Annotated in this window: 50 protein-coding genes, 2 tRNA genes and 1 riboswitch (1 of these 53 running past the window's edge); of the genes, 25 read left to right on the top strand and 27 right to left on the bottom strand. The window is 62.5% G+C overall.

Annotation, left to right across the window (positions count from 1 at the left end; translation table 11 throughout):
* Positions 1-118 precede the first annotated feature (118 nt).
* The 8 genes from AB5Y47_RS15320 to moaA all read right to left on the bottom strand — a co-directional run bounded on the left by AB5Y47_RS15320 (position 119) and on the right by moaA (position 7,533).
* Positions 119-709: a cytochrome c3 family protein gene (locus AB5Y47_RS15320; protein ID WP_010674159.1), complete on the bottom strand. Its 591-nt coding sequence runs from the start codon at positions 707-709 to the stop codon at positions 119-121.
* Between the two features lie 11 nt (positions 710-720).
* Positions 721-1,176, bottom strand: coding sequence for a nitrate reductase cytochrome c-type subunit (locus AB5Y47_RS15325; RefSeq protein ID WP_041212738.1), 456 nt, complete (start codon positions 1,174-1,176; stop codon positions 721-723).
* Positions 1,176-2,051 (bottom strand): quinol dehydrogenase ferredoxin subunit NapH, encoded by an 876-nt coding sequence (gene napH / locus AB5Y47_RS15330; protein WP_216987563.1) that lies wholly within the window; start codon positions 2,049-2,051, stop codon positions 1,176-1,178. Before napH ends, AB5Y47_RS15325 begins: the two co-directional genes overlap by 1 nt.
* On the bottom strand, positions 2,048-2,782 hold the full coding sequence (gene napG / locus AB5Y47_RS15335; protein WP_368220367.1) for a ferredoxin-type protein NapG: 735 nt from the start codon (positions 2,780-2,782) through the stop codon (positions 2,048-2,050). The genes napH and napG overlap by 4 nt, the downstream gene beginning before the upstream one ends.
* Before the next feature lie 16 nt (positions 2,783-2,798).
* Positions 2,799-5,288, bottom strand: a complete 2,490-nt coding sequence (gene napA / locus AB5Y47_RS15340) for a nitrate reductase catalytic subunit NapA (RefSeq protein ID WP_139737247.1) — start codon at positions 5,286-5,288, stop codon at positions 2,799-2,801.
* 189 nt (positions 5,289-5,477) lie between these two features.
* The gene (locus tag AB5Y47_RS15345) at positions 5,478-5,780 is read right to left on the bottom strand and encodes a chaperone NapD (protein WP_010674154.1); all 303 of its coding nucleotides are present in this window, start codon (positions 5,778-5,780) and stop codon (positions 5,478-5,480) included.
* Positions 5,777-6,286, bottom strand: a complete 510-nt coding sequence (gene napF / locus AB5Y47_RS15350; RefSeq protein WP_010674153.1) for a ferredoxin-type protein NapF — start codon at positions 6,284-6,286, stop codon at positions 5,777-5,779. Before napF ends, AB5Y47_RS15345 begins: the two co-directional genes overlap by 4 nt.
* A gap of 251 nt (positions 6,287-6,537) precedes the next feature.
* Entirely contained in the window at positions 6,538-7,533 is a 996-nt protein-coding gene (gene moaA, locus AB5Y47_RS15355; protein WP_221366355.1) for a GTP 3',8-cyclase MoaA, read from the bottom strand.
* A riboswitch (molybdenum cofactor riboswitch) is annotated at positions 7,521-7,660 on the bottom strand. Its footprint overlaps the gene before it by 13 nt.
* A gap of 78 nt (positions 7,661-7,738) precedes the next feature.
* Here moaA and narQ point away from each other — a divergent pair.
* The 4 genes from narQ (at position 7,739) to AB5Y47_RS15375 (ending at position 11,539) form a co-directional block, all read left to right on the top strand.
* Positions 7,739-9,451 carry a nitrate/nitrite two-component system sensor histidine kinase NarQ gene (gene narQ / locus AB5Y47_RS15360; protein ID WP_010674151.1) on the top strand — a complete coding sequence of 571 codons (1,713 nt, stop codon included), beginning with the start codon at positions 7,739-7,741 and terminating at the stop codon, positions 9,449-9,451.
* Positions 9,451-10,089 (top strand): two-component system response regulator NarL, encoded by a 639-nt coding sequence (gene narL, locus AB5Y47_RS15365; protein ID WP_039038841.1) that lies wholly within the window; start codon positions 9,451-9,453, stop codon positions 10,087-10,089. Before narQ ends, narL begins: the two co-directional genes overlap by 1 nt.
* 146 nt (positions 10,090-10,235) lie before the next feature.
* Positions 10,236-10,661: a globin domain-containing protein gene (locus AB5Y47_RS15370; protein ID WP_041215516.1), complete on the top strand. Its 426-nt coding sequence runs from the start codon at positions 10,236-10,238 to the stop codon at positions 10,659-10,661.
* A gap of 302 nt (positions 10,662-10,963) precedes the next feature.
* The gene (locus AB5Y47_RS15375; protein WP_103259830.1) at positions 10,964-11,539 is read left to right on the top strand and encodes an LON peptidase substrate-binding domain-containing protein; all 576 of its coding nucleotides are present in this window, start codon (positions 10,964-10,966) and stop codon (positions 11,537-11,539) included.
* Between the two features lie 272 nt (positions 11,540-11,811).
* Here AB5Y47_RS15375 and AB5Y47_RS15380 read toward each other — a convergent pair whose 3' ends face one another.
* Positions 11,812-13,887, bottom strand: a complete 2,076-nt coding sequence (locus AB5Y47_RS15380; RefSeq protein WP_049636343.1) for an ATP-binding protein — start codon at positions 13,885-13,887, stop codon at positions 11,812-11,814.
* 18 nt (positions 13,888-13,905) lie between these two features.
* The gene (locus tag AB5Y47_RS15385; RefSeq protein WP_049636344.1) at positions 13,906-15,087 is read right to left on the bottom strand and encodes an FIST signal transduction protein; all 1,182 of its coding nucleotides are present in this window, start codon (positions 15,085-15,087) and stop codon (positions 13,906-13,908) included.
* A 113-nt stretch (positions 15,088-15,200) separates the two neighbouring features.
* On the opposite strand from AB5Y47_RS15385, the gene yvcK reads away from it, so the two are divergent.
* Positions 15,201-16,124: a uridine diphosphate-N-acetylglucosamine-binding protein YvcK gene (gene yvcK, locus AB5Y47_RS15390; protein ID WP_029314269.1), complete on the top strand. Its 924-nt coding sequence runs from the start codon at positions 15,201-15,203 to the stop codon at positions 16,122-16,124.
* A gap of 12 nt (positions 16,125-16,136) precedes the next feature.
* Here the strand turns inward: yvcK and AB5Y47_RS15395 are convergent, their stop codons facing one another.
* From AB5Y47_RS15395 to lpcA, 3 genes are all read right to left on the bottom strand, one after another.
* Positions 16,137-16,472, bottom strand: a complete 336-nt coding sequence (locus tag AB5Y47_RS15395) for an Hpt domain-containing protein (RefSeq protein WP_010674144.1) — start codon at positions 16,470-16,472, stop codon at positions 16,137-16,139.
* Between the two features lie 300 nt (positions 16,473-16,772).
* A complete protein-coding gene (locus AB5Y47_RS15400) occupies positions 16,773-17,570 on the bottom strand; it encodes a class II glutamine amidotransferase (RefSeq protein WP_043154215.1) in 798 nt (265 codons plus the stop codon).
* A gap of 112 nt (positions 17,571-17,682) precedes the next feature.
* Positions 17,683-18,261 carry a D-sedoheptulose 7-phosphate isomerase gene (gene lpcA / locus AB5Y47_RS15405; protein WP_049636345.1) on the bottom strand — a complete coding sequence of 193 codons (579 nt, stop codon included), beginning with the start codon at positions 18,259-18,261 and terminating at the stop codon, positions 17,683-17,685.
* 252 nt (positions 18,262-18,513) lie between these two features.
* Here lpcA and fadE point away from each other — a divergent pair, with 252 nt between their 5' ends.
* Together fadE and AB5Y47_RS15415 are read left to right on the top strand one after the other, a co-directional pair.
* Entirely contained in the window at positions 18,514-20,970 is a 2,457-nt protein-coding gene (gene fadE, locus AB5Y47_RS15410; RefSeq protein WP_049636346.1) for an acyl-CoA dehydrogenase FadE, read from the top strand.
* 174 nt (positions 20,971-21,144) lie between these two features.
* Positions 21,145-22,662 carry an HD domain-containing phosphohydrolase gene (locus AB5Y47_RS15415; protein WP_039038835.1) on the top strand — a complete coding sequence of 506 codons (1,518 nt, stop codon included), beginning with the start codon at positions 21,145-21,147 and terminating at the stop codon, positions 22,660-22,662.
* 75 nt (positions 22,663-22,737) lie between these two features.
* On the opposite strand, the gene AB5Y47_RS15420 is transcribed toward AB5Y47_RS15415, so the two are convergent.
* Positions 22,738-23,988: a TIGR03503 family protein gene (locus AB5Y47_RS15420; RefSeq protein ID WP_323899734.1), complete on the bottom strand. Its 1,251-nt coding sequence runs from the start codon at positions 23,986-23,988 to the stop codon at positions 22,738-22,740.
* Positions 23,985-24,719 carry a DNA polymerase III subunit epsilon gene (gene dnaQ / locus AB5Y47_RS15425; RefSeq protein ID WP_041212726.1) on the bottom strand — a complete coding sequence of 245 codons (735 nt, stop codon included), beginning with the start codon at positions 24,717-24,719 and terminating at the stop codon, positions 23,985-23,987. The genes AB5Y47_RS15420 and dnaQ overlap by 4 nt, the downstream gene beginning before the upstream one ends.
* 75 nt (positions 24,720-24,794) lie before the next feature.
* Between dnaQ and rnhA the strand changes: the two genes are divergently transcribed.
* On the top strand, positions 24,795-25,259 hold the full coding sequence (gene rnhA / locus AB5Y47_RS15430) for a ribonuclease HI (protein WP_010674138.1): 465 nt from the start codon (positions 24,795-24,797) through the stop codon (positions 25,257-25,259).
* Positions 25,260-25,265: 6 nt separating this feature from the next.
* Here rnhA and AB5Y47_RS15435 read toward each other — a convergent pair whose 3' ends face one another.
* Entirely contained in the window at positions 25,266-25,988 is a 723-nt protein-coding gene (locus AB5Y47_RS15435) for a methyltransferase domain-containing protein (RefSeq protein ID WP_368220368.1), read from the bottom strand.
* Between the two features lie 79 nt (positions 25,989-26,067).
* Between AB5Y47_RS15435 and gloB the strand changes: the two genes are divergently transcribed.
* Entirely contained in the window at positions 26,068-26,832 is a 765-nt protein-coding gene (gene gloB, locus AB5Y47_RS15440; protein WP_319896798.1) for a hydroxyacylglutathione hydrolase, read from the top strand.
* Between the two features lie 87 nt (positions 26,833-26,919).
* On the opposite strand, the gene AB5Y47_RS15445 is transcribed toward gloB, so the two are convergent.
* Positions 26,920-27,192: a hypothetical protein gene (locus tag AB5Y47_RS15445; RefSeq protein WP_010674135.1), complete on the bottom strand. Its 273-nt coding sequence runs from the start codon at positions 27,190-27,192 to the stop codon at positions 26,920-26,922.
* Here AB5Y47_RS15445 and AB5Y47_RS15450 point away from each other — a divergent pair.
* Positions 27,121-28,443 carry a LysM peptidoglycan-binding domain-containing protein gene (locus tag AB5Y47_RS15450; RefSeq protein ID WP_223302529.1) on the top strand — a complete coding sequence of 441 codons (1,323 nt, stop codon included), beginning with the start codon at positions 27,121-27,123 and terminating at the stop codon, positions 28,441-28,443. The genes AB5Y47_RS15445 and AB5Y47_RS15450 overlap by 72 nt on opposite strands.
* 95 nt (positions 28,444-28,538) lie before the next feature.
* Here the strand turns inward: AB5Y47_RS15450 and AB5Y47_RS15455 are convergent, their stop codons facing one another.
* Positions 28,539-29,384, bottom strand: coding sequence for an endonuclease/exonuclease/phosphatase family protein (locus AB5Y47_RS15455; RefSeq protein WP_029314263.1), 846 nt, complete (start codon positions 29,382-29,384; stop codon positions 28,539-28,541).
* 111 nt (positions 29,385-29,495) lie between these two features.
* Here AB5Y47_RS15455 and AB5Y47_RS15460 point away from each other — a divergent pair, with 111 nt between their 5' ends.
* Positions 29,496-29,720 (top strand): hypothetical protein, encoded by a 225-nt coding sequence (locus AB5Y47_RS15460; protein WP_010674132.1) that lies wholly within the window; start codon positions 29,496-29,498, stop codon positions 29,718-29,720.
* Positions 29,721-29,726: 6 nt separating this feature from the next.
* On the opposite strand, the gene yciA is transcribed toward AB5Y47_RS15460, so the two are convergent.
* The 5 genes from yciA to AB5Y47_RS15485 form a co-directional block, all read right to left on the bottom strand.
* Positions 29,727-30,125, bottom strand: coding sequence for an acyl-CoA thioester hydrolase YciA (gene yciA, locus AB5Y47_RS15465; RefSeq protein WP_029314261.1), 399 nt, complete (start codon positions 30,123-30,125; stop codon positions 29,727-29,729).
* Positions 30,126-30,264: 139 nt separating this feature from the next.
* On the bottom strand, positions 30,265-31,077 hold the full coding sequence (locus AB5Y47_RS15470) for an NAD-dependent epimerase/dehydratase family protein (protein WP_368220369.1): 813 nt from the start codon (positions 31,075-31,077) through the stop codon (positions 30,265-30,267).
* Between the two features lie 246 nt (positions 31,078-31,323).
* Entirely contained in the window at positions 31,324-32,322 is a 999-nt protein-coding gene (locus AB5Y47_RS15475; protein ID WP_039038828.1) for a LacI family DNA-binding transcriptional regulator, read from the bottom strand.
* Between the two features lie 177 nt (positions 32,323-32,499).
* Positions 32,500-34,416, bottom strand: coding sequence for a transglycosylase SLT domain-containing protein (locus AB5Y47_RS15480; protein ID WP_331403653.1), 1,917 nt, complete (start codon positions 34,414-34,416; stop codon positions 32,500-32,502).
* 83 nt (positions 34,417-34,499) lie between these two features.
* Positions 34,500-37,019: an EAL domain-containing protein gene (locus AB5Y47_RS15485; RefSeq protein WP_043154202.1), complete on the bottom strand. Its 2,520-nt coding sequence runs from the start codon at positions 37,017-37,019 to the stop codon at positions 34,500-34,502.
* A gap of 392 nt (positions 37,020-37,411) precedes the next feature.
* Between AB5Y47_RS15485 and raiA the strand changes: the two genes are divergently transcribed.
* Positions 37,412-37,744, top strand: a complete 333-nt coding sequence (gene raiA / locus AB5Y47_RS15490) for a ribosome-associated translation inhibitor RaiA (RefSeq protein WP_010674126.1) — start codon at positions 37,412-37,414, stop codon at positions 37,742-37,744.
* Between the two features lie 63 nt (positions 37,745-37,807).
* Here the strand turns inward: raiA and AB5Y47_RS15495 are convergent, their stop codons facing one another.
* Positions 37,808-38,320 carry a VC2046/SO_2500 family protein gene (locus AB5Y47_RS15495; protein WP_043154199.1) on the bottom strand — a complete coding sequence of 171 codons (513 nt, stop codon included), beginning with the start codon at positions 38,318-38,320 and terminating at the stop codon, positions 37,808-37,810.
* A 126-nt stretch (positions 38,321-38,446) separates the two neighbouring features.
* Between AB5Y47_RS15495 and AB5Y47_RS15500 the strand changes: the two genes are divergently transcribed.
* Both AB5Y47_RS15500 and AB5Y47_RS15505 read left to right on the top strand, forming a co-directional pair.
* A tRNA-Tyr gene (locus AB5Y47_RS15500) sits at positions 38,447-38,531 on the top strand.
* Between the two features lie 31 nt (positions 38,532-38,562).
* Positions 38,563-38,647: transfer RNA gene (locus AB5Y47_RS15505), tRNA-Tyr, on the top strand.
* A gap of 204 nt (positions 38,648-38,851) precedes the next feature.
* On the opposite strand, the gene AB5Y47_RS15510 is transcribed toward AB5Y47_RS15505, so the two are convergent.
* Both AB5Y47_RS15510 and AB5Y47_RS15515 read right to left on the bottom strand, forming a co-directional pair.
* Complete coding sequence (locus tag AB5Y47_RS15510; RefSeq protein WP_043154197.1) at positions 38,852-42,625, bottom strand: translocation/assembly module TamB domain-containing protein; 3,774 nt, start codon at positions 42,623-42,625, stop codon at positions 38,852-38,854.
* 76 nt (positions 42,626-42,701) lie between these two features.
* Positions 42,702-44,477: an autotransporter assembly complex family protein gene (locus tag AB5Y47_RS15515; protein ID WP_042017328.1), complete on the bottom strand. Its 1,776-nt coding sequence runs from the start codon at positions 44,475-44,477 to the stop codon at positions 42,702-42,704.
* 536 nt (positions 44,478-45,013) lie between these two features.
* On the opposite strand from AB5Y47_RS15515, the gene AB5Y47_RS15520 reads away from it, so the two are divergent.
* From AB5Y47_RS15520 to mltB, 10 genes are all read left to right on the top strand, one after another.
* The gene (locus AB5Y47_RS15520) at positions 45,014-45,409 is read left to right on the top strand and encodes a hypothetical protein (protein WP_048207312.1); all 396 of its coding nucleotides are present in this window, start codon (positions 45,014-45,016) and stop codon (positions 45,407-45,409) included.
* A gap of 59 nt (positions 45,410-45,468) precedes the next feature.
* A complete protein-coding gene (locus AB5Y47_RS15525) occupies positions 45,469-45,747 on the top strand; it encodes a peptidylprolyl isomerase (RefSeq protein WP_010674120.1) in 279 nt (92 codons plus the stop codon).
* 127 nt (positions 45,748-45,874) lie between these two features.
* Positions 45,875-46,585 carry a DUF1499 domain-containing protein gene (locus AB5Y47_RS15530; RefSeq protein WP_043154191.1) on the top strand — a complete coding sequence of 237 codons (711 nt, stop codon included), beginning with the start codon at positions 45,875-45,877 and terminating at the stop codon, positions 46,583-46,585.
* Positions 46,575-47,150 carry a carboxymuconolactone decarboxylase family protein gene (locus AB5Y47_RS15535; protein ID WP_039039829.1) on the top strand — a complete coding sequence of 192 codons (576 nt, stop codon included), beginning with the start codon at positions 46,575-46,577 and terminating at the stop codon, positions 47,148-47,150. Before AB5Y47_RS15530 ends, AB5Y47_RS15535 begins: the two co-directional genes overlap by 11 nt.
* On the top strand, positions 47,147-49,303 hold the full coding sequence (locus AB5Y47_RS15540; RefSeq protein ID WP_368220371.1) for an FAD-dependent oxidoreductase: 2,157 nt from the start codon (positions 47,147-47,149) through the stop codon (positions 49,301-49,303). Before AB5Y47_RS15535 ends, AB5Y47_RS15540 begins: the two co-directional genes overlap by 4 nt.
* Before the next feature lie 19 nt (positions 49,304-49,322).
* Positions 49,323-50,492, top strand: coding sequence for an ABC transporter substrate-binding protein (locus AB5Y47_RS15545; RefSeq protein ID WP_368220372.1), 1,170 nt, complete (start codon positions 49,323-49,325; stop codon positions 50,490-50,492).
* Between the two features lie 48 nt (positions 50,493-50,540).
* Positions 50,541-52,151, top strand: coding sequence for an ABC transporter permease (locus AB5Y47_RS15550; protein WP_368220373.1), 1,611 nt, complete (start codon positions 50,541-50,543; stop codon positions 52,149-52,151).
* Between the two features lie 4 nt (positions 52,152-52,155).
* Positions 52,156-52,818 carry an ATP-binding cassette domain-containing protein gene (locus AB5Y47_RS15555; RefSeq protein WP_043154184.1) on the top strand — a complete coding sequence of 221 codons (663 nt, stop codon included), beginning with the start codon at positions 52,156-52,158 and terminating at the stop codon, positions 52,816-52,818.
* A complete protein-coding gene (locus AB5Y47_RS15560) occupies positions 52,811-53,413 on the top strand; it encodes a CDP-alcohol phosphatidyltransferase family protein (RefSeq protein WP_043154183.1) in 603 nt (200 codons plus the stop codon). The genes AB5Y47_RS15555 and AB5Y47_RS15560 overlap by 8 nt, the downstream gene beginning before the upstream one ends.
* Before the next feature lie 94 nt (positions 53,414-53,507).
* On the top strand, positions 53,508-54,605 hold the full coding sequence (gene mltB / locus AB5Y47_RS15565; protein ID WP_043154181.1) for a lytic murein transglycosylase B: 1,098 nt from the start codon (positions 53,508-53,510) through the stop codon (positions 54,603-54,605).
* 45 nt (positions 54,606-54,650) lie between these two features.
* On the opposite strand, the gene AB5Y47_RS15570 is transcribed toward mltB, so the two are convergent.
* Positions 54,651-55,133, bottom strand: coding sequence for a MarR family winged helix-turn-helix transcriptional regulator (locus tag AB5Y47_RS15570; protein WP_042017340.1), 483 nt, complete (start codon positions 55,131-55,133; stop codon positions 54,651-54,653).
* A 94-nt stretch (positions 55,134-55,227) separates the two neighbouring features.
* Between AB5Y47_RS15570 and AB5Y47_RS15575 the strand changes: the two genes are divergently transcribed.
* Positions 55,228-55,832, top strand: the 5' portion of a protein-coding gene (locus AB5Y47_RS15575; RefSeq protein ID WP_043154179.1) for a DMT family transporter. It continues 277 nt past the right edge of the window; 605 of the gene's 882 nt are visible here — the first part of the coding sequence; the start codon lies at positions 55,228-55,230; the stop codon falls past the right edge of the window.

Raw genomic sequence — 55,832 nt, forward strand, 5'->3', positions numbered from 1 at the left:
GGCTGGGTCAGCAGACGGCCCTGCTCGCTCAGGGTCACGCAGAAGCCACCACTGGTTACCAAGGTGGCCTCGAGTTCGGCCTTTGGCTTGGGGGCCCGAGGATCCGGCGGCCTTCCCATCAGAAGCCTGGCACCCCTTTCATGTCAGGCAGTTGGTGCGCAATCCCCTTGTGGCAGTCGATGCAGGTGTTGGCCCCGCTTGCCAGGTTGGTGGAGTGCATCTGGGCGGCCCGACGCCCTTGCAGGGAGAAGTCCATGTACTCGAAGTTGTGGCAGTTGCGGCACTCGCGCGAATCCGTCTCCTTCATCCGCTGCCACTCCCGCTCGGCCATCTCCCGCCGGTGGGATTCAAACTTCTCGCGGGTATCCACCTTGCCGGTGATCATGCCCCACAGCTCCTTGGAGGCCTGCACCTTGCGGATGATCTTGTAGGTCCACTCGTGGGGTACGTGGCAATCCGGGCAGCTGGCCCGCACGCCGGAGCGGTTGGCGTAGTGGATGGTGTCGCGGTACTCCACGAACACGTTGTCCTTCATCTCGTGGCAACCGGTGCAGAAGGCCTCGGTGTTGGACGCTTCCATGGCGGTGTTGAACCCGCCCCAGAAGATGACGCCACCGAAGAAGCCCATCAGCAGGATGACCCAGAGGGCCGCCTTCGACGGTGACTTGAAGGTGGTCCACAGACGCTTCACAAAGCCGGGTAATTTCATCTATGGGCTCCTCAGTTCAGCGCTTCAACCGGTTTGAAGGTATTGTTCACCAGCGGCTTGGCGTCCGCTTGCGGCACGTGGCACTGCAGACAGAAGTAGCGGCGTGGAGAGACTTCGCCCAGGGTCATGCCGTCGCGGGTCTCGAAGTGGGTGGGGCTGATCTTGGGGGCCTTCATGGCGCTGGCGTTCTTGAAGCTGTGACAGGCCAGGCACTTGTTGACCTTGTTGTCCACTTCATAGTTGCGGGTGTCGTGGGGGATCAGCGGGGGCTGGTGCATGTACTGGCGATCGTAGAGGTCGCCATCCTTGCGAAAGTTCTTCAGAGGGGCCGCGTCGGCATCCGTTACCAGATCCGTGCTTCCCCGCTCCGACTTGATGCCCCCCGTGCTGTTGGTGATCTCGGGGACGGCCGCCATCAAGGAACCTGCCATCAGACAGGCCAGCATTGCTCCAATCAGCTTCTTCATTATGTGTTCTCCGACGTTTTCTCTGCCTTGACGGCAAAACCTACAGTGATTTCAAAAACTTGCTCCGCGCAGACATCGATGCAACGGCCGCAGTTGGTACACTCCTGAGCCGCAATCAAGGGCCCGTGACCACGCCTGGCACCGTGAACGGGGCCGCGCAGGATGGGACGCTCCGGGCAGACCGCATAACAATCCATGCAGTTGCTGCACCGCTCGCGCCCCGAGGCTGCAATCTTGATGAACCCGACCCGGTTGACCAGGGCATAGAAGGCCCCCACCGGACAGAGGTGGCCGCACCAGCCCCGCTCCACCACAAAAAGGTCGAACAGGAACAGCACCGCCAGCAGGCCCCAGCCCGCCCCCATGCCAAACAGCAGGCCCCGCAGGGTGAGCGACACCGGATTGACCAGCTCCCACACCAGCACGCCGGCGATGGCCGGCGCCACCAGCACCATGGCCAGCAGCCAGTAGCGGGTAGCGCGGTTGAACTGACCATTGCCCTTGAGCCCGAGCCGCCCCCTGAGCCAGGCGGCGGCATCGGTGACCAGGTTGACCGGACAGACCCAGGAGCAGAACACCCGCCCCCCGACCAGCCAGTAACCCGCGAGCACCAGCCCGGCCCCGAGCCACAGGGTGGGGATGGGCCACTGGCCCGCCGCCACCGACTGCAACAGGGTCAGGGGATCCGTGAGGGGCACCGTCTCCAGCAGCAGGGAGCTGGAGAGGTTGCCCTTGAGGATCCAGATGCCCGCGAGCGGCCCCAGCAGGAACAGCCCCAGCACCCCGAACTGGCAAAGCCGGCGCAGCAGCAGGAAGCGGTGGGCACGCCACCACCCCAGCCTGGCCGTGGCCTCGGCCCCTGGATACCGACTCATAGACCCTCCGGTTTGCGGGTCGGCAGGGTGAGCCTGTCGCCGATGAGCGATTTGCCCGCCTTCGCCTTCTCTTCCCAGCCGAGCCGGTAGTGGTGGCCAATCTCTCCCTTGGCGAGCTGGCGAGGCACCACCTTGATGGCCGCCTCCTCCAGCACGCAGGCGTGCTCGCACTTGCCGCAGCCGGTGCAGACATCGCTGTGCACCGTGGGCAGGAACATGGCGTGCTTGCCGGTGCGCGGGTTATGTTGCAGCTCCAGGGTAATGGCCTTGTCGATGAGCGGGCAGACCCGGTAGCAGACGTCGCAGCGCAGCCCCAGGTAGTTGAGGCAGGTCTCGTGATCGATGAGCACCGCCACTCCCATCCGCGCCTGATCGATGTCGGTCATGGCCCTATCCAGCGCCCCGCTCGGGCAGGCCACCACGCAGGGGATGTCGTCACACATCTCGCACGGGACGGCGCGCGCCTTGAAGTAGGGGGTGCCGGTGGTCACGGGTTCAAACAGCCGGGCGAGCTTGAGGGTGTCGTAGGGGCATGCCTCGACGCAGAGCCCGCAGCGCACGCAGGCGCCGAGGAACTCGGCCTCGTCGAGGGCGGCCGGCGGGCGCAGCGCCTGGGCAGGCACGGCCTGCACCTGCTGGCGCGCCATGCCGCCGAGCCCCACACCAAGCAGGCCCACACCGCAGGCCCCCTTGGCCATGTCGGCCAGAAACTGGCGCCGACTACGACTCATCTCGCGCTCCCCCGCCTCAGGCCTTCATGACCTTGACGGCGCACTTCTTGTAATCCGTCTCCTTGGAGAGCGGATCCGTGGCGTCCAGGGTCAGCTTGTTGACCAGCTGGCTTGCATCGAAGAAGGGCATGAACACCAGTCCTTTGGGCGGGCGGTTGCGACCGCGGGTCTCGACCCGGGTCTTCACCTCGCCCCGGCGGGAGGAGACGATCACCTCTTCACCACGGCGCACGCCACGGGCCTTGGCATCTTCCGGGTGCATGAAGAGCACCGCATCCGGGAAGGCGCGATAGAGCTCGGGCACGCGACGGGTCATGGTGCCGGTGTGCCAGTGCTCCAGCACGCGACCGGTGGAGAGCCAGAGATCGAATTCCTTGTCCGGCGACTCTGCGGCGGGCTCATAGGGCAACGCGAAGATCACCGCCTTGCCGTCGGGCTTGCCGTAGAAACGCACCCCCTCCCCCGCTTTCACATAAGGGTCAAACCCTTCGCGGTAGCGCCACAGGGTCTCCTTGCCGTCCACCACAGGCCAGCGCAGGCCGCGGGCTTCGTGATACTGATCGAACGGCGCCAGATCGTGGCCATGGCCGCGACCGAAGGAGGCGTACTCCTCGAACAGCCCCTTCTGGACGTAGAAACCAAAGTGCTCGGCCTCGTCGTTCAGGGCCCCCTTGCTCTGCTCTTTCGGGAACTGGTTCACCTGGCCGTTGGCATAGAGCACGTCGAACAGGGTCTTGCCCTTCACTTCCGGCATCTTGGCAATCAACTCAGCCGGCCACACCTCTTCCACAGTGAAGCGCTTGGAGAATTCCATCAGCTGCCACAGGTCGGACTTGGCCCCTTCCGGTGCCTTCACCTGCTGGTGCCAGAACTGGGTGCGACGTTCGGCGTTGCCATAGGCCCCCTCTTTCTCCACCCACATGGCGGTGGGCAGGATGAGGTCTGCCGCCTGGGCGGTCACGGTCGGATAAGGGTCGGAGACCACGATGAAGTTGGCCGGGTTGCGATAACCGGGCAGCGCCTCTTCGTTCATGTTCGGGCCGGCCTGCATGTTGTTGTTGCACATCACCCAGTAGGCGTTGAGCTTGCCGTCTTTCAGCATGCGGTTTTGCAGCACGGCGTGGTAGCCCACCTGCTCCGGGATGGTGCCTTCCGGCAGCTTCCAGATCTTCTCGGCGATGGCGCGGTGTTTGGGATCCGTGACCACCATGTCCGCCGGCAGACGGTGGGCGAAGGTACCCACTTCACGGGCGGTACCACAGGCGGAGGGCTGGCCGGTCAGGGAGAAGGGGCCGGAGCCCGGCTGGGAGATCTTGCCGGTCAGCAGGTGGATGTTGTAGCAGAGGTTGTTGGCCCAGACACCGCGGGTGTGCTGGTTGAACCCCATGGTCCAGTAGGAGACCACCTTCTTGTCCGGATCCGCATAGATCTGGGCCAGCTTCTCGAGCTTGTCCTTGGGCACGCCGGAGAGCTTGGAGACGGACTCCAGATCGTAATCCGCCACGAACTTGGCGAAGTCCTCGAAGCTCATGGGGGTGGAGTCGCCACTGTCCGGGTTCTTGGCCTTTTGCTGCAGCGGGTTGGTGGGACGCAGGCCGTAGCCGATGTCGGTCACTCCTTTGCGGAACTGGGTGTGCTTGTTGACGAACTCCCAGTTCACCTTGTCGTTCTGGATGATGTAGTTGGCGATGTAGTTGAGGATCGCCAGATCGGTCTGGGGGGTGAACACCAGTCCGTTGTCCGCCAGCTCGAAGCTGCGGTGCTCGAAGGTGGAGAGCACGTGCACCTGCACATCCTGGTGGGACAGACGGCGATCGGAGATGCGCGACCAGAGGATGGGGTGCATCTCGGCCATGTTGGAGCCCCACAGCACGAAGGCGTCGGCCTGCTCGATGTCGTCGTAGCAGCCCATGGGTTCATCCATGCCGAAGGTACGCATGAAGCCCACTACCGCGGAGGCCATGCAGTGACGGGCATTGGGATCCAGGTTGTTGGAGCGCAGGCCTGCCTTCATCAGCTTGGCGGCGGCATAGCCTTCCCAGACGGTCCACTGGCCGGAGCCGAACATGCCGACGGCGGTCGGGCCCTTCTCTTTCAGGGTCGCCTTGAACTTCTCAGCCATGATGTCGAAGGCCTGATCCCAGCTGATGGGGGCGAAGTTGCCGTTCTTGTCGAACTTGCCGTTCGTCATGCGCAGCATGGGCTGGGTCAGGCGATCCTCCCCGTACATGATCTTGGAGAGGAAGTAGCCCTTGATGCAGTTCAGGCCACGGTTGACCGGTGCATCGGGATCCCCCTGGGTCGCCACGACGCGGCCAGCCTGGGAGCCCACCAGCACGGAGCAGCCGGTCCCGCAGAAGCGGCACGGCGCCTTGTCCCAGGTGATGGCGGTCTTGTCGGTACTGGTGATCAGGTTCGCCGCCAGAGTGGGGGCACTGACACCGGCCACGGCAGCGGCTGCCGCCACCGCATTGGCCTTCATAAAGTCGCGTCGACTCAGCTTCATGACATATCCTCGCATTGCTTAATCACATCAATGACAGCCATTGTGACGAGCCGCGCTGGCTCAGCTCCATGGCGCTTTATTCCTTTGCTCTGGGCTTTTCGTTCATCGAACGCAGACAACAGACCCGGCATCCCGTGTATTACCCGTGGCGGTCAGCGAACGACTCTTGCGCTTCTGCCACATGACGCCTTATTCCCCATCTTCGGCGTCCATTTCATCGAACTGGTGGTAGATCAAGGCCGCAGAGAGCACCCCGGGCAACCCCTGAATGGTGTCGATGGCCGCCATGATGGGGCGCTGGCTCGGCCCCTCCAGGGTCACCACCAGCTTGCCCTCCTCGCTGACGGCGTGGATCTCGGCCCCGTCCAGGGTCGCAATCCGCTCTGCCAGGGCGTGGCGCAGATCGGGCTGGGTCAGCACCACCAGGCTGGATACATGGAACTCTTCTCGCGTCATATCACCGTTTTCCAACTTGTTCGTCTCTTGGGTCATCGCGAAGCCTCGCCACGAGACAGACCGATGCTGATGCTGCCCACAGGGCAATCCGCCACGCAGGCCCCGCAGCCATTGCACGACTCGGCATGGATGCTGGGGGTGGGTACGCGCCCCAGCCGGGGGGAAAAGCGGATGGCCTGCTGCTCGCAGCTGTCCTGACAGCGCTGGCAGAACACCTGGGCAGTGGCCAGACAGCCCGCCTCGATATGGGCCACATACTCCCAGGGTGTCTGGGTTGTCGGCCTGAACACCGGCGCCTGGCAGGCGCTGACGCACTCGGTGCAGAAGGTGCACTCGCCGCGGTGAAAATCCACCGTGGGGAAGCCTCCGTCCCCCTTGATCAGGATCTGCTCCGGACAGGCCGCCAGACAGTCGCCGCAGCGGGTGCAGCCGGCCACGAACTCGTCCCAGGAGACGGACCAGGGCAACTGGATCCCGGCCTTGGGGGCGCTCAGGCGTCCCCGAAACAGGCCTCTGCGTGACAAGTTGACCCCGTCGGTCATATCGACTCCTCTTTTCGGGGACGGATGCCCCCGCGCGGATCCCGTGACTGGCATTTTCAATACCAATTATAAGCGTGGGTGTATATTGCGGCCCTGACAAGTCAGGGGATATACCACCAGGGAGATAAACAGGGGGGATTCTTGCGCTGGATCAAACCCTTGGCGCAATTAGACACAGCAGGGGCAAGGTAAATTACCCCTATGTGAGGATTGATAATTAATCGAAGGTTATTTGAAGTGCACGGCGGCTGTCAGCCGCCGATGGAGGCCAGGTGTGGGGTCATGCCTGCATTGCCTTCATGGAGGCGATGGGTGGCGGCCTTGCCGGTCAGCGCCTGGCGAATACGCCATTGCAGCGCCTCCTGCTGGCTGTCATCGGTGAGCAGATCCCGCAGTTCCACCCCGTTGTCGCCAAAGAGACACAGGTGCAGCTTGCCCTTGGAGGAGACCCGCAGCCGGTTGCAACCGACGCAAAAATCCTTGCTGTAGGGCATGATGAGCCCCACCCCGCCCCTCGAGTCCGGGTGCGTGAACACCTGGGCAGGGCCATCATCGAGGCCGCGCAGCTGCTGCACCCAGCCGCTCTCTTGCAGACGCTGCTTGATGAGTTCACCGCTGGTATGGTGATCGCGAAACAGGGCGTCCATCTCGCCGGTCTGCATCAGTTCGATGAAACGAAGCTCGATGGGTTTGTCCCGGATCCAGGCGAGGAATGTCTCGAGCTGATGATCATTGAGCCCCTTGAGCAGCACGGCGTTGATCTTGACCGACCGGAAACCGGCACTCAGGGCGGCGTCTATCCCCGCCATCACCTCCGCCAGCTTGTTCTCGCCGGTGATCTGGTGGAACTGACGGGGATCCAGGCTGTCGACGCTGACGTTCAGGGCCGTCAGCCCCGCATCGAACCACTCGCGGGCACGCTCCTTGAGGCGATACCCGTTGGTGGTCATGGCCACCTTCTCGATGCCGGGGGTATTGGCCACGGTCTCGATGATGGCCGTGAAGTCGCGGCGCAGGGAGGGCTCGCCTCCGGTCAGACGCACCTTGCGCGTCCCCATGGCCGCAAACCCGGAGACGACGCGACGGATCTCCTCCAGGGAGAGGAAGGACTGGCGCCCCTCACCATCTCCTTTCGGCGGCTGATAGCCGTCCGGCAGACAGTAGGTACAGCGGAAATTGCAGACGTCGGTGACCGACAGACGCAAATAGTAAAAGCGACGGGAAAAACCATCTTCAAGTGGCAACATAAACACCTTTCCAAATACGGGAGGCCAGGGCATTTCTTTCCTGACCCTTTCAGCTCGAACATCGGCTGACGGCGATCTCCCCCTATCTCAATGACTTAGGCAAAATCGCTCGGAGTTCATCTAGTTTTTCGATGCTAGCACAACTTGGAGTACACTCCCATGCTACTTTGTGGGGTCTTTGTGGGTGAAAAGGGAGCCGGTCGGCATGGGAAAATGGTTCAGAGTGCAGTCGGTCAGCAGCGCCATCGGTCGCTCCATGGTGCTGATCCTGTTCATGGCCAGCCTGATCGCCGTGGTGGCCATGGTCACCCTCTTCTATTCGGTTCCCGATGCCAAGGCCATCAACCTGTCGGGATCCCTGCGCATGCAGGCCTACCGCATGGCCTATGAAATCGAGAAGGATCAGGTCGTCCTCGGCCGGCTCGCCCAGTTTGAACAGACCCTTCATGCCCCCGAGCTGCAGGAGACCCAGCGCTGGATCACGCCCGCCTCACTGCGCCGCACCTATGGTGAAGTCCTGCTGCAATGGCAAGTGATGCGCGAACACATCGAGAATGCCACCCCCAGCCGTTATACCGACAATACGGAACAGTTCGTCGCCGCCATCGATGACTTCGTCAACCAGATGCAGTACCACGTGGAGTTCAAGGTGCGCATGCTGGCGCTGGCCGAGGGGCTAGGGCTGCTCGCCATCATCACCATCGCCTGGTGCACGGTGCGCTTCACTCGCCAGCAGGTGGTGGCGCCCCTGAATCAGCTGGTCTATTGCGCACGCCAGATCCAGCGTCAGGAATTCGATCTCACCCTGCCCCCTCACTGTGAAAACGAGCTGGGAGAGCTGTCGGGGGCGTTCGCGACCATGGCCGACGAGCTTGGCAAACTCTACCGGGAGCTGGAAAGCAAGGTGGAGGAGAAAACGGCCAAGCTGCAACAGGCCAACGACACCCTCTCCTTCCTCTATTCCACCGCCCAGAAACTGCACGCGGCGCCCCTCAGCCGCCGCACCCTGCAAAAGCTGCTGGAGCGGGCCGCCGCCCACCAGCACATCGAGTACATCCGCCTCACCCGCTTCGAGCACAATGCGATGCCGGTTTACATCACTGGGCGCAAGGGGTGGCCGGGGGATCTGGACGCCGTGGTGAGCTTCTACCTGCAGATGGATGACGAGGAGTACGGCCGGCTCGACTTGATAAGCGACCACCCCATCGACGAGCGGCTGATGAAGAACTTCTCCATGTTGCTGGCCCAGGTGCTGCACAAGGATCAGACCCTGCTGCAGCACCAGCGCCTGCTCCTGATGGAAGAACGCGCCGTCATCGCCCGTGAACTGCACGACTCCCTCGCCCAGGCCCTCTCCTACCTGAAGATCCAGGCCACTCTGCTCAAGCGCTCCTTCGCCAAGGGAGACAGAGCCAAGACCGAGGCAGCCATGGAGCAGATCGACGAGGGACTCAGCAATGCCTATACCCAGTTGCGCGAACTGCTCGGCACCTTCCGCCTCAGCATCGGCGATGCCAACCTGGGTGAAGCCATCGCGGTCATGCTCGAGCAGCTCAAACCCCAGACGCACGCCGACATCAGGCTCCAGTACGGACTGACGGACACCGACCTTGAAGCGGGGCAGCACATCCACATCCTGCAGCTGATCCGTGAGGCAGTGCTCAATGCCATCAAGCATGCCAGCGCGCGGCACATTGACGTTAGCTGTGAGACCCTGGCTGATGGTAACATCCAGGTTCAGATTGCAGACGATGGTGTTGGAATAAGGGGCGCAAGCTCGGCGGTGAATCACTACGGTCTCAGCATCATGAATGAACGCGCCAGCAAATTGCGCGGCCAGTTGACCATCAGTGAACCGCCCTCCGGGGGCACCCGCATACACCTGACCTTTCCCACCAGCCTAACAAGAGACGCCTGATGGACGAGATGAAATACAGTGTTCTGGTCGTGGATGACCATCCCCTGATGCGCAAGGGAATTGTGCAACTGCTGGAGTTGGAAGATAACATCGACGTGGTTGGCGAGGCCTCCAACGGCACCGACGCCGTGGCCATGGCCAAGGAGTCCGAACCGGACCTTATCCTGCTCGACCTCAACATGAAGGGGTTGTCAGGTCTCGATACCCTCAAGGCGCTGCGGGCCGAAGAGGTGACTTCCCGCGTGGTGATCCTGACCGTCTCTGACGCCCGCCAGGATGTGGTTGCCCTGCTCAAGGCAGGCGCGGACGGATATCTGCTCAAGGACACCGAGCCTGACATGCTGCTGGCCCAGCTGGCTGACGTGATGACCGGCAAGCAGATCCTGAGCGAGCCGCTACGTCCCTATCTCGAGAACATCTACGAGCTGGACCACCTGCAGCAGAAGCTGGAGAGCCTGACCCGACGCGAAATGCAGATCATGCGTGAAATCGCCAAGGGGTTGTCCAACAAGCAGGTCGCCTCAGTGCTCCATATCTCCGAGGGAACCGTCAAGGTCCACGTCAAGAGCCTGCTGAAAAAGCTCGAGGCCCAAAGCCGCGTCGAAGCAGCCGTCATGTACCTGGAACAGCGCAACTGAGGTCCCGGCCTCCTGCCAGCAAGGGGTCACCATCCGTGCCTCCTTGCTGGCCCCCTCTCCTTTTCCCCAAATGGCGCGGAACCCGGTGCTCTATTGAGTAGATGGATTATTATTTTCATGACATCGAACGGGAAGGAAACATCGACATGACCTTTGAGCAGATAGAGCTGGTCCAGAAAGCCTGGGGCAGGGTGAGCGCCCTGAACAACAGCTATGTCCAGGAGGTGTATGAAGAGCTGTTCAGATTGTCTCCCGAACTCAGGGCCCTCTTCCCCCCACATCAGGAGCTGCCCGTTGCCAAGGTGTCGGACACCCTGAACACCGTCATCACCAGCCTCTCCCAGCTGGATGCACTGGGTTTCATCATTCGCGATCTCGGCAGGCGTCACCAGCGATTCAACGTTCAACCCCACCAGTTTGCGCTGCTCAAACAGGCGCTGACCCAGGTACTGGCACGGCGTCTCGGCAGTGGTTTTACCCCGGCACTGGCACAGGCCTGGTCGCAGATGTATGACGAAATAGCCGCCCTGATGCTGGACGGCATGACACAGCACACCGAATTGACCACCTGATCCCCTGGCCTTTGCCCCCAATCGCTGAATGGGTCTGTAACAGGCATTTTGCATGAATCAAATTTGCAATATGCGAAAATAGACTCATTCTGCACACGGGGTATGTTCGGCGCCCTAACACCTCACCTGAATCCCTTTTACACTGCCTTGCCTGCATTCGTGATACAAAATCACAATAGATTGATTTTAAATGGATATTAAAAATAACCACGGGAAATGGCTCACCCCTTCGCCACGCCACCTCTCTCTGGCACGGTCACTGCATTGTCACATTCAGCAATGACTGATTAGGAGGATGGAACATGAAACTTCAACAACTGGCACTGTTCCCCTTGCCGTCCCACATTCTGCCCGGCGGCAAGCTCCCCCTTCGCCTGTTCGAGCCGCGCCACCTGCAGATGCTCAAGGAGTCCTTCCTCGAGGATCGTGGCTTTGGCATCGTGATGGAAGAGACCACCAGCACGGGCACCTGCGGACGGATTCTCCCGGTCGGAACCCGCGTCAAGGTGACTGATTTTTATACCCTCAACGACGGTTTGCTCGGGGTCACCGTGCTCGGCCTTGAACGCTTCTGCATCCACGAGATGGAAACGGATAGCGCAGGCCTCAGGCACGCACAGGTCGAGCCGTTGCCCAACTGGCCGAGTGCGGATTCTGATATCAGCGACAACCAGCTGGTCAGCCGATTGAGAGAGGTCTTTGCACAATACCCGGAACTGGATGAGCTCTACCCGGACAAGCAGTTCGACGATGCAGCCTGGCTCTGCCAACGCTGGCTCGAGATCCTGCCCATGCCGATCTATGAAAAACAGATGTTGATTGCCAAACAGAACAGTGAAGCGGCGCGCCAGTTCTTGCGCCGACTGATCGCACAGTGAGTCAAAGAGTGAGTCAACGGTTGGTTTGCAAAACGCGAATTCTCGGCACTGGATTCTTATAATGAAAAAATGAGAATTGCATTTTGCAATCACGGTAGCGATAAATAACACACAATTCAGCTACAGGCCGCAAATAACAGGTTTTGAAAAGTTGGCACGACTTTTTCATATAAAACCGTACAACCCGATTTATCCCGTGCTCTCTTCAGTATTTGCTGAAGAATTGGTCAACCACCAGGTTGACCATTTTTTTTACCCAAAATCGGCCGACATCACCTGCAATGGCGGAGCAGGCAGCTTCGCAGCCTGGCAAGACTGATGGGTTTGGCCAGAAAATCGTTCATGCCCTGGGCAAGGCAGCGGGCCCTGTCCTCCATCATGGCATTGGCCGTCAACGCGACGATGGGCACCTCGCACCCCATGTCCCGCAGGCGCCGGGTCGCCTCCAGCCCATCCATCTGCGGCATCCGCATATCCATCAGGACAAGGTCCGGCTGCTGCTTCGCCACCTGTGCCAGGGCCTCCAGACCATTGCCTGCCAGCCTCACTCTGCACACTAGCTTCTGCAACATCAGGGATACCACCAGCTGATTGACCGGACTGTCTTCCACCACCAGCACATCCAGCTCCAGTCTGGCGCACTCTTCACTGCCGGGGGCGGCGGCCGGAGCACAGGGAGAGGCCATCCCGGGCAGCTCGAACCAGAAGCAGCTTCCCAGCCCAGGCGTGCTCTGCACGCAAATGTCTCCCCCCATCAGCTGCACCAGCCGCCTGCAGATGGCCAGCCCGAGCCCCGAGCCGGAGAAGCGGCGGGTTGCCGAACTGTCGACCTGATAGAAGGGTTCAAACAGCAACGCCTGATCCTCGGTGGAGATGCCGATCCCCGTGTCGCTGACCATGACCCCCAGCTTTTCCTCCTCCCAGGTCAACGCCAGACGCACGCTGCCGACGGAGGTGAACTTGACGGCATTGCCAAGCAGGTTGCCTATCACCTGGGAGAGGCGGACGGCATCCCCTTGAAGGCGTTCAGGGAGCGTCTCATCCAGATGCCAGTGCAGTGTGATGCCCTTGGCACTGGCCTGTGCCTGCAAGGGCTCCACCAGGGCACGGCACAGCTCGGCTGGCTGAAAGGGTTCACAGTGCAGCGTCAGGGTATGTGACTCTATTTTCGAGAAATCGAGCACATCGTCGATGATGGTCTGCAACAGATGCGCAGAGTGGGTGGCATGGCCGATGAGGGTCTGTTGCGGAGTGTCGAGCCGGCCGTGCTGCAGCAGATCCAGCATCCCCAGCACGGCGTTCATGGGAGAGCGGATCTCGTGGGTCATCATGGCGAGGAACTGGGATTTGGCACGGTTGGCCGTCTCGGCATCATCCCGCGCCCGCGCCAGCTCCTGCTCGCGGCGGATCTGGCTGCCTATCTCCCGCGCCGTGCCCCGATAGCCGAGGAAGCGGCCACCGGCATCATGGCAAGGCTCCGCATTGATCTCCATCCAGCAAGGCCCGCCCACCAGCATCACCTGGGCCCGCATTCCCCGCACCGGCAGATGGTGGGCGATCAGGTGCCGGTAGTGGCTCCAGGCCGGGTCCTGCTTGTCGTGGGCAAAATCATAGAGGCTTCTCCCCGTCTGGCGGGCCAGCACCTCTCCCTGATAGCCAGGGGCAGAGACATAGCTGAGCCTGTGCTGGGGATCGGTCTCCCAGAACCAGTCGGAGGCCATGGCGGCAAAACTGCGAAAACGCTGTTCGCTGGCCTGCAGGGCCAGGGTCTTGAGGTCAACCTGTTCTTGCAGGCGAGCCCGATAGGCGATGTTGACCAGGGCCTGGGAGATGAGCGGGCGACAACGCTGCATCGCCGCCTTGCTCTTGAGATCGAAGGTGCCCGCCACGCTGTGCCGGCAGATGAGCACACCGGAAAACCCCGGTCCCTGCAAGCCTGTCATCATGACGCTGGCCCAGCCCGGTGCCCCTGCCAGCGGCGCCAGCTCAGGCAGTTGGGCGGGATCATAGATGACAAGGGTCTCCCCCTCGATGGCCCTGGAGAAGAGCGGTGTCAGCGACCAGGTCCGGCCCACCTCGTCCGGCTGGGTGCTCAGATGGGTGCTGCCCCCCACGGCCTCCCAGGCAACCACGTCCGCCTGTTCGAATCCGATAAAGGGCTTGAGAGCAAGAATGAGACTCTCCAGTACCTGCTCCAGACTCTGGGCCTGTGCCAGGGTCGCCACCCCGCACAGCAGGGCTTGGGACTCCTCCCGATATCTGGCCTCCCGCTCCCGGCAACGCATCAGCTCCACCAGCGTGGTTTGCAGTTTGTCACCCAGGGTTTCGAGTTCGCTATTGCCTATCATCTTGAATCCAGCACAGTGTCAGCTCTCGAGGAAGATTACGCTCGACACCATGAGGTTGCCGTGTGCCAGCTCACCATGGGGTAATCGTCCCTGTTCACCGAAGGTAAAGGGCGTGATGAAGGGGATCTCACCCAGCCTCTGACTGAATTGACTGACGATGTCCCCCAGCCTGTCCCCCAGTGCCAGCCGACAACCGGCACAAAACACCACCAGGGCGCCAAAGGGGCGCATATTGCTCGCCATGCCATATTCAGGCTCGATATTCACCGCATTCAGGCTGCGCTGCAACAACCCTTCCTGGCTGCTGTACATGAGCAGCAGCCGCTCTCCCAGTCGGGTCTCGGTAAAGAGGCGCAGCCCCTCCCGCGCCGTCACCGCCTCGGGATGGGAGAGCTTGTAGTAGGGCAGGTCATCGAGCATGCCGACCTGACGGGCCAGTGGCGAGAGCGTCGTCTCCCTGAGGATGGGGCCCACCGGCCAGGGCGTCGCACGCTCGGTCCAGCGACCATAGACCCGGGCCGCCGGCTCGTGATCGATGGTCAGCACCTCCCGCCCGTCTATCCCGGTAATGATGCCGCGACACTCGGTGGGTACATAGCCTGAATGAAACTGGAACGCCAGTTGGCAATCGGGGTAAAGCACCGCCAACACGCACCCTTGTGATCCCTCCCCTTCGTCCCAGCACAGCTGCCACTGCCCGACCACGCCGTCGTCTGCCGCCGACCCGCCGACGACGGGAACGGTCGCGCCAAACTCGGCGTCGATCCCCGCGAGCACAACCTCCTCCAGCCCCGGGCTGGTGTGCAGCAACACGAGCTGCGGCAGCTCTCCCGGTCGCCCACCATCGGCGATGGCGCGGCGCAGCAATGCCCGCACATCCGGTTGATCCCCCATCTGGCCAGCCACGCCATAGGCCCCCTTGTCATCATAAAGGGCGGCGACCGACAGGCTCCAGCCATGCCGACCATGATGGCCATCCTGGGTCAGGATACCGCCGCAGGAGCTGCAACCGATCAGCCGGGTATCGGGAAAACGTGCCTTGAGCGCACGGCGCAGTTCCGCCGCCTCGTGTGCTTGGGTAAAATAGACCAGCAACAGCGATGGAACATGGGACGACTGGGCATGCAACCGCTCTGTAACTTGTTGGGCGGCCAGTGGGGTCGTCTCGGCAAGCGAGTGAGCCGTCAGGAAGTTCAACATCGTCTCCTAGGGGTACGGGATGCTGGCATCAAGCAAAAATCATACCCTTATCAAACAATTACCTGGCCATGGAGACTAGAATGGTGCTCACTGGCCTCCCACGGGATCACTGCATGTGGCAGAAAAATATCAATGACTTCGACCGGGTTGTCGCCATCGGCGGCGGGCACGGTATGGGCCGGGTGCTCTCTTCCCTGTCGTTCTTGGGATCCCGGCTGACGGGCATCGTCACCACCACGGATGATGGCGGCTCCACCGGACGCCTGCGCAAAAGCCAGGAGTGCATCGCCTGGGGGGATCTGCGCAACTGCCTCAACCAGCTGGTGACCACCCCCAGCATCGGTAGCCAGCTGTTCGAGCACCGCTTTACCGGCCGCGGCGAGCTGGCGGGCCACAACCTCGGCAACCTGATGCTGCTGGCCCTCGACAACCTCTGCGTGCGCCCCCTGGATGCCATCCGGCTCATCAGCGACATGCTGGAAATTGAGCCCAATCTGCTGCCCATGTCCGAGCACCCCACCGATCTGTGCGCCCACACCGTCTGTGGCGATCAGATCCTGGGGGAGGTCTCCATCGATCAGCTCACCACGCCGCCACGGGCCCTGAGCCTGAAACCGGTCGTGCCCGCCACGCGCGAAGCGGTCGAGGCGCTGAGCCAGGCCGACATGATCATCCTGGGGCCGGGCAGCTTCCTCACCTCCATCATGCCTCCTCTGCTGCTGCGCGAGATTGCGGAGGCGATCCGCAGCAGCCGCGCCATCGTCGTGTTCATCAGCAATCTGGTGGACGAAGAGGGTCCGGCAGGCCAGTTGTCACTGTCCAGTCAACATCGTTGGCTGGAAGAGCGGATAGGCAGCGGCCGGATCGATGCCATTCTGGCTCCCGAGGGCCCCCAGGTACCCGAGCTGCAGCACTGCCTCGTTCGGGCCGAGCTGGGTGAAGCGGCCCTCCCCCACCGCCACGACCGCCTCAAGCTGCGGCTGGCACTCGACACCGTGATCCTGAGCAGGCTTGGCGAGCGCGACATGGCGGGCTGATGCCCTTCTGGATCAGTGAAACTGGGCCAGATGGGTGAAGACCTGGGGCAGGGAGTGCTCCAGCTCAGCCAGCAGTCTGCCGGCCTCTTGCTCATCTTCCCGGCGACAGGCGGACTCCAGATCCATCACCTGCTGATAGCTGGGTTTGGCGCCATAGCTGCCACAGGACGATTTCATGCTGTGGGCAAGACGCGCCAGGGCTGACCAGTCCCGCTGCTCAAAAAGCGGTCTTAATTGGGCCAACTGCTCGCCTACCTCTTCGACAAACACCGAGATGACGACCGGCATCATCTCGTGACCGATATCATCTGCCAGTTGTCGCAGCACTTTCTGATCCAGCCACTCCATCTTCTCTTCCCTATGATGGTATTCAAACAGACCACAATATAGCGGACCCACAGCCCCGCTGTCACCCGTCCTTCGGGCATGCCCGTATCGCTCCGGATGCTCTTGCGACACCAGAATGTGAGCAGCTTCAAGTTATCGGTATGTCAGTCAGAATGGAGAGAGATAAAGGTTGTCACAAAATTAACATTAAAGTAACAATGCAACCCATGAGAATGATGCGGCTCAGCAACACCTCTCTCATCCCTTTTTGCCTGTATGGCTGCTGCGAAGAACCAGGGTAGACATCTACCCTGGTATTTTTTATTTCTGGTTCAACAAGTTGGCTGCATTGCCATATTCCAGCTCGCCCAGCCTGAACAGGCAGAACTCCCCGGGCACCATCTTCACCCAATTCTCGTTGCCGGTGAGCGGCCGGGTGGCGATCAGGGTCACCACATCGTTCGGCGTGGTTTCACTCTGAAAGTCGATGGCCACATCCTCATCCAGCAGACGGGCTTCGCCAAAGGGAGCCCTGCGCGTCAACCAGTAAAGGTTGTTGCTGCAATAGGTCATCACGAACTCTCCGTCCGACAGCAGCATGTTGAACACCCCGAGCCCGCGCAGCTCGTCGCACAGGGTCGCGAGGTAACGGAACATGGCGGGGAAATTTGCCGGCCGTTTGGGGTACTTGTGCTCCAGCCTGTCGAGCAGCCAGCAGAAGGCGTGCTCGCTGTCGGTGTCGCCGACCGGACGGTGGCGCCCGGTCGGCAGCTTCTTGTAACCGGTCAACTGGCCATTGTGGGCAAAGGTCCAGTAACGGCCCCACAGTTCGCGGGTAAAGGGGTGGGTGTTTTCCAGGGAGACACACCCCCGGTTCGCCTGCCGGATATGGCTGACCACGGCACGGCTCTTGATGGGCAGTGCCTGGACCAGCTTGGCGATGGGAGACTGGGCACTGGGTTCGGGATCCTTGAAGGTGCGAAAACCCCGCCCCTCATAGAAGGTGATCCCCCAGCCATCCTTGTGGGGACCTGTCTTGCCTCCCCGCAGCATCAGCCCGGTAAAGCTGAAGCAGATGTCGGTCGGCACATTGGCACTCATGCCGAGCAGTTCGCACATATACCATCCACTCCCTGAATATCTTGACTCTGGTTTCGTCAATCAACCGTCACTGCTGGATGAGAGGGCCGGGATGGTCGCCCATCACCCCCTCTCAATCCCGGATCGTTGATTACTTGGCCATCTCTTTTTCAACCAGCTGGATCAGGATGTGGATCACCTTGATGTGCACTTCCTGGATGCGGTCGGCATAACCGAAGTGCGGCACACGGATCTCCACATCGGCCAGACCAGCCATCTTGCCGCCGTCCTTGCCGGTCAGGGCAATCACCTTCATCCCTTTGGCATGGGCCGCCTCGATGGCTTTGAGGATGTTGCCGGAGTTGCCGCTGGTGGAGATGCCGAGCAGCACGTCACCACGGCGGCCGACGGCCTCCACATAGCGGGAGAAGACATAGTCATAGCCAAAGTCGTTGGAGACGCAGGAGAGGTGGCTGGGATCGGAGATGGCGATGCCGGCATAGCCTGGGCGGTTCTCGCGGTACCGACCGGTCAGCTCCTCGGCAAAGTGCATGGCATCGCAGTGGGAGCCGCCGTTGCCGCAGGAGAGTACCTTGCCTTCCTGCTTGAAGGAGTCGGCGAGCAGCTTGGCCGCCGCCTCGATGTTTTTCAGATTTTGCTCATCTGCCAGGAACGCCTGAAGCACGCTGGCAGCTTCGGTCAACTCATTGCGGATCAGTTCTTGGTACATGGTTCTTGAAATCTCGTCGTCCAACATAGGGTGGCGGCATTGTCGCACAAGCCAGTCCAATCGTCGCCCCCCGCCCGCCAAGATGGGGCGGGCAGCGCGTTATGCCGATCACAGAGCCAAGGTAACAGGCTTGTAAACAGCTTGATAAGTTTGTGCGTATGAATTACAACAGGGGCCACATCCAACAGGTCAGACCTCTGGATCAGTTAACGCCAATTTCCCAACCTCGGCAATTCATGCAAGGAGCAAACAATGACGACGACCCTCACTCTGCTCGGGGTGATCCTGGTGATCGGCGCCATGGCCTATCGCCGTGCGTCCCTGTTCACCGCCACGCTTGCCACGGCCGCCGCCCTGGTCGCCGGCACCTTCTATGGCCATGTGCCCCTGCTGGTGTGGGCGCTGTTCGCGGTGATAGCCCTGCCCCTCAATCTGGTGGAGTTTCGCCGCAACCAGCTGACCAAGCCGCTGTTCAAGATCTACAAGTCCATCATGCCGGAGATGTCCCGAACCGAGAAGGAAGCCATCGAAGCGGGGACGACCTGGTGGGAAGCGGATCTGTTTGCCGGCAACCCGGACTGGAAGAAGCTGCACGCCATTCCGGTCAGCACGCTGTCTGCCGAAGAGCAGGCCTTCATGGACGGTCCGGTTGAAGAAGTGTGCCGCATGGTCAACGACTGGGAAGTGACCCACGAGCGTGCCGATCTCTCTCCCGAGGTGTGGCAATACCTGAAGGACAACAAGTTCTTCGCCATGATCATCAAGAAGAAATATGGCGGGCTGGAGTTCTCCGCCTACGCCCAGTCCTGCGTGCTGCAAAAGCTGTGCGGCGCCAGCGCCGTGCTCGCCTCCACCGTCGGCGTTCCCAACTCCTTAGGGCCGGGTGAGCTGCTGCAACACTACGGTACTGACGAGCAGAAGGATTACTATCTGCCCCGTCTGGCTGTCGGCAAGGAGATCCCCTGTTTCGCCCTGACCAGCCCGGAAGCGGGTTCTGATGCGGGCTCGATTCCCGACTTCGGCATCATCTGCAAAGGCGAGTGGGAAGGGGAAGAGGTGCTCGGCATGCGCCTGACCTGGAACAAGCGCTACATTACCCTGGCTCCCATCGCCACCGTACTCGGCCTCGCCTTCAAGCTGCGTGACCCTGACCACCTGCTGGGTGAGGAAGAAGAGCTCGGCATCACCTGCGCCCTCATTCCGACCCACATCAAGGGGGTCGACATCGGCCGTCGCCACTTCCCGCTCAACGTGCCGTTCCAGAACGGCCCGACCCGCGGCAAGGACGTGTTCGTCCCGCTCGACTTCATCATCGGCGGTCCGGCCATGGCCGGTCAGGGCTGGCGCATGCTGGTGGAGTGTCTCTCCGTCGGTCGCGGCATCACCCTGCCCTCCAACAGCACGGGCGGCGTCAAGATGCTGGCCCTGGCCACCGGTGCCTACAGCCGCATCCGTCGCCAGTTCAAGCTGCCGATTGGCAAGATGGAAGGGATTGAAGAGCCGCTGGCACGCCTGGGTGGCAACGCCTACATCATGGGCGCCGCCGCCAAACTGACGGTCACCGGCATCGATCTCGGTGAAAAACCCTCGGTCATCTCCGCCATCGTCAAGTACCACCTCACCGACCGCGCCCAGAAGTGCATCATCGATGCCATGGACATCCATGGCGGCAAGGCCATCTGCATGGGGCCGAACAACTATCTGGCCCGTGGCTATCAGGGGGCGCCCATCGCCGTGACCGTCGAAGGTGCCAATATCCTGACCCGCAGCATGATCATTTACGGTCAGGGAGCCATCCGTTGCCACCCTTACGTGTTGCCGGAGATGCTGGCAGCCAGCCACCCCGACAAAGAGCAGGCGCTGAAAGATTTCGACAAGGCGATGTTCAGCCACGTGGGCTTTGCCATCAGCAACCTGGTGCGCAGCTTCTGGCTGGGGCTGACCGGTGCCCGCTTCGCCGCAGCGCCCTACAAGGATCAGACCAAGGGCTACTATCAGCAGCTCTCTCGCCTCTCCGCCAACCTTGCCTTCCTGTCAGACATGGCGATGGGCACCCTGGGTGGCGAGCTCAAGCGCAAAGAGCGGGTCTCTGCCCGCCTCGGCGATGTGCTGAGCCAGCTCTATCTGGCCTCCAGCGCCCTCAAGCGCTATCAGGATGAAGGACGCCAGCAGGCCGACCTGCCGCTGCTGCACTGGGCACTGCAAGACGCTCTGTTCAAGGCTCAGGAAGCGATCGACGAGTTGCTGCGCAACTTCCCGAATCGCTGGATTGGTCTGGCCCTGCGCGCCATCGTGCTGCCCCTTGGTCGCGACCTGAAGCGTCCCTCCGACAAGCTCGACAGCCAGGTGGCCCGCCTGCTCCAGGTGCCAAGTGCCACTCGCAGCCGTCTGGCCGAGGGCCAATATCTGACGCGCGAGGAGGGCAACCCCTTCGGGCTGCTGGAACAGGCGCTGGACGATGTGCTGACCGCAGAGCCACTGTTTGACAAGGTGTGCAAAGCCGAAGGGAGCAAACGCCCCTTCACCCAGCTCGACAAGGTGGCAGAGGCGGGCCTGAGCCTCGGTGTCATCGACCAGGCCGAAGCGGACCTGCTGCGGCGCGCCGAGGAGAGTCGCCTTCGCACCATCAACGTCGATGACTTCGATCCCGTCGACCTGGTGGCCAACAAGGCACTGTTTGAAGCCTCCGCTTATCACAGGGCAGCTTGATGCCTCTGATGCCAGAACGCCTCCCTTGTGGAGGCGTTTTTCATGAAAGGGCTGGTGGATGGCATCCGATACAAAGAAAGAGAAACCGACTGGATCATATTTTGGATATCAATCCGTTTCCTATATTGAATGAAGCGGTTAAGGTAAGCACAGGATCACACACAGGATTGCATAATGGATGATCAAATCCTGATTATTGATGATGAAGATCTTCCCCAATCAGCACCGCGTCCCGCCGGCTGGAAGGTGATGATAGTGGACGATGAACCCGAAGTGCATCGCATCACCAAAATCACCCTGAACAAGTTTGAATTCGACGGCAAGCCGATCGATTTTCTGCACGCCTACTCTGCGGCTGAAGCCAAAGCCTTGCTCGCCCTCACCCCGGATGTCGCCCTGCTGCTGCTCGACGTCGTCATGGAGGTCGATCATGCCGGTCTCGAGGTGGTCAAGTTCGTGCGCGACGAGCTGCAAAACAAGATGGTGCGCATCGTGCTGCGAACCGGTCAGCCCGGCCAGGCCCCGGAAGATGACGTGGTGACCAACTACGACATCAACGACTACAAGGACAAGACCGAGCTCACCTCCCAGAAACTGCGCACCCTGTTGCGCGCCAGCCTGCGTTCTTACCGGGACATCCGAACCCTTGAGAGCAATCGACAGGGGCTGGAGAAGGTCATCGAGGCGTCCAAGGGGATCTTCGAGCAGCGTGCCCTGCGCCAGTTCGTCGAAGGAGCCCAGACCCAGCTCAGCGCCCTGCTCAATCTGGAAGAGTCCCAGATTTACGATGTGAAGCACCTGGCGTATGAGGTGCGGGATCAGGTGCTCGAGCCTCTGCTCAGCGATGGTCCCATGCTGCGCCTCGTCGATGCGCCGGAAATACTGCGCTGTGCCATGGCCAAGGGAGCCAATGTCTACGATGGCAACCAGATGGTGCTCTATTGCCAGAATGCCCGTCATCACCTGCTGTTCCACATCGAGACCACTCGCCCGCTCAGCCAGATGGATACCGGGCTGCTGAGCCTGTTCACCGAAAACATCATAGTGGCGCTGGAGAATATCCGGCTCAACGAGGTGATCGGTGACAACCAGCGAGAGATCATCTATCGCATCGGCGAACTGGTGGAGAGCCGCTCGAAGGAGTCCGGCTTGCACGTCAAGCGGGTGGCCCTCTACACCGAATTGTTCTGCAAGCTGCTCGGCATGAATGAGGACAGGTGCGAGCTCATCAAGCGTGCCTCTCCCCTGCACGACATCGGCAAGGTGGGGATCCCGGACGCCATCTTGCACAAACCGGGCAAACTCACTCCCGAGGAGTGGGAGATCATGAAAACCCACGCCCAGCTTGGTCAGGACATGCTCTCCGGCAGTGATCTGGCCCTGTTCCAGATAGGCGCCACCATCGCGGGCAACCATCACGAGAAGTGGAATGGCAGCGGCTATCCCCGCGGATTGAAGGGAGAGGACATTCCGCTGGAAGGACGCATCGTCGCCCTGGCGGATGTGTTCGATGCCCTGGGCTCGGATCGTTGCTACAAGCAGGCCTGGCCGCTGGATCAGGTGCTGGCGCTGATCAAGGAGGAGAAAGGAGAGCACTTCGACCCCCTCCTGGTGGACCTGATGCTGGCCAATCTGGAGAAGTTCCTCGATATTCGTGAGCAATACAAAGACATCTATATCGGCGCTCACTGATATCGGATTCACCCCATCCACTTGCCACCATGAAGAAGCCGCCCATTGGGCGGCTTCTTTGCAATGTGCGCGGAATTATTGCTCCGGCAGATTGAGATCCAGTTTGGGGGTTGCTGGCGTCTCTTCAAGTTGCGCCTTCTGCGCCGCCATCGCCTTGTGCAGAGTGCGGCGCTTTTGCAGCAGAATGAAACCACCCGCCCCCAGCAAGAGCAGCAACACGCCACCTCCCCCCAACGCCCAGGGCAGCCAGACCGGACTCTCCCGCTCCTCGAACCGGTCGGGGGTGGCGGCGGATGCGGGCATGGCCGCAGAGGGTGCAGGAGGGGGGGGAGGCGGTGCTATGGTGAACGACTTGGCCGGCAATTGCAGTTGCACCTCGCGACCGAGCCGGGTTGTTCCAAAGAGGGTGGCCTCCACCTTGTACTGCCCTGCCGCCTTGAGGGCGGAGAGATCCACGCCAAAACGCGGCGCTGTCGCCACCTCGTTGAACGTCATGCTACTGCCGCCGCCGTCGATGGCCTTGCCCTGGATGACCACGGAGGCGGGATCCAGTTCATCCACATCGATGACCAGAGAGAGCTTGGCTCCCCCCTCCCCGGAGGGGGGATTCAGGGAATAGCTGACCGGCCAGGGGTAGAGCAGCACCTGCTGTGACTGGGCTCGTGAGAAGACCTCATTGCCGGTGCTGAAGAGGGCTCGGTATTTTCCCGCAGGAACGTCCAGTACCGCCTCGGCGGTCAAGATACCGTCCCCCGGCACTTCGTCCACCCCCTTGCCATCATCCATGTAGCGTCCCAGGGTCTCCTCGAACACGGGATCGCCGCTCTGGCTGGCATCGTTGAACTGCTGCAGCTTGACGGTCATGCCCAGATCGGTGAGGTAGTAACCCGCCCCAGGCGCCGCGCCATCGATCAGCAGACGGGATTGCAGTTTGACACGCTCACCCTGATAGAGGCGGGCCGGTAGCGGCTCGCTCTCGACCTGGATATCGGTGAGCAGGCGCACCCGATTGTCGGGGTCCACCTCTCCGATCGCCTGCCAGGGGCCGGGCATGGGGTCGCGGATGGTGATGAGATCCTGATCCTTGAGGGGCAACCAGCCCACGTCGGGCGGCTTGGCCTTGCCCACATAGAGCTTGCTGCCATCGGGTCGCACCAGGATCACCGAGGGCGTCCCCGGCTTGCGCTTGATGATGAAGGTGATCTCCTTCACGCCGTAATCGATGCGAAAGCGGTTGTCGAGCAGAGGAATGTCGGAAGGCGCAAACACCTCGTTGGCCGCGGCCGGGAGGGAGGCCAGCAGCAGCAGCCCCCAAAGCGATCTCATTGCCGCCACAGGCAGGCACCTCCTTTTTTCTGTACCAGATCCAGCCTCGCTTCATGGACAGCCGCCACCTCGTCGCTCGCGCGAACCACCCTGAGCGGCGGGCGATTGCTCTCCAGACGACGAATGCCGGTATCCTGGCTGGTCTCGCTCTCGCTGGTTTCGCTCGCCAGATTGAGTTTGGTCTGGCCACCCGTCATCAGGAGGTAGACGTCCGCCAGGATCTCCGCATCGAGCAAGGCGCCGTGCAGGGTACGGTGAGAGTTGTCGATGCCGTAGCGATCGCACAACACGTCCAGGTTGTTGCGCTTGCCCGGGAAGAGATCCCGCGCCATCGCCAGGGTATCCGTGATGCCGCAGATATCCGCCGTCTTGAAGTTCAGACCGAGCTTGCTGAACTCATAGTCCATGAAGCTCACGTCAAAGGGGGCGTTGTGGGCGATGAGCTCGGCGCCGCGAATGAACTCGATGAAATCGTCCGCTATCTGGCTAAAAGAGGGCTTGTCCGCCAGGAAGGCATCCGTAATGCCGTGCACGGCGATGGCCTCGGGGTCCACCAGCCGATCCGGCTTGATGTAGACGTGGAAATGGTTGCCGGTGAGTTTGCGGTTGATCACCTCCACACAGCCGATCTCGATGATGCGGTGCCCAAGATAGACAGGGCCGCCCGCGGTGTTCATGCCGGTGGTTTCGGTATCCAGAATGATCTGGCGATTCAGTTGGGGTGTGCTCATGATCAAATCCATGTCAAACTTCGGTTTTACTCGCTAGTTTACCCCAAGCCTCTCGCTAAAACAGATTGATTGCTCATGTTGAAACAGATTGATTTATTCACGGATGGCTCCTGCTTAGGCAACCCGGGCCCCGGCGGCTATGGTGCCGTCATGGTCTATGGCAAGCATCGCAAGGAGATCTCCGCCGGTTTTCGATTGACCACCAATAACCGGATGGAGCTGATGGCTGCCATCATGGGGCTGCGGACCCTGAACGAACCCTGCCAGGTGCGGCTCACCACCGACAGCCAGTATGTGCGCCAGGGGATCACCCAATGGATCATCGGCTGGAAGAAGAAGGGCTGGATGACCGCCAACCGTCAGCCGGTCAAGAACGTCGATCTCTGGCAGGCCCTGGATGCGGAAGTGGCCCGTCACCAGATCGAATGGCTCTGGGTGAAAGGACACTCGGGCCACCCGGAAAACGAACGCTGTGACGAGCTGGCCCGTGAGGCCGCCAGCGGCAAGCAGCTTGCCGAAGACAGCGGCTACCAACCCTGATGCCCGCTAGCCGCCCTGGCGCGCCATTCCTGGCGCGGCCATCGACTCCGGCAGCCGCCAGCGGCGACGCACCGGTGTCACGAGGAAACGCCGCTTGCGGGCGGCAATCACGTAAACAGACGCCAGGGAGCGGCAATAGTCCCGCCCCAGACTCTCCCGCCACCAGCCGATCTTGCTCTGCCTGCCCATGAAGGAGAAACCGAACCGCTCGTCGAACATCACCTCGCAGCCGAGCAGTTGCAGCCAGTCGGTCACCCGTGCGGGCGTGAACATGCGGGCAGACCAGGGCAGATGCCGCCGCATGAAGGGCAGATAGTGACCCAGCCCCACCAGGCTGAGCGGGTTGTAACCGCTGACAATGAGCCAGCCATCGTCGGTCAGCACCCGTTCTGCCTCCCGCAGCACCTGATGAGGATCCGGCGAGAAATCGAGGCAGTGAGCCAGCAGGCAGGCATCCACGCTCCCCGATCGCACCGGCAAGGCGAGCGGATCCCCCTGGATGTCCAGCAGCCGTCCGCCGGGGGCGACACCGATTTGATGACGAATGGTGGAACAGCCGCAGGAGAGTTCGGCGCTCAGGGCTCCTATCTTGAGCAAGTGATAGCCAAAGAGGTGGGGGCACCAGTTGTCGAGGCGCTCCTGAAGCTCGGCGGCCACCCAGTCCCCCATGGGCAGTGCGGACCAACTGGTCGGAAGCGCGATCTGTTGTTCGGTACGTGCCAGTTGCATAATGGGACCAACTCGGGGGCGAATGCCATCCAGTTATATAAGATCCCTTCCTTAAAGAGAACACAAGAGACCTCGACCCATGTATACCGTCATCACAGTTCCCGCCTTCAGCGACAACTACATCTGGTTGATCCGTCATGAAAATCACTGCCTGGTCGTCGATCCGGGCGAGGCCGCTCCCGTGCTGGAACGGCTGGCTGCGCTGGATCTGGTGCTGGATGCCATCCTCCTGACCCATCACCACCGCGATCACGTCGGGGGCGTATCCGAGCTGCTGCAACACTTCCCCCACGCTCGCCTCTATGGTCCCAAGCATGACCCCATGCCGGACCATCACGGCCAGTGGCTCGACGACGGGGATCAGATCAACTGGCATGGCCTGAGTCTGGATGCCCTCCATGTGCCCGGTCATACTCTGGGGCATATCGCCTATTACGGCCAGGGCATGCTGTTTTGTGGCGATACCCTCTTCAGCGCCGGTTGCGGCCGTCTGTTCGAAGGGACCCCGGCACAGATGCACACTTCCTTGCAACGGCTCGCGGCACTGCCCGATGAGACCCTCCTTTATTGTGCCCATGAATACACGCTCTCCAACCTGCGTTTCGCCCATGCGGTCGAGCCCGACAACCTGGCGATCCAGCGGCAGATCGGCGTGATCAGCAAACTGCGTCAGCAGGGCCTCCCGAGTCTCCCCTCCCGGCTGGGAGATGAGCGGAATTTCAATGTTTTTCTGCGCTGCGAGCAGGACTCGGTAAAATTTTCTGCTGAGAAATACGCCCTTAAATGCTTGGAAAATCCAGAGGATACCTTCGCTGTTCTGCGGGCCTGGAAGGACGTTTTTTGAACAAACCTTGATCAGGGGGGCATTGCCCCTTATGATGCGAGCTGTTTTTCCACAGATGACCTGAGCGAGATGAAGCTACGAACGGCCTTATTGGCAGCGCTGTTTCTCAGCGGCTGTCAAAACCTGAGCCATCAGGATGACCGGGCGGTAACGGCAATCGAGCCGATCAAATCCCCCCAAGTCAGCAAGAAAACGTACAAAAAACACTCTTCGCGGATGCTGTTCGGCGACGAACAGATAGAAGAGCTGGATGACACTGATAACCTGTGGGTGCGTATCAGCGATGATATGCAGCTGGACTCGCACGATAATGCCCGGGTTCGCCAACAGCGTGATTGGTTGTTGCGCAATGATAAGCATATGGCGACCATTGCCAGCCGGGCTGAGCCCTACCTGTATCTGATGGTAGAGGAAATCGAACGGCGTGAGCTGCCAATGGAGCTTATTACCATCCCCATGATCGAGAGCATGTTCGATCCCAATGCCCGCTCCCGCAGCAATGCGGTCGGTCTTTGGCAGTTCGTTCCTGCAACCGGCAAGAATTTCGGCCTGCGCCACGACAACTGGTACGACGGTCGACGCGATGTCCTGGCATCCACCAATGCCGCACTGGATTACCTGGAGTACCTGAACCGGTTCTTCGACGGTGACTGGCTGCAGACCCTGGCCGCTTACAATGCCGGTGAAGGTCGGGTGCGCAACGCCATCACCCGCAACGAACGGGCTGGTCGTCCGACCGACTACTGGTCGCTGGACCTGCCCCGCGAAACCCGGATGTATGTGCCCAAGATCCTGGCCATGGCCGACATGATCCGCAATGCGGACAAATACAATGTCACCCTGCCGGTGCTGGCCAACAAGCCGCAATTGCGAACCATCAATACCGGTGGCCAGATTGATTTGAACGTGGCCGCCCAGCTGGCTGGCGTTTCCGCCTCCCAGCTCAAGGCGCTCAATCCTGCGCTCAAGCGTGGCATGACCTCGCCGCAGGGCCCTTACAACCTGCTGGTCCCCGTCGAGTACGCCGACACCCTGGAGCTGGCCCTGGCCGATCTGCCCCAGCGTGAACGTACCCGTGGTGTGCGCTCCTATCAGGTCACCAGTGGTGATACGCTGTCACGGATCGCCCAGAATCACGGGGTGACCGTGCAACAGCTCAAACTGGCCAACAACATGCGTGGCAATAACCTGCGCCGTGGCCAGAGCCTGATCATCCCCAATGGCGGGCGCGCAACCCAGGTTGCCCAGAGCAAGCCGCAGCAGCTCGCCAGCCGCAGTGGTGGCAAGGTGAACTATCAGGTGCGCTCCGGTGACAACCTGTGGAGCATCAGCCAGGCACACGGGGTCACCCACGCCGACCTGGCCAAGTGGAACGGCCTGAACGCCAAGTCGGCCCTCAAGCCTGGCATGAAGCTGGTGGTCTGGCCCAAGCAGGGCAAGAGCAGCAACAAGTCCATGGTCTATCAGGTGCGCCGCGGTGATTCCCTCTCCTCCATCGCAGCCCGCTTCCAGGTCGCCGTCAACGATGTGATGCGCTGGAACCAGCTCGGCAAGAGTGACTATCTCAAGCCGGGTCAGGAGTTGACCCTGTTCGTGAAGAACAACAGCTGATCGCTCGTCGCAATCCAAAAAATACCCCGCTTGATGCGGGGTATTTTTTTGTCTGCATGAACCAGCGGCTACGCCGCTCTCCGCTGAGGGATGACTCAGGGAGTGATAGCCTGGGCCGCAAAGCGCGCCAGAATGGGGTTATGGTCAGAGGCATCGGTAGCAGGTGAACTCACCTCCACCAGATCCAGATTGCGATAGTAGAGGTGATCCAACGGGCGGCCAAAAGCGGTGCGACGCAGATCAGGCACAGGTATGGCCTCCTGCAGGCCAAGCTCGCCCACCAGCTTGTTCAACCAGAACGCGCGCTTGTCGCTCCAGGTGTTGAAATCGCCACCCAGGATGACCGGCCCCTGGTGGCGATGGATCAACGCAGTCAGATCGTTGAGCTGCTCGCGAAAGGTCGCCATGCCCAGCTCGAAATTGACCGCATGGAGATTCACCACCAGCACGCCGTCAGGATCCCCTTGCAAGGGATAGAGACTGACCAGACCTGACTTGGGGATGCGCAGCAGGGGTTCGGGGGAACGGACGCCACAAACAAACGCCTGCGGCGTTTTCGCCACCGTCATCACGCCAAAGGAGACACCTCCCTGGGTGAAGGCCTGCAACTGCTGCCACTGGAAATCGCCTCTCTTCAGCCAGTCCAGCATCTCGGGCCGGGTCGCCGACTCTTGCAGCAACACCAGATCCTGGGACTTGGCATACTCATCCAGCCCTTCCCGCCAGTTCTTGCGTTGTCCCTTGTAGAGGTTCCAGACGGTGATGCCAAACTCCCTCGGCAAGGCCGTGGAGGCGAGCGCCACCAGAGGTGGTCTGTCACAGCTTGCGCCAGGTATGATACCTGCCGCAGTCACCAGATGATCTTGATCCGGTACCTCGAAGCAACCGACCAGCCCCAACGTCAGCAGGGACGTTCCCAGAATCCGATAACTATTTTTCATTGGCTAACAATCACCTGCCTCTGCAAGACGACATGGCCCTCACACAGGCCACGGTCGCCGACTAGTCTCATTATTCGTGTCCGGCCCGACTCATCCAGAAGGAATTCAACGATGGCGAGACAGCACCAGTACCGCGTGACATTTTACGATCAACAGGGAACCTGTCATCAAGTGGAGCTTTCCACCGTCTATCAAATCAGGCGGGATCCCCAATGTGATCTCTGTCTGTTCGACACCCGGCAGTGCGTGGGGTCGGAAGAGATGCTGGAGCGCATGATACGGCAAAAAACCGGGCTTGAGCAGGAAATATCCATCATCAATGCCCGGCTCATCTGAGCAGACTCAGACCGGGACGGGGCGGGATTTGCCCTGATCGTCGATGGCCACATAGGTGAAGACGCCCTCGGTCACGCAGTACCGCTGGGCTTCGTTCTCCCGCAATACCGGCTTGACCCAGACCTCCAGCTTGAGTCGCATGGAGCTGCGACCAATCTTGAGGCAGCGACCGTAACAGCACACCACGTCACCCACCTTGACCGGGCTGTGGAAGGTCATCCCCTCCACCGAGACGGTACAGATGCGCCCTTTTGCCAGCTCCTTGGCCATGATGCCCCCACCTATATCCATCTGGGACATGATCCACCCGCCGAAGATATCGCCATTGGGGTTGGTATCGGCTGGCATTGCCAGGGTTCTCAGCAACAGCTCCCCATCGGGGTGGCGCTTGGTCTCTTCCATCATTACCGCTCTCTTTATCATGGATGGCGGCATGATAGGGGGCGATCCCCCCCTTGGCAAACCTCAATTGTCCCGGAGCGCGCGCCGTATCTGGTTTGCACGCCAGATGACCGACTCCGGGGCCCGGATGGCGACGACCCGTTCAACCCTTCAAGGCCGCCCCGTCCGCAAACCAGTGGGCCGGATCCGGCCAGCGATAGACGAAACCAAGCTGCTGGCAGATGCGCTGACCTTCGATGGGAGCAAACTCCCCCGTCGGCTCAACGAACTGCGGCGGCACCAGCCCGAGCAGGCGGCTCGCGAAGGGGTAGAGCTGCTCCCGGCGCGGGTGAACGGGGGCACTCAGATTGTAGGCATCCCCATCCTGCCCCCGGGCCAGCATCAGCTCACAGGCGGCCACCACGTCGTCCAGATGCACCAGGTTCACAGCCTGGCCTCCCCCGGCCAGCGTCTTGCCCGCCAGAAAACGGCCGGGGTGACGGTCAGGACCATAGAGTCCGGCCGGGCGCAAGATCATGGCGCAGTCAACATGCCCTTCCAGTACGGCAAGCTCAGCCGCCCGCATCCGCGAGCCTCTGTCATGGGCTGGAGCGGGCGTATCCTCCTCCCCCTGTCCGGCCCCCCAGACCGAAGTCGCGCTGATAAACAGAACCCTCTGAACACCCGCCTCCCTCGCCTGTCGGCACAGGCTGGCCACGGACGCCGGGTAATCACCGGTCTTGCTGGGGGGCACACAGATCACCAGGTCATGACAGCGAAAAGGCAGTGACCCCATGTCAGGGGTGAGCAACAGCGGCCAGGCGGCGATGCCCTCCCCCCTCAGCCGTTCAGCCTTTTCGGCCGTACTGACCGTCACCGCGACAGATTGCCCCTGCTCTTGCAATGCCCTGGCCAGGGGCAACCCCAGCCAGCCGGCGCCCACGATACCCGTCTGATACTCAAATTCGTTCGTCATACCCGGATCCTGACAAAAAAAAACGGCCATCCAATGATGACCGTCGAAAGTAACGAAGGAAATAGCCGGATTAACCGGTTACCTCCCACAGCGGGAAAATCGGGAGCGCACGCTCCTAATTCGTGGGCCTATCCTAGTGGCAGCGCGGTCAAAAAGCTTTGAAGCGGATCACAGTTGAAAAGGATTTCTGAAAGCGCTTTCACTGTTTTACAAAAAAGTTGACCCGCACGGGGCCAACTTCATGACTCAGGCCACAGATTCCCGCCGTACCAGTTCGGCTTCGAATTTGAGCGCCAATCCCTCTACCGGCTTGTGATCCAGCAGCCTCAGGGCCAGCTCAGCGGCCCGCTCTCCCATCTCCTCGATGGGGTAACGTACCGTGGTGAGCTTGGGATAGATGTATCGGGCATAGGGGATGTCATCAAAACCGACCACAGAGACCTGCTGGGGGATCTTGTAACCCCGCTCCAGCAGACAGGAGATAGCCCCCGCCACCATGGCATCGTTGAAACCCAGCACAGCGCTGAACTCGACGCCGCGCGCCAGCAGCTCGCTCATGGCCACATAGCCACCTTTTTCATCGGCATAGGCACGGCCGATGAGGGCAGGATCCAGCTCGATACCTGCCCGTTGCAGGGCGAAGCGATAGCCGGCCATCCGCTGCTGACCATCCACAAACTCCTCGTCATCGGAGGTGACGAAGGCAATCTTGCGATGTCCCGCGTCCAGCAGATGCTGGCAAGCCGTGGTGATGCCGGCCTGGTTGTCCAGCCAGACGCAGCGATCCTCGCAGCCTGGCACCTGACGGTTGATGAAGACGATGGGGGTCGTGCCCGACGCCAGCTCGCTGAGCTCTTCGTCAGGCAGCGCCTTGCTGTGCAGGATCAGGGCATCGCACTGGCGCTGCAGCAGCGCCTGGATGGCGTGCCGCTCACGGGTCGCGTCGTGGTTGCCGGACACCACGATGGTGAACTTGTTCGCCTTGTCGACCATGCTTTCGATGCCGCGCATCATCTGGGCGAAGAAGGGGCCGCCACACAGATCCCCCACCAGCACACCGATACAGTTGGAGCGTTTGCTCACCAGGGCCTGGGCGAAGCTGTTTGGACGAAAGCTGAGTTCCTTCATGGCCGCGAGGACAGCCTCGCGCTTCTCGGGCGCCACCTGCGCCGTGTTGTTGATCACTCGAGACACTGTCGAAATGGAGACATTCGCCAGCTGAGACACATCTTTGATCGTTGCCACTCTCGATTCCTTTGTTGGAAAAGCCTGTCAGTGATGATCGGGCATTGTATCGAACCTGACAGACCAAGACGCGGCGCCCGATCACCTGGCAGGTTTCCTTTTGTAACAAAGCTTAAGGGATGATAACCATTCTGGGGCAAGAATGGGAGGCAGCCGCGACAACGACTGCCCCCGAACTCAATAGGCGTGATTCAGCTCGCGTTCCGACATGAAACGCAAAGGCTGCTGCAGCTTGTGTTGATAGATGAGATCGAAAGAGAGCACGTTCTGGACATAGTTGCGCGTCTCCCGATAGGGGATGCTCTCCACCCAGACATCCATCGGCTTGTTGTCGCTCTGCTCGCGCCAGCGCTTGACCCGACCAGGACCCGCATTGTAGGCCGCCGCCGCCAGGATCCGGTTGCCGTCATACACATCCAGCAGGCGCTTGAGGTAGGCGCTGCCAAGACGAATGTTCATGGCCGGGTCGAACAGTTGCTGCTCGTTGCGATAGGGCACCCCAAGCTTGCCGGCCGTCTCTCTCGCGGTGGCAGGCATCAGCTGCATCAACCCCCTCGCCCCGACCGGTGACTGGGCCAGGGGATAGAGTGCGCTCTCCTGACGGGAGATCGCGTAGAGCAGACTGGTGTTCATGGTGCGCTCTTGTGCCATCTGGGAGAAGGTGCGCTTGAGGGGCAGCGGGAAGCGCAGGTCCAGCGCATCCCAGGCCTCGGCACGGATGCTGGAGAGGATCGCCAGCTCGTGCCAGCCCTGGTTGAGGGCGATGTGGCCAAACTCCAGGCGCTGGGCCACGCTGTTGCGATCCATGTTGTGGATCCACTCAGAGCGGGCCGCCGTGATCTCGTTCATCGCCAGCAGCTCACGCACCCGCAGCAGGAAGGGCCAGCGGCGGCTGGCACTTTGCCAGTCCGGCACCTTGTGCGCCACGCTCTGGTTCTTCATGCGATAGGGCACACCGGTGCGCTGGGCCGCCATGAAGCCATAGAAGCCGCGCAGACTCGCAGTCTCGAGATAGAGGTCCCGCGCCGGTTTCTGCCGCCCCTGTTTCTCCAGCGAGCGCGCCATCCAGTAACGCCAGCGATCCTCTTTTTGCAGCCCCATGGGCATCCGCTTGACCCAGCCTTCGAGGCCGCGCCAATCCTGCTCCCAGATGGCAAGACGGGCCCGCAGCTCCACCAGCTCCGGATCCTTGAGCCGCACCAGAGCCGTATCCAGCCAGGCGCGCTGGTCAGAAGAGCGGTCCAGCAACAGGCGGCGGGCGGCCGCCTTCTCCACCCGACTCACCTCAGCATGGTTCAGGCCGAAGCGACGGGTCATCTCCCCCAGCTGGCGCAGAACCGCGTCGGGCTCCTGGTTGGCGTAGCGAGCCAGCCCCAGTGAGAGCAGATGCCGCGACGGGGGCGCCGCCGTGAAGTTGGCCGGATTCATCGCCCGCACGGGTTGGTCATACAGGGCGATCATCTGATCGCCATACCCCTTCATGCCGCTGCCGAGCTGGGCCCCGAGGTGGCGAATGAGGTTGGGGTTCTGGGCCTCGAAAGCCAGGTTCATGCGCTCCCAGATCTTCTCCTGAGTGCGCAGACCTGCCTGCTGCCAGAGCTGGAACAGGGGATCGCAGGCATCGGGCCTGGATTGACCGCTCAACCAGAGCTTGCCTGCCTCCTGCAGGGCTTCACTCTGGTGCCCCGTGTAGTAGCGGGCCTGATAGTGCTGACAGAGCAGGTCGGTGGAGCTTGGCTTGGCCGGATAGAAACGCAGGAACTGGGACCACTGCTGGCTCTGGGCAAGATAGGTGAGATAGCTGCGCTCGAGCCGGTTGGACTGGGGGGTGTCCCCGTGCTGGCGGATGAAGCGGGTCACATCGTTGTAGTCTGCCGCCCCGGGACGGAACGCAAGCTGGTAGTAATCCAGATAGGGCAGCAGCGGATAGTGGATCAGGCGTGCCCGAAGCTGGCTGAATTTGACCTGATCATTGGCACGCACAGCCTCATGGGCCTGGCGATAGAGAGACTGCTCCATGGTCTGCGCGAAGGCAGGAGCCAACAGCCCCGGCATCCAGAGCGCAGACAAGATGATTCCCTGCACGACTTTCACGAATGGCATTCTCCCCTAGAAGGCATAACCACCGCCAAAGTGCGGTGGTGACATACCTTCATTCTACCCGCTAAGCACGGGGGCTACGCCACACTATTTTTATCGGTGCAGACGGGGCGATCACCGCGTACCTGGCGGCTGACATAGCGTTCAAGGTAGGGAACAGGGAGCGGCTTGGAGGCGAGGTATCCCTGGAAGAAATGGCAGCCCTGCGCCTGCAGAAACTCCAGTTGCTGGCGGGACTCCACCCCCTCCGCCGTCACGTTGAACCCCATGTGGCGGGCCATGGCGATCACGGCCTCGACGATGGCCATGTTGTCACCATCCTTGGGAATGTCCTGGATGAAAGAGCGGTCGATCTTGAGTTCGTCAGCCGGCAGCCGCTTGAGGTAGCTCAGGGAAGAGTACCCCGCCCCGAAGTCGTCGATGGCAAAGCTGATGCCCAGGGTCTTGAGTTCCGCCATCTTGCTGATGGTGTCTTCCGCATGACCCAGCACCACCGACTCGGTGATCTCCAGGTTGAGGCAGGCGGGATCCATGCCGGTGGCCGCCAGCACATCGTGAATGCGATCGACGAAGTCGGGAGCATGGAACTGTTTGGCGCTCACGTTGACCGAGAGCTGGGGGACGTGGATCCCGTTCTCCTCCCAGGAGACGTACTGGGTACAGGCTTCGTGCAATACCCAGTTGCCGATGTCGACAATGAGATCCGTCTCCTCGGCAATGGGGATGAACTCGGCAGGCGACACCAGGGCACGCCCGGGGGGTTGCCAGCGGATCAGCGCCTCGACACCGATGATCTCCCCCCCCGCCACCATGTGCTGGGGCTGGTAGTGGAGAGTCAACTCCCCATTATCGAGGGCACTGCGCAGCTCGTTGTGAATGTGCAGACGCCGGTCGGCCTGCAACTGCATGGAGGCATCAAAGAAGCGCCGGGTCTTGCGGCCCGCCGATTTCGCCTGATACATCGCGGTGTCAGCCTGCTTGAGCAGATCCCCCGCCTCCTGCTCCCGACCGGGAAAGAGGGTGATGCCGACACTGGCGCCGATGTGCAGCACCTGGCCTCTGAAATCATAGGGGGCGGCGATCTCCCCGATGAGCCGCTCCGCGATGAGGTCGGCCTGCATCTCCGCCTGGGGAGGGCTGATGGAGAGCGCTGGCAGCAACAACACGAACTCGTCGCCGCCGAGACGGGCCAGACAATCCCCCTGGCGCACCAGCCGCTTGAGACGGCTGGCCACCTCCTTGAGCAGCCAGTCGCCGGTGGCGTGACCCAGGGAATCATTGATGGTCTTGAAGTGGTCGAGATCGATGAACAGCAGGGCCCCGATGAGGTGACTGCGATTTGCATCGGTGAACGCCTGGGTCAGGGTCTCGTGCAGCTGACGACGATTGGGCAGGCCGGTCAGCTCGTCATAGAAGGCGAGATCCTGAATGCGGCGCTCCGCCGCCTTGCGCTCGGAAATATCCTCGAAGAAGATGACATAGTGGCTGATCCCCCCCTTCTCATCCTGCACCGGCGTGACGATCTCCCACTGGGGATAGGCGTGACCGTCGGCGTGCAGGCGCAGGGTTTCCCCCTGCCATCGATCCAGGGCGTTGAGCTCGTAACCCAGCCCTCCCAACCCCGACCAGAGATCGTTGCCAAGATGCAGACCAATCACCCCCTGGTTGTCAAAGCCGGTGATCTGGCTGAAGGCGTAATTGACCCGCAGGATCTTGAACTCGGGATCCGTGATGATGATCCCTTCGTGAGTTTCAAAGGCCACCGCAGACAGCCGCATCAGGGCATCGCTTTGCAGGCGCTCCAACTCGGCCACCATGCGCACCGAGAAGATGGTCAGGACAGAGTCCAGATCCGTGGTCCGGGTCTGGCTTGGGAACAGCAGGGCGAGATGGCCCAGGATCTGACCGTTGCGATCGAGCAGCGGCTGGGCGTAATAGTGCTGGCCCGGGGGCAGGTCAGGATACCCGGTCAGGGGTTCACTCACGGGGACAGCGCAGGAGGCCCCCTGGCGATAGAGCTGCTGGCAGGGCATGTCACAGAGAGCATACTCCTTGACGTCGATGCCGTGGCTCGCCAGCACCCTGAGCCTGTCGAGACCGACCCGCTCCGTCAGCCAGACGGCAGTGGCTCCCAGGATATGGGCCAGCTCGTTGACCAGGGTCTGGCAAAAATCGAGCCCCGTCTTGGCGGAGAGCGCCTGCGCCAGCTTGGCCAGCAAGGGGGCCTGCAACATGGGAAGCGGCGGTGTCACGCCTGCGGGGGAGTTGGCGCGATCCATCTCGCGATGCATCATTTCGAGGGGGGCAAGCCAACCACAACAGAGCCCCTGTGCAGGCACATACTGACCGTACCAGAGCGCATGGTGTACCTTGCCGTCCTCATCGCGCAGGTGACCGATGAACTGGCCAGGCTGGCCGGAATCGTGGAGTCTTGCAAGAAAATCGGCGAAACCCGCTTCATCTTCCCGCTCAAGTTGGGTGGCCCAGGGGTGGGTTCCCTCCCCTGCCCAGGGTTCACAAGAGACATGATCAGACAGGCTCCATTGCCCATGCTGCCGATCATAAAACCACATCATCTGGGTGGCTTGCTGCTTCATCTACGACTCCAACCACTACAACCACGTTATCCACCCCGACTCCTGCAGAAAAGCATATCCGTTTGCGCGCATATCTCCACCGGCGCATGGCAATGATTTTGCGATGCGATGAGGCGATGTGGGTGGAGAAAATTCGAGACTATGCGGCAAAAACCAAACATCGGGTCGACACAAGGCGCTGCCGAGGGGGGACAGAAACGATCCTATTTGCTGATACTGCCTGCCTGTTTCACTGAGCTCAAGCGGTTTTTGGCATGAAACGGGAAAAGCTCACAATTTATGGACAGCGGGATTCCCAAGGGCATTTTTCGTGACATAGATCACATTTTGATTTGGCGACATGGGTAATCTGGAGGTGAAGACACAAGCAAGACGACCCGAAGGGGGCCATTATGAAAATCGAAATGACCAGTAAAATCATCGACATCACCCCAGCCATCCGCGAGCGCATTGAATCCCGTTTTGAAAAGCTCGAGCGTCTTCAGGTGCCTCTCATCACACCCCATGTGATCATCTCCAAAGAGCGTTTGATGTATATCGTCGAAGCCACTATCGGCATTCCCAACGGCAAACTGTTTGCGCAGGCAGAGCACGAGGATCTCTATGCTGCCATCACGGACCTGGGCCAGAAGCTGGAACGCCAGCTCAACCGTCACACGGAAAAACCCATCGCCCGTCGTGCCGCCGGCAAGGAAGTGCCCCAACCGGACGAAGCAGACGCCTGACAAGGTTCACCACTCATAAAGCAAAAGGCGGGTTATCCCGCCTTTTTGCATTCTACCGTGCCGTCACCCCAGCCAGCGCAGCCTGGCATCCACCCCATGCGCAAGCTCATCGAGCAGCGGCAGCATCATCAGCGGAGCCTCCTCCCTGGAGTCAGCGCCCATAGGGCGGGCCTGCCATCGCTCGCGACCCAGTGCCGAGAGGTTGTCATACACCGCGGGATCCAGCGCGGGCGTTCGGCTCACCAGTGGCGGGGAGCGCAGCGCCAGCCAGAGTCTCACATCCGTCATGCACCCGCCCTGTTGCAGACGCTCGTTGAGGCTGGTGGCATCGCTCTCTTCCACCCCGCCTTGCAGGGACGCCCGGGGCATCAGACCGAAACGGGAGCGCCAATCCAGCTCATCCGATGCAGGCTTGGGCGGGGTATCAAACCAGGGCTGCTCTTCCACTGCATCAGTCAGCAGCGCCAGATGCAGCCTGAAGTCGGCACGGTCCCCCGAACGGAGATCCTGGTTGAGCCGTTGGCCCAACTGGGCCTCATCCACGAGCAAGCGGTCACGAATCGCACTGGGCAGCATGAGATAAATCTTGGAAATGAAGGTTTCATTGCTTATCGGCCATCAACCCGATCCTTTAAGCATTAAAAATCCCGGCAGAGGGGTTCACAAGCGCGGCAGATCTGTTAGTATGCGCCTCGCACTTGGGGAGGGGTTCCCGAGCGGCCAAAGGGATCAGACTGTAAATCTGACGGCTCTGCCTTCGAAGGTTCGAATCCTTCTCCCTCCACCATTCAAGTGCGCACAATCAGGTCATGCCCCGTGGAGGGGTTCCCGAGCGGCCAAAGGGATCAGACTGTAAATCTGACGGCTCTGCCTTCGAAGGTTCGAATCCTTCTCCCTCCACCATCTTTCAGAGAACCCGGCCTTGTGCCGGGTTTTCGCTTTTCTGCCTTCCACAAATCCCCTTCTTCTACAAAAAAACGGGAGGCCAGGCCTCCCGTCAATATATGCACGCTCTCACCCCGAACCTGCTGGCGACAGCTGTCATCGGCAGGTCGGGCAGAGGGGGATCAGCGTCTCCCCAGGCACCTGTCTTGTCATCCGCGCCCCTTACAGGGTGAAGCGATAGAAGATATCCACCGCCTGGGCCACCCCGCTCATGGCCTGCAGATAGAGCCTTGGCATCAGCTCGTAGCGCAGCTTGAATTCGGCGATGGGGCTGAACACCCCGACCCCGTACTGGAACTGCAAGCCGGGCAGCAGGTAGGCCGACAGGGTCACCTGGGTGTCATCACCACTGCCTGCGGTATCGAGGGCCACGTCGCTCATGCCGAGGGACTCCCCGATGCTGGAGACCACGCCGCTCGCCTGGCTCACGGCCCCCGCCACCAGCAGGCCGTTGAAGCCGCCATCCTCGCCGCTGGTCTGCAATCCCTTGCCCCGCAACAGATAGGAGAGCTGTTCGGACTGCGCCATCTGCGGCTCGGAATAGACGGTGATCTTCGGCTTGGCGGCCGGCCCCGTCACCCGCACCCCGACGGTCACGTTGTCCTCGATGGTGTCCGGATCCCGATAGGTCTCGATGTTGAGATAGGGCTGATCGATGGGGCCGGAGAAGAGGATCCGCCCCTCCTTGATGATGAGGTTCTGACCATAGGCCTTGAAGCGCCCGTCCCTGAGCTCCAGTTGCCCGTTGCCCGAGAGCGGCTTGGAGGGATCCTGGCGAATGTTGAGGGCCCCTCCCACCTTGGTCTTGAGTCCCATGGCTTCAAGGCGGACGTCGTCCCCGAGCCGGATGGCGAGCCTGATCTCCATGGGCAGCGGTGCCGCCTTGGGGACCGGCGGCAGATCGTCGTAGATGACGGTGACGTCATCGGAGACCGCCACCGCGCTGTCTGGCAGGCTCTTGACCAGGATGCGCGACCAGGGGATGTCCACCTGCCCGGTCACTCTGGTCTCCTCCCCGAGAGAGATGGCGATGTCAGGTGTCACCCTGACCCGGCCCATGCCCGGGTACTGGGCCTCCAGCTCCTTGCCCTGAATGGTGAGGCTGCCGGTCACCGGCTGCTGGGCCCAGCTCAGCCAGCCCCCCAGCACTAGGGGGCCCCTGCCCACCATCATGGAGCCGTCGAGTTCGGCCCGGTTGCCTTCTATCTTGAGGCGGGTCACCAGCTTGGAGAGGGTCACCATGTCGGAGTGGGTCTGAACCTCCCCCTCCTTCAGGTTCAGCTCGCCATACAGCAGGGGGGCAGCCAGGGTACCGTCGAAGCGGGCATCCGCCGAGATGACCCCTTGCAGGGAGCGCACTTCGGGTATGAGCGGCGCAAAGGTCGCCAGCTTCAGATCGTCAAACCTGAGTTGACCGCCGAGGTTGCCGCGGCCGGCGGGATCCCGGATCAGCAGATCGGTGTCGATGTTGCCGATCTGCTCGGAGGCGAAATCGACCCGGATGGCGGCCTGCTGGCGCTCGAAGTCGATCCCGAGCTCGAGGCGCTGGTAGTCGGTCTTGAGTTCGTCGGCGACGAAGGTCCCAGGCGTGGTGCGCACGGTGGCGTGCAGGGTCGGCTGGTTGCCGCGCCAGCTGGCGCGCCCGTCGGCCGACAGCACCGCCTGCCAGCGGAAATTGTCCGGCAACCAGGGGCGCAGCCGCTTGAGATCAAATTCGTTCAGGGCAAATTCCAGATTGCCCTGGGACTGGGCTATCCGGCTCCCCTTGACGCAGAGACTGGCCTTCTGGGACGCGAGGCAGAGATCCCCCATGGTCAACTGCTGTTTCGGCAGATCCAGGTCCAGAGACCAGGGGGCGGCCAGCGCCCAGCGCTTGAGGGGGGTCTTGAGCTTCAGCTCGGCAAGGGCGCCACGCCAGTGGTCACCGCGCAGGCTGCCATTCAGGCTGAGGTCTGCCGCCAGGGGATCCCCCTTCATGGTCAAGGTGAGCCCGTGGCGCTCGAGATCGCCGCTCAGGTTCAGGGCGATTTGCGAGAGCTTGGTCTCCCCCTGCGCCAGGCTCGCCACCGTCACCGCCACCTCACCGGCGGGCTTCTCCCCGACCAGGGCGTTGGCCTTGATGACGGTCTCCTTGAGGACGGTGCCCGCGTAGGCGAGTCGGCCCGACACCAGGTCGGCATTCACGCGCGGCGCCTGCTGGTTGCCGGTGACGCGCACCTGGCCCTTGATGTCCCCTCCCAGACCCGGGTAGATGCCCCCAAGCTTGGGCGCATCCAGATCCGCATCCAGCTTCCAGGCCTGGGTCGTGAGCGAGCCTTTGGCCTGCAGCCGGTTGGGGCCGCTTTGCAGCGCCAGGGCCGGGATGGTCCACTCCATCTTGTCGTTGCCGCTGAGCCTGCCCTGCAAGGCCAGGGGATACTGGTTGAGCTTGCCATCCACCTTGAGCTCGGGCAGGGCAAGCTGCCAGTGGCCCGCCTCATCCAGATCGAAGCGGCTGGTGATCTTGCCCGCCAGTGCCCCCTTGATCTCGGGCACCAGCTCCGCCGGGTTGATCCCCTTGAATTCGGTCGTCCCCTGCCACTGGACCCCCTTGCTCCAGGCCAGCTTGCCGTCGAGCTTGAGCTCCCCCTTGAGGGCCCCCAACAGCAGCTCGATACGGCTCAGCTGGTTGAGATCCCCCTTGCCCGAGAGCGCCACCTTGAAGGGGGGCACATCGGTCCCCTTGCCGGCGGTGTTGAGCGCAAACTGGTAACCGGAGAGCTTGCCCTTGGCGCTCAGGGTGCCCTTGTCCAGCCGATAGCTGGGCTCATCCTTGGCGGGCTTGTGCAGGGGCCAGGAGAGGCTCTTCCAGTCCAGCGCCAGATCGAAGGGCAGATCCGGGTCGAGGGCCGCAAGGGATCCTTTGAGATTGGCGCCCACCGGCCCCTTGGCCTTGAGTGCCAGCCCAAGCTTGCCCACAGAACCGTCCAGGACGAGATTGACCTGCTCCCCCTTGAGCTCCCCGTCCAGCAGCCCTTGACGCGCCTTGGCATCCAGAGTCAGGGCGAGGGGGTAATCCTCGTGCAGGCGCACCTGACCACGCAGGGCCAGATCCGCCATGGCATGGCGCAAGGAGAGCTCCCGGATGTCGATGCGCTCCTCCTCGGCGGTGGCCGACAGCAACAGGTTGTCTAGCCCCTCCACCAGCTCACCTTGCTGATAACGGAACGCCGTGGCTTTCAGCCCCTCCAGCTGGATGGGGAAAGGCAGTCGCACCGCCGGCAGCACCATGGGCTCGGGCTTGCTTGCGGCCTGCGTCTTGTCACCGGGGACAGCCTTGCGCTCGCCGGCCGCCAGGGTGGCGCTTTTCTCATCCGCCGGTTTGGCGCCCTTGTCACTGGCCGCCTCCACCGGGGACGGTGCCACCACCACGTTCAGGCCATCGAGCACGGGGCCGCGCACGATGAGCCCGGCGCGATCCAGGGCGGCGCCAATGTCCAGATCCTTGAGGGTGATCGTCACGCCGGGCACCGCCACATCGAGATCGGCAACCTTGAGGCTGTCGACCTGGATTTTGAGCGGCAACGGATGCCAGACGAAGGGCTCCGACGGCTCTTCCGGCACCGGCTCGGACTCCGCCACCCGGACCACGGGGCGAGTCACCGCCAGAGTCTTGATCCAGAGCTTGCCCTGCAGGAGCTTGCCCAGATCCCAGTCCAGCACGGCCCGCTCCACGGTGACATCCACCAGCTCGTCCTGCCAGCCAACCCCTTCGAAGGTCCAGCCATAACCGAGTTGCCCCGCCACCAGCTCCCCCTTGAGGGAGGGCAGCGCGGCTCTGGCCTGTTGCCACAACCACTTGTTGCCCTGATGGGTGAAGCCCAGCAGGCTGACGCCGATGAGCAGCAGGAAGAAGAGGCCCATGAGCCACAAGAAAATGCGTTTTACCCAGATCACGATGCAGACCCCTGCAAGGAAATCAGCCGCAGCGGCCAGAAAAGAGAAAGAAGAGGATATGCGCCTGGTTGCCGGGTCATAGTTCCGGCCCCAGTGCGAAGTGCAGCCGCAGCGGCTTGTCCTCCTCGGAGATGCCCACCGCCAGATCGAGCCTGACCTGACCGATGGGGGTGACCCAGCGCACCCCGACCCCGGTGCCTATCTTCCAGGCCTCGCTGTAGTCGACGGTGGCGGTCCCGGCGTCCACGAACAGGGCGCCGAGCCACTTCTCGCTGAAGCGGTAGTTGTACTCCAGGCTGCCGACGCTGGCGTAGCGTCCGCCGGTCAGCTTGCCATCGTCCCCCCGTGGCGAAATGGTCTCGTAACCGTAGCCCCGGACCGTCTGATCGCCGCCGGTGAAGAAGCGCAGGGAGGGGGGGACCAGGGAGAAATCATCCCCGACGATGGCCCCCTGTTCGGCCCGCATCAGGAAACGGTGATCTTCGCCCAGGGTGCGCAGCCACTTGCTGCGCCCCCACACCCGCATGAAGCTGATGTCGGACCCCCAATAGGGACTCGAGAACTCCATCGTCAGTTGCTGGCGATCCCCCCAATCCGGCACCAGACCGCCGCGCACCCGCAGCCGTGACCAGGAGACACCAGGGATCAGCAGCAGGCTGTTCCCCTCGTCCTGACCCTGGACATAGCGCTCGTTCTCCAGGCGCACAAAGACGTCTCTGTCCCAGCTCTCCGGTCGGCGTGTCCAGCGGTGCACCCCGAAGGTGGCCAGATCGGAGCGGGTGTCGTTGTTGTCGGTGTATTGATAGCCCGCCTGCAGGGAGTAGTAATCCCGCAGCGGGTTGCCCACCGGGATCTGGTAGTCGAAGCTGAGCTCCGCTTCCGGCGCCGAGATCTTGGCGGTGCTGGAGAGGCGGTGACCATAGCGGTTCACCCAGGGTTTCTCCCAGGTGGCACTCAGGCGCGGCCCCACGTCCGTGGCATAACCGATACCGGTCTCAATCTCGTGATCGACCCGGTTGGAGAGGGTCACCTGCACCGGCACCCGGTTGCCCTCGGCCTGGCTGATCAGGGGTTTGATGTCCACCTGCTTGAACAGCTTGGTGGAGGAGACATCCTGGGACATCTCCGCCAGACGGATCGCCAGATAGGGGTCGCCGCTCTTGATGTTGATGAGCGGGCGGATCAGGTGCAGTGCCTCCGGCGTCGCGTCATAGCGGATCTCGCCGAAATGGTAACGCGGGCCAGAGCGAAACAGGATGTAGATCTCCGCCTTGCCCTGTTCCGGGAAAACCTTGACCTGGCTCTTGCTGATCTTGGCGTCAAAATAGCCGCGGGCCAGCCCCAGACTGCCGAGATCCGCCTTGATGGATTCATATTTGCCGTGGTTGAGGGGATCTCCCTCCTTCAGGGGTAGCTTGTCCAGCAGCTCGCTGTACACCTCGTCGCTCCCCGCATCCCCTTCCAGCAGGATGTCGAGGCGCGAGATGATCACGGGTTCCCCCCGCTCAATCTCGATCACCACCTTGGCGGGCGTCTTCTTGTCGCGGTTCAGGGTGATCTTGGGCTGGTAGTAGCCATAGACCTGCAGCGCCTTCTGTACGCTCTCGGTGATCTTGGCGCGGGCGGGGCGGTACTGGCGTTCCTGATAGACGGGCAGGGCGTTGAGGTAGGCCTCGACGTTGTCTTTCTGCTCTCCCCTGACCCCCTTGATCTGGTAGGTCAACTTGGCCGCCATGGCGGGCATCGCCATCAGCCAGAGAGCGAGGGCGAGCAGCAAGAGACCGGGCCCGGGGCGACGGGATCGCCCGGATGAAGTGCTCCCGGTGAGAAAAGTAGGATAGCATCCTGTCAAACGTCATTTTCCCCGAATAACATGATTTAAAGATTGTGTTATTTAGTACGATACCGAGACTCATCCCGGGCGAGTGCCGCTCATCCTAGCATAATCGCGACGGCGAAATCCCACGCTCGGGGCCCCTTTGCGTGCCGCTCTGCCGCCCCCGGTACGGGGATCGCTTCGGCCCAGCAAGGAGCCAGCCGGATGTGAGGAGCCAAACTGCGCACAATCCGGGCAAGGGGCGAACAAAACGCCACCACCGACCCCGCCACGCCGGATCTCCCCTGGCGGCCTTGGGCTGGCAGCAGGGTCCGGCTCGTCGCGACAACTCTTGTCGGACACCCCGCATCCGGCGGGTTTCGTCAACCCGTCCCCCTCGACTTGCTCCGTGCCCTCTTCCCCACCCTGCCTGCTATTGAACAGGAAAATAAGTTTAAATCAATCACTTGAATAGATGGCACTAAAGCTTCGTTCAATTCAATCGATTTATCCCGCTGCCCCTGCGCTCCTGCCTGTCCCACACTGATCCCAATCATCGCAGGAGAGACCCCATGCACCTACGTAGCGAACAACTGGCTGACTACATCGCCGACCGACTCGAGTTCATCACCTTCCTGGCCTGCTGCAGCGCCCTGCTGGCATTGCTGACCGGCATGAACGGCCAGCAGGCCCTCGCCTTCACCGCGCTCAATCTGCCCTTTGGCCTGGCCCTGCTGCTGGGCATGGCCCTGCTCGCCCCCCTGTCTGCCCACTGGCGCCTGCCCGGCATAGTCCTGCTGCTGGTGAGCGCAGCCCTGGCCACCCTGCAGATGGGGGGCAACTGGCTCAACCCCCTGGCCATCTGGAGCCTCTATGCCCTGCTGGGGCTGGAGATCCTCTGGCAATCCCGGGCCAGGGCCCCCCTGGCCACCGGCCCCCGGAGCCGGGTCTCGCGCCCGAGGGGCTGACGTGGAGGCGCAATTGCAGTAATCTTGCGCCCCCTTTCCCCTCGCCGAGGAGCATTCCGATGAAAAAAGCCTGTGCCCAGCACATCCTGGTCAAGACCGAGAAACAGTGTCTGGAGATCAAGGAGAAGCTCGCCAAGGGCGCCGATTTCAGCCAGATGGCCAAGCGTTTCTCCACCTGCCCTTCCGGCAAGCGTGGCGGCGATCTGGGAGAGTTCTCCAAGGGGGACATGGTCAAGTCCTTCGACGATGCCGTGTTCAAGGGGGAGTTGCTGACCGTGCTGGGGCCGGTGCGCACCAAGTTCGGCTTCCACCTCATCAAGGTGCTCTATCGCAGCTGATCCAGGGCGACGAGGCCATCGGTTCTCTGAGCCGCACGCCTGGGATTGATGATCATTTACTAACGTTATCAGGCAATTAAGTTTATCCTTCTGGGCATAGTTCCATCCTGTCCCGTGGATCCCTCATATGCACAGCTCTTTGTGGTGGCCGCTGCTGACCTGGCTATTGCCCCTTTGCGGGGCCCTTGGCAGCCGTGCCCATCTCTGGCCCTGGTGGCTCGGCTTCATCCTCTGTCTCGCCAGCGCCCTCCTCAGCCTCGTGCTGCTGCTGCGCCTGCCCTGGCGTTATCGCCGCACCACCAACCTCTGGCCGGATATCTGGGGCATAACTCCCCTGCTGTTGCCCCTGCTGTTTCTCGTCCAGGCGCTGCGCTCCCCCCTCACCAACGACGTCAGCACGGATCCCTACCATCCGCCACGGCTCCAGTGGGCCGAGCAGCTCAGAAGCCCGGAGGATCTCCCGGTCTCCCCCCCGCCCCTGCAACTATTTCCAGGCAACCCCGGTCCTCTCTATACCCGGGCATCCCCGGTCGAAGTGCTCGCGGAAGCCGAGGAACTGATGACGGAGCTCGGCTGGCAGGTTCGCCCGGGCAGCGAGGGTATCGATGCCGTCGTCACCACCGGCTGGTTCGGGTTTCAGGATGACGTGGCCCTGCGGGTCTTTGCCGGGCCCAAAGAGACCCGTATCGACATGCGCTCCGCCTCGCGCCAGGGGCGCAGCGATCTGGGGGTCAACCGGGCACGGATCATCGATTTCCTGAATCGGTTGAACGAGCGCCTGGGCGGGGCCTACAAGCCCAAGATGGAGAAGCTCAAAGAGGAACAAGATGCGCATTGAGGTCAAACCGGACCGGGCCTACGCCTGGTTCATCCGCCCCTTCTTCTGGCTGCAGAAACGCAACTACGGTCAGGTGCTGATCCCGGGCAAGTGCTGGGGGCGCTCCCCCAGGCTGTTCGCCGCGGTCGCCACCCTCTACGGCGTCATCAACCGCAAGCGCTCCCCCATCGACCCCGTGCTGCGCTCCCTGGTGACGGTGCGGGTCTCCCAGCTCAACTGGTGTCGTTTCTGTGTCGACATCAACGCCATGACCCTCGTCAAGCGGGCAGGCTCCAGCGACAAGGTGGAGGCGCTGGCCCGGTGGCGCGACAGCCCCTTGTTCGACGAGCGGGAGCGGGCCGTGCTGGACTATGCCGAGGCCATGACCGGGCTGGATGGCGTGAGCGACGAGCAGGCCGCCCGCCTCAAGCCCTGGTTCGATGACGACGCCCTGGTGGAGCTCACCGGCCTCATCGCCTTCCAGAACATGTCCGCCAAGTTCAATGCCGCTCTCGACATCGCTCCCCAGGGGTTCTGCCAGTTGCCGGTGCAACCCGAGCGCCCCCTCGACAAGGGGCAGGGATGAACCAGGCACGCCTGCTGCTGTTGCTGGCGATGGGGGCCCTGGTCGGCACCTTCTTTGCCCTCGACCTTGACCACTATCTGAGCCTCACCCAGTTGCAGGTTCATCAGGCGCGCCTGGCCCTTTGGGTCGACCGCCATGTTGTCGCAGCCAGCCTGCTGTTTCTGGTGATCTATGTGCTCACCACCGCCCTCTCCCTGCCGGGGGCGGCCCTGCTCACCCTGGCGGGCAGCGCCGTCTTCGGCATCCTGTGGGGGCTCTTGCTGGTCTCCTTTGCCAGCTCCCTCGGCGCCACCCTGGCCTTTCTCAGCGCCCGCTTCCTGCTGCGGGACTGGGTCGAGACACGCTTTGGCGACAAGCTGGCGAGCGTTCAGGCCGGCATGCAAAAGGAGGGGGCCTTCTATCTGCTGAGCCTGCGCCTCATCCCCCTCTTCCCCTTCTTTCTGGTCAACCTGGTGATGGGGCTCACCCCCATCAGAGTCAGCACCTACTACTGGGTCAGCCAGCTCGGCATGCTGCCGGGCACCCTCGTCTACGTGCTGGCGGGAAGCGAGCTGGCTACCCTCACCAGCACAGGCAACCTCTTCTCCCCCGGCCTGCTGGCCGCCCTGACCCTGCTCGGCCTGATGCCCTGGCTGATGCGTGCCTTGCAGCGCCGTCTCGCCCTCTATCGGTTGCACGCCCCCTACCGCAAGCCGGCGCGCTTTGACTACAACCTGCTGGTGATAGGCGCCGGCGCCGGAGGCCTGGTCACCAGCTACATCGCCGCCGCGGTGAAAGCCAGAGTGGCCCTCATCGAGCAGCACAGGATGGGGGGGGATTGCCTCCATACCGGCTGCGTCCCCTCCAAGGCGCTGATCCGAAGCGCCCGCTTCGCCATTGAACAGCGCAAGGCCGGGGAGCTTGGTTTTACCCCGAGCCAGAGCCGCGCCGACTTCGCCGCCGTGATGGCGCGGGTCGCCCGGGTCATCGAGGAGGTCGAACCCCACGACTCGGTGGCGCGCTATGAAGGACTTGGGGTGGAGTGCATCCAGGGGCGGGCGCGAGTCACCTCCCCCTGGGAGGTGGAGGTCAACGGCAGGCGCCTGACCAGCCGTCATATCGTGATCGCCACCGGCGCCCGCCCCCGGGTGCCCGCACTGCCGGGGCTGGACAGGGTTCCCTACCTCACCTCCGACACTATCTGGCAGCGACTGCGTGAGCCCCCCCGCCATCTGCTGGTGCTGGGAGGAGGCCCCATCGGCTGCGAGCTGGCCCAGAGCCTGGCCCTGCTCGGTATCCCCGTCACCCTGGTGGAGCAAGGCCCTCAGCTGCTGCCCCGGGAAGATAGGGACATCGCCGGGACCCTGGCCGCGCAGCTGGAGCACGACGGCGTCACCCTGCACCTCGGCTGGCAGGCTACCTCGGCCGGGTATATGGACGGTAAAGACACCAACCTGCCCATCCGGCTGTACCTGCGCCGGGGGGACGAGACGCTGGTGGTTGAGGGGGACCAGCTGCTGCTGGCCCTTGGCCGGGAGGCCAACGTGAGCGGTTTCGGGCTGGAGGCGCTGGGGGTTGAACTGGCACCCGGCGGCACCCTGGCCATCGACGGCTTCCTCGCCACCAACTACCCCAGCATCCTGGCGGTGGGGGACGTTGCCGGCCCCTACCAGTTCACCCATTTTGCCGCCCATCAGGCCTGGTATGCCGCCATCAACGCCCTCTTTGGCCAGTTCAGGCGCTTTCGGGCAGACTACAGGGTCATGCCGGCGGCCACCTATACCAGTCCGGAGATAGCCCGGGTCGGCCTCAACCAGAAAGAGGCTCTGGCCCGAGGCATCCCCTTCGAGTCGACCCGCTTCGAGATGGCCGAGCTGGACAGAGCCATCGCCGACGGCGAGTCAGGGGGCTTTGTCGAGGTGCTGACGGTGCCGGGCCGTGACAGGATACTCGGGGCCACCATAGTGGGTGCTCACGCCGGCGAGCGGATCGCCGAGTTTGCCCTCGCCATGCGCCACCGCCTGGGACTTGGCAAGATCCTCGCCACCGTTCACCCCTACCCCACCCTGATGGAGGGGAACAAGTACGTGGCTGGCGCCTGGCGCCGTGCCCGCCAGCCCGGGCGCCTGCTGGCGCTGCTGGCCCGTTATCACCGCTGGCGCCGCGGCGCCTGACTCTGACGAGGCAACCATCATGTTCAAGACCCGACTTCGCGCCCTGCTCCGTCCCCTGATGGCAGCTGTCCCCCTGCTGCTGACCTCCCCGCTCCACGCCAATGACGCATCGTGGCAGCAGACCCTGCTGGCCGCCAGGGGGCAGACAGTCTACTTCAACGCCTGGGGGGGCAGCCCCGAGATCAACGCCTACCTGGTGTGGGCCAGGCAGGAGATCGCTCGCCAGTACCAGGTCGAGCTGGTGCAGGTGAAGGTGGATGACATCGCCCAGAGCGTGAGCCAGTTGCTGGCCGGCAAGCAGGCTGGCAAGACGTCGAACGGCCCCATCGACCTGCTCTGGGTCAACGGCGAGAACTTCAAGGCGCTCAAGGAGCAGGGGCTGCTGGGGGCCCCCTTTACCGACGAGCTGCCCAACATGGCCTTGGTGGACACCGCCCTGCCGGTGAGTGAAGACTTCACCGTGCCGGTCGAGGGGCTGGAGGCCCCCTGGGGCATAGGCCAGCTCAATCTGATGGTGGATGGCGACCAGGTAGACGTTCCTCCCACCTCGGCGGCCGCCCTGCTGGCCTGGGCCAAGGCTCACCCCGGCCGCTTCACCTACCCCAAGCCTCCCCAGTTTCACGGCTCGAGCTTTCTCAAGCAGATCCTGCTGGAGCTGACACCGGATCCGGCGCCCCTCTATCAAGAGGCGACCGATGCCGACTTCCTTCGCATCACCGCCCCTCTCTGGGCCTGGCTCGACCAGCTTCACCCCACGCTCTGGCGAAAGGGCAGGCTCTTCCCCACCGGCGCCGCCGAAACCAGGCAGTTGCTCGATGACGGCGAGCTGGCCATAGCCATCAGCTTCAACCCGGGGGAAGCCCAGAGTTCGGTGCAAAACGGCACCCTGCCCCCCACCGTCCAGGCCATCGCCATGGAGAAAGGGGCGCTCACCAACAGCCATTTCCTCGCCATCCCCTTCAATGCCTCCGCCCGGGCCGGGGCCAAGGTGGTGGTCAACTTCCTGCTGAGCCCCGCCGCCCAGGCGCGCAAGAGCGACCCCGCCTTCTGGGGGGATCCCAGCGTGCTGCGCCAGGAGGCGCTGCCAGGCCAGACCCGTCCGGCATTGCGCTTCAAGGGAGTGGCAGAGCCCCACCCCAGCTGGCAGACGCGGCTGGAAGCGGCCTGGGCCGAGCGCTACGGCCACTGATCCATCATGCAGGCGCGCGCCCCTCTTCTCCTCCTGCTGCCCTTTTTGATGCTGGGAGCCCTGCTGCTGGGGATCCCGCTCGCCGGGGGCCTGCTGTTGCTGGTCATCGAGGGACTCACCCCCGCCAATCTATCCCTCTTGCTCCCCCAGCCCGGACTCTGGCACTCCGCAGGGTTGAGCCTCTGGGTGGCGGGCGCCTCCACCCTGGGGGCCCTCGGCGCCACCGCCCTGCTACTCGCCCAGGGGGACGGGCGTCCCTGGATGCGCTGGCTGCGCCGCCTGCTCTCCCCCCTGCTGGCGCTTCCCCACGTCGCCTTTGCCATCGGCATCGCCTTTCTGATCGCTCCCTCCGGCTGGCTGCTGCGCCTCGTCGCCCCCCTGCTTGACCTCACCCATCAGCCCCCGGACTGGCAAACCCTCAAGGATCCCTGGGGCCTTGGCCTCATCGTGGTGCTCATCCTCAAGGAGACCCCCTTCCTGCTGCTGATGGCGCTGGCGGCACTGGATCCCGCCAAGGTGGCGCGCCAGCAGTGGCTGGGGGCCAGCCTCGGCTTCAGTGCCCCCCGGATCTGGTGGCGCCTGCTGCTGCCCGCCCTCTGGCCCGCCCTGCGACTGCCCCTCTACGCGGTGGCCGCCTATGGTCTGGCGGTGGTGGATCTCGCCCTGCTGCTGGGGCCGGATGCCCCGCCGCCCCTGGCGGTGCGACTCTGGCTCTGGTATCAGGATGCCGACCCCGCCTGGCGCGGCGCCAGTGCCAGCGGCGCCCTCTTGCTGCTCGCCCTCAACCTGCTGCTGCTTGGCGCCCTCAGGCTGCTGGAGCGGACCCACCTCACCCTCGGCAAGGCACGCTGGCTGGATGGGCGACGCGCCCCCGCCTCGCCCTGGCCCGCACTCATTGCCCGCATCGGCGTGTGGGGGCTGCTCCTGACCAATCTGCTGGTGCTCGCCGCCCTGCTGCTCTGGTCCCTGACCCGGCGCTGGTCCTTTCCCGCCCTCTGGCCGAGTGAATGGAGCAGCCACCACTGGCTGGCTCTGCTGCCGAGCCTGGGCCCGCTGCTGTGGCAGAGTCTGTGGCTGGCCCTGCTCTGCGCCGCGCTCTCCCTGCTGCTGGCGGTGCTCTGTCTCGAGGCGTTGCCTGCGCGCCGCGCCGCACGCACCCTCTGGCTTGTCTGCCTCCCTCTGCTGCTGCCCCAGGCCAGCCTGCTGTTTGGATTGCGCCTTCAGACCGACGGGCTGGGATTCACTGGCATAGGCCCTGGCTGGGTACTCTGGAGCCAGTTGATCTTCGTCTTTCCATACGTCTATCTCTGCCTGCACGGCCCCTATCGCCAGTTCGACGAGCGCCTCACCCGGGTGGCCCTCACGCTCGGGGCCAGCCCCTGGGGGGCCTGGTGGCGAGTCAAGGGTCCCCTGCTCGCCCGTCCCCTGTTGTTCGCCTTCGGTGTCGGAGCGGCGGTGAGCCTGGCCCAATACCTGCCGACCCTGCTGTTCGGGGGCGGGCGGGTCGTCACCATCACCACGGAGGCGGTGGCCATCGGCAGCGGCCTCAACCGGCGGCTGGCGGGGCTCTACGGCCTGCTGCAACTGCTGCTGCCCCTTTTCATCTATGCCCTGGCGCTCTGGCTGCCGCGGCGCATCAACCCCGCCCTGAGGCCCTGACCCGATGCTGCATACCTCCGCACTCACCCTCTTCCTCGACGGCGCCCCCCTGCTGACGCTCCCTCCCCTCAGGGTGGCCCCGGGCGAGGTGCTCACCCTGATGGGACCGAGCGGCTGTGGCAAGAGCTCCCTGCTGGCGGCCCTGGCGGGAGTGCTGCCACCCGGGGGGCCCATCCGGCTGACCGGGGACATCCTGCTCGGCGCACATCGCCTCACCCTGCTCCCCCCCCAGGAGAGGGGCATCGGCATCCTGTTTCAGGATGACCTGCTGTTTGCCCACCTGACGGTGGCCGAAAATCTGATGTTCGGCATGCCGGCGCATCTCAAGGGGATGGCGGCAAGGCAGACCCGGGCCCGCGAGGCGCTGACCGAGGTCGGGCTGGAGGCTCAGGCGGACAAGCTGCCCAGGGCGCTCTCAGGCGGCCAGAAAGCCCGCGTCAGCCTGCTGCGTGCCCTGCTGGCCGAGCCCAGGGCATTGCTGCTGGACGAGCCCTTCTCCCGCCTCGACAAGCCGCTGCGGGCGGCATTCAGAACCCTGGTGTTCGAGCGCCTGCGCACGCAGGCCATCCCCGCGCTGCTGGTGACCCACGACGAAGAGGATGCGCCGGGCACCATCTTGCAGTTGATCCCCCCAGTCATCCCAGAAGAGGAGCACCACCTTGTTTGATCGCCACCTGATTCCGGTTATCCGCCGCCCCCTCGCCGCGCTCGCCCGCCCCCTGTGCCGGGCCGGGGTGAGTGCCAACCAGGTGAGCCTCGCCGGCTTTCTCATCGGGATGCTGGCGCTGCCGCTGCTGGCCTTTGGCTGCTATCAGTGGGCGTTGGCGGCGATTCTGCTCAACCGGCTGCTGGACGGGCTGGATGGCGCCGTGGCGCGGGAAACGGGCATCACCGACTGCGGCGGGTTTCTCGACATCACGCTGGATTTCATCTTCTACGCCGCCGTGGTACTGGGCTTTGCCCTCGCCGACCCGGCCAACGCCCTGGCCGCCGCCACCCTGCTGTTCGCCTTCATGGGCACGGGATCGAGCTTTCTGGCCTTTGCCATCATGGCGGGCAAGCGGGGCATCGAGAGCCCCGTCTACCACCACAAATCCCTCTACTATCTGGGCGGGCTTACCGAGGGGAGCGAAACCATCGCCCTCTTCGTGCTCATGTGCCTCTGGCCTGCCGCCTTCGTGCCACTGGCCTACGGTTTCGCCCTGCTCTGTGCCATCACGACCCTGACCCGGATCTGGAGCGGCTACCACACCCTGCGCTGACGGGATCCCGGGGGGCGCGCCGGCACGGAGCACTTGCGCCTGCACGCCAATGTTTTACCATGACGGCACTCTTTTTCAGGCTCACGAGAACCCTATGCGTCGCCTTGTCTGTGTCCTCTCCCTGTTTCCCCTGATCTACGGCTGCAGCAGCACGCCGGCGCCCAAGCCCGTGGTCAAACCCCAACCCAACAGCGCCTTCATCAACCAGACGCCGCCGAGCAAACCCTTCTACGGACAGGTGAGCCAGCCCGGGGTCAGCAAGGGGGACTTCGCCAATCGTTCCAACGTGGACAACTTCGTGCAGCGGATGGTGCAAAAGCACGGTTTCGACAGCGCCGAGCTGCACCGGGTACTGGCCCAGGCCGAGCGTTATGACTGGATCATCAAGCTGATGGACGCCCAGGCCCCCACCACCAGACCGCCCACCGGCCCGACCGGCGCCTGGAACCGCTACCGCGCCAAGTTCATCACCCCGGACAACGTGCAGAACGGCGTCAACTTCTGGCGTGAATACGAGAGTGAACTCAACCGGGCGCAGCAGATCTACGGGGTGCCACCCGAGATCATCGTCGGCATCATCGGGGTGGAAACCCGCTGGGGTCGGGTGATGGGCAAGACCCGCATTCTCGACGCCCTGGCGACCCTGGCATTTGACTACCCGCGCCGCGCCGACTTCTTCACCGGCGAGCTGGAAGCCTTCCTGGTGATGACCCGGGATGAGGGGATGGATCCCACCGAACCCAAGGGCTCCTATGCCGGGGCCATGGGCTACGGCCAGTTCATGCCGTCGAGTTTTCGCAACTACGCGGTGGACTTCAACGGCAACGGCCACACCAACCTGTGGGATCCGGTGGATGCCATCGGCAGCGTGGCCAACTACTTCAAGGCCCACGGCTGGGAGAAAGGGCAGCCGGTGGCAGTACGCGGCCAGGGACAGCTGCCGGGCTATGAGCACGGCTTCCAGACCCGCTACCCGGTGGCCACCCTGCGCGGAGCCGGGCTGGCTCCCACCGGCAATCTGGGCAATCACAAGGAGGCGAGCCTGCTGCGTCTGGATGTCGGCACCGGTTACCAGTACTGGTACGGCTTGCCGAACTTCTACGCCATCACCCGCTACAACCACAGCACCCACTACGCCATGGCGGTATGGCAGCTTGGCCTTGCCGTCAGGGATGCCAGAGGCAGCTACTGAGTCAGCCTCAATACCAACGAAAACGGGCCCGCAGGCCCGTTTTTTTTATTCGTTTTCCAGCAGCCAGCGTTTGAGCAGGGCGGCCAGCTGCTCCTGTTCGGCCAGGCTCAATGGGGCCAGCAGGCGGCGCTCGTTCGCCACGTGCTGTTCCACCGCATGGTCAACCAGCTCCCGCCCCGGCTCCGTCAGGCAGACCAGCAGGCTGCGTCTGTCATCGGGGGAGGCTTCACGTCTTATCAGGCCACGCTGCTCCAGCTTGTCGAGCCGGGCCGTCATGGCCCCTGAACTCAGCATGGCGGACTGGTAGAGCGCGGTCGGGGTCAGCGGCTCACCGGCCCGACGCAGGGTCGCCAGGATATCGAAGTCAGACCCCAGCAGACCGCACTCCTTGAGGGTCTCGCTCACTTCGCGCCCGGCGATCGCCGCCATGCGCGCCACCCTCCCCAGCACCCCCATGGGGGTGCAGTCGAGGTCCGGGCGCTGCCGGGCCCACTGGGCCAGCAGCTGATCTACATGATCACTCTCCATTCGGGCTCCATTATCTTTACATGAAGATACTTGATAATAAACCAACTCGCGGCTAATGTATCTTTACTTAAAGATACTTTGTTACGAGATAACCATGCCGCTGCTGATCGCCCTGCTCGCCCCCCTGCTCTGGGGCAGCACCTATGCCGTCGTCAGTCTCTACCTGACCGACTACTCCCCCTACTGGGTGGCCGTGTGGCGCGCCCTCCCCGCCGGGGTGCTGCTGCTGTTGCTCCATCCCCGCAGACCGCCTCTCGTCTGGAGCAGGCAGTTCCTGCTGGCGTTTTGCAACATCACCGCCTTCTTCGCCCTGCTGTTCGTGGCGGCGTTTCGCCTGCCCGGCGCCGTGGCGGGTACGTTGGGAGCGACGCTGCCCCTCATCCTGATGGGGCTGGCCTGGCTGCAAGACGGTGTCAGACCGACGCTCAAGTGGCTGTTGCTGGGGGTGATGGGGCTCGTCGGGGTGCTCTTGTTGCTCAATCCCTCTGCCAATCTGGATCCCGTCGGCGTGGCGTGCGCCCTGCTCGCCACCCTGCTCATCGGCCAGTCGAGCCGCTGGATGCAACGCTGGCCGGTGGACGATCTGCTGGCTCTGACCGCCTGGCAGCTGCTGCTGGGCGGCCTGATGCTGATCCCGCTGGCCTGGTGGCTGGCCGGCCCCATGCCCCTGCCCAAGGCTGACGCCACTCCCGGGCTTAT

The organism is Aeromonas sp. R7-2, assembly GCF_040908105.1.
GTDB lineage: Bacteria > Pseudomonadota > Gammaproteobacteria > Enterobacterales > Aeromonadaceae > Aeromonas > Aeromonas caviae.

What these genes read in the sequence shown, in the direction of transcription:
- AB5Y47_RS15320 (WP_010674159.1), bottom strand. Translation starts at nt 709, where the DNA reads ATGAAATTACCCGGCTTTGTGAAGCGTCTGTGGACCACCTTCAAGTCA.
- AB5Y47_RS15325 (WP_041212738.1), bottom strand. Translation starts at nt 1,176, where the DNA reads ATGAAGAAGCTGATTGGAGCAATGCTGGCCTGTCTGATGGCAGGTTCC.
- napH (WP_216987563.1), bottom strand. Translation starts at nt 2,051, where the DNA reads ATGAGTCGGTATCCAGGGGCCGAGGCCACGGCCAGGCTGGGGTGGTGG.
- napG (WP_368220367.1), bottom strand. Translation starts at nt 2,782, where the DNA reads ATGAGTCGTAGTCGGCGCCAGTTTCTGGCCGACATGGCCAAGGGGGCC.
- napA (WP_139737247.1), bottom strand. Translation starts at nt 5,288, where the DNA reads ATGAAGCTGAGTCGACGCGACTTTATGAAGGCCAATGCGGTGGCGGCA.
- AB5Y47_RS15345 (WP_010674154.1), bottom strand. Translation starts at nt 5,780, where the DNA reads ATGACCCAAGAGACGAACAAGTTGGAAAACGGTGATATGACGCGAGAA.
- napF (WP_010674153.1), bottom strand. Translation starts at nt 6,286, where the DNA reads ATGACCGACGGGGTCAACTTGTCACGCAGAGGCCTGTTTCGGGGACGC.
- moaA (WP_221366355.1), bottom strand. Translation starts at nt 7,533, where the DNA reads ATGTTGCCACTTGAAGATGGTTTTTCCCGTCGCTTTTACTATTTGCGT.
- narQ (WP_010674151.1), top strand. Translation starts at nt 7,739, where the DNA reads ATGGGAAAATGGTTCAGAGTGCAGTCGGTCAGCAGCGCCATCGGTCGC.
- narL (WP_039038841.1), top strand. Translation starts at nt 9,451, where the DNA reads ATGGACGAGATGAAATACAGTGTTCTGGTCGTGGATGACCATCCCCTG.
- AB5Y47_RS15370 (WP_041215516.1), top strand. Translation starts at nt 10,236, where the DNA reads ATGACCTTTGAGCAGATAGAGCTGGTCCAGAAAGCCTGGGGCAGGGTG.
- AB5Y47_RS15375 (WP_103259830.1), top strand. Translation starts at nt 10,964, where the DNA reads ATGAAACTTCAACAACTGGCACTGTTCCCCTTGCCGTCCCACATTCTG.
- AB5Y47_RS15380 (WP_049636343.1), bottom strand. Translation starts at nt 13,887, where the DNA reads ATGATAGGCAATAGCGAACTCGAAACCCTGGGTGACAAACTGCAAACC.
- AB5Y47_RS15385 (WP_049636344.1), bottom strand. Translation starts at nt 15,087, where the DNA reads ATGTTGAACTTCCTGACGGCTCACTCGCTTGCCGAGACGACCCCACTG.
- yvcK (WP_029314269.1), top strand. Translation starts at nt 15,201, where the DNA reads ATGTGGCAGAAAAATATCAATGACTTCGACCGGGTTGTCGCCATCGGC.
- AB5Y47_RS15395 (WP_010674144.1), bottom strand. Translation starts at nt 16,472, where the DNA reads ATGGAGTGGCTGGATCAGAAAGTGCTGCGACAACTGGCAGATGATATC.
- AB5Y47_RS15400 (WP_043154215.1), bottom strand. Translation starts at nt 17,570, where the DNA reads ATGTGCGAACTGCTCGGCATGAGTGCCAATGTGCCGACCGACATCTGC.
- lpcA (WP_049636345.1), bottom strand. Translation starts at nt 18,261, where the DNA reads ATGTACCAAGAACTGATCCGCAATGAGTTGACCGAAGCTGCCAGCGTG.
- fadE (WP_049636346.1), top strand. Translation starts at nt 18,514, where the DNA reads ATGACGACGACCCTCACTCTGCTCGGGGTGATCCTGGTGATCGGCGCC.
- AB5Y47_RS15415 (WP_039038835.1), top strand. Translation starts at nt 21,145, where the DNA reads ATGGATGATCAAATCCTGATTATTGATGATGAAGATCTTCCCCAATCA.
- AB5Y47_RS15420 (WP_323899734.1), bottom strand. Translation starts at nt 23,988, where the DNA reads ATGAGATCGCTTTGGGGGCTGCTGCTGCTGGCCTCCCTCCCGGCCGCG.
- dnaQ (WP_041212726.1), bottom strand. Translation starts at nt 24,719, where the DNA reads ATGAGCACACCCCAACTGAATCGCCAGATCATTCTGGATACCGAAACC.
- rnhA (WP_010674138.1), top strand. Translation starts at nt 24,795, where the DNA reads ATGTTGAAACAGATTGATTTATTCACGGATGGCTCCTGCTTAGGCAAC.
- AB5Y47_RS15435 (WP_368220368.1), bottom strand. Translation starts at nt 25,988, where the DNA reads ATGCAACTGGCACGTACCGAACAACAGATCGCGCTTCCGACCAGTTGG.
- gloB (WP_319896798.1), top strand. Translation starts at nt 26,068, where the DNA reads ATGTATACCGTCATCACAGTTCCCGCCTTCAGCGACAACTACATCTGG.
- AB5Y47_RS15450 (WP_223302529.1), top strand. Translation starts at nt 27,121, where the DNA reads ATGCAGCTGGACTCGCACGATAATGCCCGGGTTCGCCAACAGCGTGAT.
- AB5Y47_RS15445 (WP_010674135.1), bottom strand. Translation starts at nt 27,192, where the DNA reads ATGCTTATCATTGCGCAACAACCAATCACGCTGTTGGCGAACCCGGGC.
- AB5Y47_RS15455 (WP_029314263.1), bottom strand. Translation starts at nt 29,384, where the DNA reads ATGAAAAATAGTTATCGGATTCTGGGAACGTCCCTGCTGACGTTGGGG.
- AB5Y47_RS15460 (WP_010674132.1), top strand. Translation starts at nt 29,496, where the DNA reads ATGGCGAGACAGCACCAGTACCGCGTGACATTTTACGATCAACAGGGA.
- yciA (WP_029314261.1), bottom strand. Translation starts at nt 30,125, where the DNA reads ATGATGGAAGAGACCAAGCGCCACCCCGATGGGGAGCTGTTGCTGAGA.
- AB5Y47_RS15470 (WP_368220369.1), bottom strand. Translation starts at nt 31,077, where the DNA reads ATGACGAACGAATTTGAGTATCAGACGGGTATCGTGGGCGCCGGCTGG.
- AB5Y47_RS15485 (WP_043154202.1), bottom strand. Translation starts at nt 37,019, where the DNA reads ATGAAGCAGCAAGCCACCCAGATGATGTGGTTTTATGATCGGCAGCAT.
- raiA (WP_010674126.1), top strand. Translation starts at nt 37,412, where the DNA reads ATGAAAATCGAAATGACCAGTAAAATCATCGACATCACCCCAGCCATC.
- AB5Y47_RS15495 (WP_043154199.1), bottom strand. Translation starts at nt 38,320, where the DNA reads ATGCTGCCCAGTGCGATTCGTGACCGCTTGCTCGTGGATGAGGCCCAG.
- AB5Y47_RS15520 (WP_048207312.1), top strand. Translation starts at nt 45,014, where the DNA reads ATGCACCTACGTAGCGAACAACTGGCTGACTACATCGCCGACCGACTC.
- AB5Y47_RS15525 (WP_010674120.1), top strand. Translation starts at nt 45,469, where the DNA reads ATGAAAAAAGCCTGTGCCCAGCACATCCTGGTCAAGACCGAGAAACAG.
- AB5Y47_RS15530 (WP_043154191.1), top strand. Translation starts at nt 45,875, where the DNA reads ATGCACAGCTCTTTGTGGTGGCCGCTGCTGACCTGGCTATTGCCCCTT.
- AB5Y47_RS15535 (WP_039039829.1), top strand. Translation starts at nt 46,575, where the DNA reads ATGCGCATTGAGGTCAAACCGGACCGGGCCTACGCCTGGTTCATCCGC.
- AB5Y47_RS15540 (WP_368220371.1), top strand. Translation starts at nt 47,147, where the DNA reads ATGAACCAGGCACGCCTGCTGCTGTTGCTGGCGATGGGGGCCCTGGTC.
- AB5Y47_RS15545 (WP_368220372.1), top strand. Translation starts at nt 49,323, where the DNA reads ATGTTCAAGACCCGACTTCGCGCCCTGCTCCGTCCCCTGATGGCAGCT.
- AB5Y47_RS15550 (WP_368220373.1), top strand. Translation starts at nt 50,541, where the DNA reads ATGCTGGGAGCCCTGCTGCTGGGGATCCCGCTCGCCGGGGGCCTGCTG.
- AB5Y47_RS15555 (WP_043154184.1), top strand. Translation starts at nt 52,156, where the DNA reads ATGCTGCATACCTCCGCACTCACCCTCTTCCTCGACGGCGCCCCCCTG.
- mltB (WP_043154181.1), top strand. Translation starts at nt 53,508, where the DNA reads ATGCGTCGCCTTGTCTGTGTCCTCTCCCTGTTTCCCCTGATCTACGGC.
- AB5Y47_RS15570 (WP_042017340.1), bottom strand. Translation starts at nt 55,133, where the DNA reads ATGGAGAGTGATCATGTAGATCAGCTGCTGGCCCAGTGGGCCCGGCAG.